Annotated in this window: 43 protein-coding genes, 17 tRNA genes and 1 riboswitch; of the genes, 46 read left to right on the top strand and 14 right to left on the bottom strand. The window is 42.6% G+C overall.

Going from position 1 to position 44,200, the window contains the following annotated elements; genetic code table 11:
• Nucleotides 1-177: 177 nt before the first annotated feature.
• The 9 genes from HNR53_RS21390 (at nt 178) to HNR53_RS21350 (ending at nt 1,434) form a co-directional block, all read left to right on the top strand.
• Nucleotides 178-254 (top strand) — tRNA-Asp (locus HNR53_RS21390).
• Between the two features lie 269 nt (nt 255-523).
• A tRNA-Phe gene (locus HNR53_RS21385) sits at nt 524-599 on the top strand.
• Nucleotides 600-621: 22 nt separating this feature from the next.
• Nucleotides 622-705 (top strand) — tRNA-Tyr (locus HNR53_RS21380).
• A 7-nt stretch (nt 706-712) separates the two neighbouring features.
• Nucleotides 713-788 (top strand) — tRNA-His (locus HNR53_RS21375).
• 18 nt (nt 789-806) lie between these two features.
• Nucleotides 807-878, top strand: a tRNA-Gln gene (locus tag HNR53_RS21370).
• A gap of 78 nt (nt 879-956) precedes the next feature.
• Nucleotides 957-1,030 (top strand) — tRNA-Gly (locus HNR53_RS21365).
• Nucleotides 1,031-1,175: 145 nt separating this feature from the next.
• Nucleotides 1,176-1,247 (top strand) — tRNA-Asn (locus HNR53_RS21360).
• A gap of 12 nt (nt 1,248-1,259) precedes the next feature.
• Nucleotides 1,260-1,350: transfer RNA gene (locus HNR53_RS21355), tRNA-Ser, on the top strand.
• Nucleotides 1,351-1,360: 10 nt separating this feature from the next.
• Nucleotides 1,361-1,434, top strand: a tRNA-Arg gene (locus tag HNR53_RS21350).
• A 169-nt stretch (nt 1,435-1,603) separates the two neighbouring features.
• On the opposite strand, the gene HNR53_RS21345 is transcribed toward HNR53_RS21350, so the two are convergent.
• The 4 genes from HNR53_RS21345 to mgtE all read right to left on the bottom strand — a co-directional run bounded on the left by HNR53_RS21345 (nt 1,604) and on the right by mgtE (nt 6,581).
• Nucleotides 1,604-2,281: a response regulator transcription factor gene (locus HNR53_RS21345; RefSeq protein WP_184529906.1), complete on the bottom strand. Its 678-nt coding sequence runs from the start codon at nt 2,279-2,281 to the stop codon at nt 1,604-1,606.
• Nucleotides 2,278-3,657: a sensor histidine kinase gene (locus HNR53_RS21340; RefSeq protein ID WP_184529904.1), complete on the bottom strand. Its 1,380-nt coding sequence runs from the start codon at nt 3,655-3,657 to the stop codon at nt 2,278-2,280. Before HNR53_RS21340 ends, HNR53_RS21345 begins: the two co-directional genes overlap by 4 nt.
• A 166-nt stretch (nt 3,658-3,823) precedes the next feature.
• Nucleotides 3,824-5,047, bottom strand: a complete 1,224-nt coding sequence (locus tag HNR53_RS21335) for an FtsW/RodA/SpoVE family cell cycle protein (RefSeq protein ID WP_184529902.1) — start codon at nt 5,045-5,047, stop codon at nt 3,824-3,826.
• A gap of 175 nt (nt 5,048-5,222) precedes the next feature.
• Nucleotides 5,223-6,581: a magnesium transporter gene (gene mgtE / locus HNR53_RS21330; protein WP_184529900.1), complete on the bottom strand. Its 1,359-nt coding sequence runs from the start codon at nt 6,579-6,581 to the stop codon at nt 5,223-5,225.
• 415 nt (nt 6,582-6,996) lie between these two features.
• Between mgtE and HNR53_RS21325 the strand changes: the two genes are divergently transcribed.
• The 13 genes from HNR53_RS21325 (at nt 6,997) to HNR53_RS21265 (ending at nt 18,271) form a co-directional block, all read left to right on the top strand.
• Nucleotides 6,997-7,770: a hypothetical protein gene (locus HNR53_RS21325; protein ID WP_184529898.1), complete on the top strand. Its 774-nt coding sequence runs from the start codon at nt 6,997-6,999 to the stop codon at nt 7,768-7,770.
• Between the two features lie 71 nt (nt 7,771-7,841).
• Nucleotides 7,842-8,020, top strand: a riboswitch (cobalamin riboswitch).
• Nucleotides 8,021-8,052: 32 nt separating this feature from the next.
• A complete protein-coding gene (locus HNR53_RS21320; protein ID WP_184529896.1) occupies nt 8,053-8,208 on the top strand; it encodes a hypothetical protein in 156 nt (51 codons plus the stop codon).
• A gap of 16 nt (nt 8,209-8,224) precedes the next feature.
• Nucleotides 8,225-9,196 carry an ABC transporter substrate-binding protein gene (locus HNR53_RS21315; protein WP_184529894.1) on the top strand — a complete coding sequence of 324 codons (972 nt, stop codon included), beginning with the start codon at nt 8,225-8,227 and terminating at the stop codon, nt 9,194-9,196.
• Nucleotides 9,162-10,220, top strand: coding sequence for a FecCD family ABC transporter permease (locus tag HNR53_RS21310; protein WP_184529892.1), 1,059 nt, complete (start codon nt 9,162-9,164; stop codon nt 10,218-10,220). Before HNR53_RS21315 ends, HNR53_RS21310 begins: the two co-directional genes overlap by 35 nt.
• 3 nt (nt 10,221-10,223) lie before the next feature.
• Entirely contained in the window at nt 10,224-11,699 is a 1,476-nt protein-coding gene (locus tag HNR53_RS21305) for an adenosylcobinamide amidohydrolase (protein ID WP_184529890.1), read from the top strand.
• Nucleotides 11,696-12,661 (top strand): adenosylcobinamide-phosphate synthase CbiB, encoded by a 966-nt coding sequence (gene cbiB / locus HNR53_RS21300; protein ID WP_184529888.1) that lies wholly within the window; start codon nt 11,696-11,698, stop codon nt 12,659-12,661. Before HNR53_RS21305 ends, cbiB begins: the two co-directional genes overlap by 4 nt.
• On the top strand, nt 12,636-13,721 hold the full coding sequence (cobD, locus tag HNR53_RS21295; protein ID WP_184529886.1) for a threonine-phosphate decarboxylase CobD: 1,086 nt from the start codon (nt 12,636-12,638) through the stop codon (nt 13,719-13,721). Before cbiB ends, cobD begins: the two co-directional genes overlap by 26 nt.
• On the top strand, nt 13,691-14,281 hold the full coding sequence (locus tag HNR53_RS21290; protein WP_184529884.1) for a bifunctional adenosylcobinamide kinase/adenosylcobinamide-phosphate guanylyltransferase: 591 nt from the start codon (nt 13,691-13,693) through the stop codon (nt 14,279-14,281). Before cobD ends, HNR53_RS21290 begins: the two co-directional genes overlap by 31 nt.
• A complete protein-coding gene (locus HNR53_RS21285; RefSeq protein ID WP_184529882.1) occupies nt 14,269-15,789 on the top strand; it encodes a cobyric acid synthase in 1,521 nt (506 codons plus the stop codon). The genes HNR53_RS21290 and HNR53_RS21285 overlap by 13 nt, the downstream gene beginning before the upstream one ends.
• Complete coding sequence (gene cobS, locus HNR53_RS21280; protein ID WP_343065370.1) at nt 15,773-16,567, top strand: adenosylcobinamide-GDP ribazoletransferase; 795 nt, start codon at nt 15,773-15,775, stop codon at nt 16,565-16,567. Before HNR53_RS21285 ends, cobS begins: the two co-directional genes overlap by 17 nt.
• The gene (locus HNR53_RS21275) at nt 16,525-17,154 is read left to right on the top strand and encodes a histidine phosphatase family protein (protein ID WP_184529880.1); all 630 of its coding nucleotides are present in this window, start codon (nt 16,525-16,527) and stop codon (nt 17,152-17,154) included. Before cobS ends, HNR53_RS21275 begins: the two co-directional genes overlap by 43 nt.
• Nucleotides 17,106-17,546: a bifunctional adenosylcobinamide kinase/adenosylcobinamide-phosphate guanylyltransferase gene (locus HNR53_RS21270; protein ID WP_184529878.1), complete on the top strand. Its 441-nt coding sequence runs from the start codon at nt 17,106-17,108 to the stop codon at nt 17,544-17,546. Before HNR53_RS21275 ends, HNR53_RS21270 begins: the two co-directional genes overlap by 49 nt.
• 128 nt (nt 17,547-17,674) lie before the next feature.
• Entirely contained in the window at nt 17,675-18,271 is a 597-nt protein-coding gene (locus HNR53_RS21265) for a cob(I)yrinic acid a,c-diamide adenosyltransferase (protein ID WP_184529876.1), read from the top strand.
• Between the two features lie 117 nt (nt 18,272-18,388).
• Here HNR53_RS21265 and HNR53_RS21260 read toward each other — a convergent pair whose 3' ends face one another.
• From HNR53_RS21260 to HNR53_RS23545, 7 genes are all read right to left on the bottom strand, one after another.
• Nucleotides 18,389-18,709 carry a heme oxygenase gene (locus HNR53_RS21260; RefSeq protein WP_184529874.1) on the bottom strand — a complete coding sequence of 107 codons (321 nt, stop codon included), beginning with the start codon at nt 18,707-18,709 and terminating at the stop codon, nt 18,389-18,391.
• A gap of 32 nt (nt 18,710-18,741) precedes the next feature.
• On the bottom strand, nt 18,742-19,461 hold the full coding sequence (locus HNR53_RS21255; protein ID WP_184529871.1) for an ABC transporter ATP-binding protein: 720 nt from the start codon (nt 19,459-19,461) through the stop codon (nt 18,742-18,744).
• The gene (locus HNR53_RS21250; protein ID WP_184529869.1) at nt 19,462-20,583 is read right to left on the bottom strand and encodes an ABC transporter permease; all 1,122 of its coding nucleotides are present in this window, start codon (nt 20,581-20,583) and stop codon (nt 19,462-19,464) included.
• Nucleotides 20,584-20,914: 331 nt separating this feature from the next.
• A complete protein-coding gene (locus tag HNR53_RS21245; RefSeq protein ID WP_184529867.1) occupies nt 20,915-21,433 on the bottom strand; it encodes a helix-turn-helix transcriptional regulator in 519 nt (172 codons plus the stop codon).
• Nucleotides 21,434-21,882: 449 nt separating this feature from the next.
• The gene (locus HNR53_RS21240; RefSeq protein ID WP_184529865.1) at nt 21,883-22,284 is read right to left on the bottom strand and encodes a type II toxin-antitoxin system death-on-curing family toxin; all 402 of its coding nucleotides are present in this window, start codon (nt 22,282-22,284) and stop codon (nt 21,883-21,885) included.
• Nucleotides 22,281-22,532 (bottom strand): AbrB/MazE/SpoVT family DNA-binding domain-containing protein, encoded by a 252-nt coding sequence (locus tag HNR53_RS21235; RefSeq protein WP_184529863.1) that lies wholly within the window; start codon nt 22,530-22,532, stop codon nt 22,281-22,283. The genes HNR53_RS21240 and HNR53_RS21235 overlap by 4 nt, the downstream gene beginning before the upstream one ends.
• A gap of 351 nt (nt 22,533-22,883) precedes the next feature.
• A complete protein-coding gene (locus HNR53_RS23545) occupies nt 22,884-24,110 on the bottom strand; it encodes an HYR domain-containing protein (RefSeq protein ID WP_184529861.1) in 1,227 nt (408 codons plus the stop codon).
• Nucleotides 24,111-24,255: 145 nt separating this feature from the next.
• Between HNR53_RS23545 and HNR53_RS23595 the strand changes: the two genes are divergently transcribed.
• Complete coding sequence (locus HNR53_RS23595; RefSeq protein ID WP_184529912.1) at nt 24,256-24,384, top strand: tyrosine-type recombinase/integrase; 129 nt, start codon at nt 24,256-24,258, stop codon at nt 24,382-24,384.
• Nucleotides 24,385-24,556: 172 nt separating this feature from the next.
• The gene (locus tag HNR53_RS21220) at nt 24,557-24,763 is read left to right on the top strand and encodes a hypothetical protein (protein ID WP_184529859.1); all 207 of its coding nucleotides are present in this window, start codon (nt 24,557-24,559) and stop codon (nt 24,761-24,763) included.
• 342 nt (nt 24,764-25,105) lie between these two features.
• Here HNR53_RS21220 and HNR53_RS21215 read toward each other — a convergent pair whose 3' ends face one another.
• Complete coding sequence (locus HNR53_RS21215) at nt 25,106-25,441, bottom strand: L,D-transpeptidase (protein WP_184529857.1); 336 nt, start codon at nt 25,439-25,441, stop codon at nt 25,106-25,108.
• A 256-nt stretch (nt 25,442-25,697) separates the two neighbouring features.
• On the opposite strand from HNR53_RS21215, the gene HNR53_RS21210 reads away from it, so the two are divergent.
• From HNR53_RS21210 to HNR53_RS21180, 7 genes are all read left to right on the top strand, one after another.
• Nucleotides 25,698-26,330, top strand: a complete 633-nt coding sequence (locus tag HNR53_RS21210) for a histidine phosphatase family protein (RefSeq protein WP_221452430.1) — start codon at nt 25,698-25,700, stop codon at nt 26,328-26,330.
• 242 nt (nt 26,331-26,572) lie between these two features.
• A complete protein-coding gene (locus tag HNR53_RS21205) occupies nt 26,573-27,637 on the top strand; it encodes a D-alanine--D-alanine ligase (protein ID WP_184529855.1) in 1,065 nt (354 codons plus the stop codon).
• 122 nt (nt 27,638-27,759) lie between these two features.
• Nucleotides 27,760-29,133, top strand: coding sequence for a UDP-N-acetylmuramoyl-tripeptide--D-alanyl-D-alanine ligase (locus tag HNR53_RS21200; protein WP_184529853.1), 1,374 nt, complete (start codon nt 27,760-27,762; stop codon nt 29,131-29,133).
• Nucleotides 29,134-29,408: 275 nt separating this feature from the next.
• A complete protein-coding gene (locus HNR53_RS21195) occupies nt 29,409-30,098 on the top strand; it encodes an alpha/beta hydrolase (protein WP_184529851.1) in 690 nt (229 codons plus the stop codon).
• 371 nt (nt 30,099-30,469) lie between these two features.
• Complete coding sequence (cshA, locus tag HNR53_RS21190) at nt 30,470-31,945, top strand: degradosome RNA helicase CshA (RefSeq protein WP_246439723.1); 1,476 nt, start codon at nt 30,470-30,472, stop codon at nt 31,943-31,945.
• Between the two features lie 479 nt (nt 31,946-32,424).
• Complete coding sequence (locus HNR53_RS21185; protein ID WP_184529849.1) at nt 32,425-32,904, top strand: PH domain-containing protein; 480 nt, start codon at nt 32,425-32,427, stop codon at nt 32,902-32,904.
• A complete protein-coding gene (locus HNR53_RS21180; RefSeq protein WP_184529847.1) occupies nt 32,897-34,348 on the top strand; it encodes a PH domain-containing protein in 1,452 nt (483 codons plus the stop codon). Before HNR53_RS21185 ends, HNR53_RS21180 begins: the two co-directional genes overlap by 8 nt.
• A gap of 56 nt (nt 34,349-34,404) precedes the next feature.
• Here HNR53_RS21180 and HNR53_RS21175 read toward each other — a convergent pair whose 3' ends face one another.
• Nucleotides 34,405-34,992, bottom strand: a complete 588-nt coding sequence (locus HNR53_RS21175; RefSeq protein ID WP_184529838.1) for a rhomboid family intramembrane serine protease — start codon at nt 34,990-34,992, stop codon at nt 34,405-34,407.
• A 144-nt stretch (nt 34,993-35,136) separates the two neighbouring features.
• On the opposite strand from HNR53_RS21175, the gene acpS reads away from it, so the two are divergent.
• From acpS to HNR53_RS21145, 6 genes are all read left to right on the top strand, one after another.
• Nucleotides 35,137-35,490 carry a holo-ACP synthase gene (gene acpS / locus HNR53_RS21170; RefSeq protein WP_184529836.1) on the top strand — a complete coding sequence of 118 codons (354 nt, stop codon included), beginning with the start codon at nt 35,137-35,139 and terminating at the stop codon, nt 35,488-35,490.
• 510 nt (nt 35,491-36,000) lie between these two features.
• Entirely contained in the window at nt 36,001-37,011 is a 1,011-nt protein-coding gene (locus HNR53_RS21165) for a LolA family protein (RefSeq protein WP_184529834.1), read from the top strand.
• Nucleotides 37,012-37,385: 374 nt separating this feature from the next.
• Complete coding sequence (gene alr, locus HNR53_RS21160) at nt 37,386-38,543, top strand: alanine racemase (RefSeq protein WP_184529832.1); 1,158 nt, start codon at nt 37,386-37,388, stop codon at nt 38,541-38,543.
• Between the two features lie 388 nt (nt 38,544-38,931).
• Nucleotides 38,932-39,213, top strand: coding sequence for an antitoxin endoai (locus HNR53_RS21155; RefSeq protein WP_184529830.1), 282 nt, complete (start codon nt 38,932-38,934; stop codon nt 39,211-39,213).
• Between the two features lie 4 nt (nt 39,214-39,217).
• Complete coding sequence (locus HNR53_RS21150; RefSeq protein ID WP_184529828.1) at nt 39,218-39,568, top strand: type II toxin-antitoxin system PemK/MazF family toxin; 351 nt, start codon at nt 39,218-39,220, stop codon at nt 39,566-39,568.
• Nucleotides 39,569-39,724: 156 nt separating this feature from the next.
• Nucleotides 39,725-41,905: a Tex family protein gene (locus HNR53_RS21145; RefSeq protein ID WP_184529826.1), complete on the top strand. Its 2,181-nt coding sequence runs from the start codon at nt 39,725-39,727 to the stop codon at nt 41,903-41,905.
• A gap of 67 nt (nt 41,906-41,972) precedes the next feature.
• Here the strand turns inward: HNR53_RS21145 and cmpA are convergent, their stop codons facing one another.
• On the bottom strand, nt 41,973-42,083 hold the full coding sequence (cmpA, locus tag HNR53_RS23340) for a cortex morphogenetic protein CmpA (RefSeq protein WP_184529824.1): 111 nt from the start codon (nt 42,081-42,083) through the stop codon (nt 41,973-41,975).
• Nucleotides 42,084-42,201: 118 nt separating this feature from the next.
• On the opposite strand from cmpA, the gene HNR53_RS21135 reads away from it, so the two are divergent.
• The 9 genes from HNR53_RS21135 to HNR53_RS21095 all read left to right on the top strand — a co-directional run bounded on the left by HNR53_RS21135 (nt 42,202) and on the right by HNR53_RS21095 (nt 44,049).
• Nucleotides 42,202-42,663 (top strand): SprT family protein, encoded by a 462-nt coding sequence (locus HNR53_RS21135; RefSeq protein WP_184529822.1) that lies wholly within the window; start codon nt 42,202-42,204, stop codon nt 42,661-42,663.
• 368 nt (nt 42,664-43,031) lie between these two features.
• Nucleotides 43,032-43,106 (top strand) — tRNA-Asn (locus tag HNR53_RS21130).
• 4 nt (nt 43,107-43,110) lie between these two features.
• Nucleotides 43,111-43,201, top strand: a tRNA-Ser gene (locus HNR53_RS21125).
• A 16-nt stretch (nt 43,202-43,217) separates the two neighbouring features.
• Nucleotides 43,218-43,289: transfer RNA gene (locus HNR53_RS21120), tRNA-Glu, on the top strand.
• 17 nt (nt 43,290-43,306) lie between these two features.
• Nucleotides 43,307-43,383 (top strand) — tRNA-Asp (locus HNR53_RS21115).
• 17 nt (nt 43,384-43,400) lie between these two features.
• Nucleotides 43,401-43,475, top strand: a tRNA-Gln gene (locus tag HNR53_RS21110).
• Between the two features lie 184 nt (nt 43,476-43,659).
• A tRNA-Leu gene (locus tag HNR53_RS21105) sits at nt 43,660-43,744 on the top strand.
• A 19-nt stretch (nt 43,745-43,763) separates the two neighbouring features.
• Nucleotides 43,764-43,849, top strand: a tRNA-Leu gene (locus tag HNR53_RS21100).
• Between the two features lie 126 nt (nt 43,850-43,975).
• Nucleotides 43,976-44,049, top strand: a tRNA-Gly gene (locus tag HNR53_RS21095).
• Nucleotides 44,050-44,200: the final 151 nt, after the last annotated feature.

Raw genomic sequence — 44,200 nt, 5'->3', positions numbered from 1 at the left:
GGCTGAAGGGATCGGTCTTGAAAACCGACAGGCGGGTCAAACCGCGCGGGGGTTCGAATCCCTCTACCTCCTCCATTTACATTTAAATATTTTTACTATCGCGGGGTGGAGCCGTCCGGTAGCTCGTCGGACTCATAACACGAAGGTCGCGCACTTCTTATCCTGCCCACGCAATATGGTCCGGTAGTTCAGCTGGTTAGAATGCCTGCCTGTCACGCAGGAGGTCGCGGGTTCGAGTCCCGTCCGGACCGCCATTTTTTTTAAAATTCAATATAACTTGTGGCTCAGTAGCTCAGTCAGTTACATCGTCCCGCAGGGGATGTAACTTGCGATAAAAGCCACAGAGGCTTTTAAAGCACAACGACCACTAGATACCTTTAGGAACAAACAACGTAGACGGCTTTATATATTAGCCGGTAAGGGAAATCTACATCGTCCCGCAGGGGATGTAACTTGCAACAAAAGCCATAGGCTTTTGCAGCACAGCGGCTATAAGCTGCTTGTAGGGTTCTTTATTCAATACGGCTCAGTAGCTCAGTCGGTAGAGCAATGGACTGAAAATCCATGTGTCGGCGGTTCGATTCCGTCCTGAGCCACCATTTTTTTAGTTTCATTTAATATGGAGGGGTAGCGAAGTGGCTAAACGCGACGGACTGTAAATCCGTTCCCTTGGGTTCGGCGGTTCGAATCCGTCCCCCTCCACCATATAATGGCGGCTGTGGTGAAGTGGTTAACACATCGGATTGTGGTTCCGACATTCGTGGGTTCGATCCCCATCAGCCGCCCCATTTATTTCGATGTATTATTGGGCTATAGCCAAGCGGTAAGGCAACGGACTTTGACTCCGTCATGCGTTGGTTCGAATCCAGCTAGCCCAGTATCGCAGTATAGCCAAGTGGTAAGACCAAGGTCTGCAGGACCTTTATCCACTGGTATTGAAAGAACATTAATATTTTGCGGGTGTAGTTTAGTGGTAAAACTACAGCCTTCCAAGCTGTTGTCGTGGGTTCGATTCCCATCACCCGCTCCAATAAGTCTTCTATTTTCCGCAGTAGCTCAGTGAGCCGCAAGCGTCCCGCAGAGGATGCGGCTTGCGACAAAAGCCAGAGGCTTTTGAAGCACAAATTACCGTTCTATTTTGTGCACTATCTATATGGTTAATAATTATTCTATTTTCCGCAGTAGCTCAGTGGTAGAGCAATCGGCTGTTAACCGATCGGTCGTAGGTTCGAATCCTACCTGCGGAGCCTTTTTTTATTGGAGAAGTACTCAAGTGGCTGAAGAGGCTCGCCTGGAAAGCGGGTAGGTCGGGCAACCGGCGCGAGGGTTCAAATCCCTCCTTCTCCGCCATACATATGTTGCGCCTTTAGCTCAGCAGGATAGAGCAACGGCCTTCTAAGCCGTGTGTCAGAGGTTCGAATCCTCTAAGGCGCGTAAAGCTGTTTTTACTATCGTTGAGTATTCTGTCGTTTTCAAACTGCAAAAAAAGAATTTCATTTTGTTCTAGGGCGATTCTCCAACATTGGAGAACGCCCTTTTTGTTTCCAATGCCGAATATTGAACGGCTAATAGGGATTCTATGTATTCTCATTACCGACTCAGCTTATTCCTTACCTGTCCATTTATATCCTACTCCCCAAACCGTTTGCAAATGTTCATCTGCTGGAAAGCCTGCCTTGCGAAGTTTTTCGCGTAAATTTCTGACGTGAGAGTCAATCGTCCGATCCTCGGTAGAGACATCGTGTCCCCAGATAGAAGTGATTAGATGTTCTCTTGAAAAAACCTTGTTCATATTGCTAAGAAACAGGCTTATCATGCCAAACTCTTTCGGTGTTAAAGGGATTACCTGCCCGTTATAATGCAGCTGATAGGAACTATGGTCAAGCAGCAGTCCCTTAAATGACATTATTCCTGATGCACTTTTGCTTCTGCGCAAAACTGCTTCAATTCTGGCAGTCAGCTCTTCTTCGTCAAACGGCTTCGAAATATAATCATCTGCGCCGGTTTTTAATCCCTTTATAATATCCGTTTTCTCGCTCATCGCCGTCAACATAATAATCGGTATATCCCAGGTTTTGCGGATCTCCCTGCATGCCTCCCAACCGTCCATTTCCGGCATCATGATATCTAATAAAATAAGATCCACGGGATGAGATTGAAGATAATGAATCGCATCGCTGGCAGATTCTTTTTTAATACATTTGTATCCCGATGGCGACAGGTACAGCGATAGTAAATCAAGCATCATCGGTTCATCATCTACGAGTAAAATGGTTTTCATTGCATCTGAGCTCCTTCATGAAAAATGATTTCGAATTCCGTCCCTGCGTTTTCTTCACTTGTTACCGTAATGTCGGCACCGTGGGCATGAACGAGTTCTTTTACAATGGCAAGACCAAGCCCTGTTCCTCCGAGGGAACGGGTCCGTGATTTGTCGACACGATAGAAACGGTTAAAAATATAGGGGATGTCTTTTTCCGGGATGCCTTTCCCACTATCCTTAACCGATAAATGAATGGAGTTTCTTGCTTTCCATCCTTTTAAGGTAACCTTCGCCCCCTCCCGAGAATACTTCATCGCATTATCCAATAAGTTGAAAAGAATTTGTTCGAGACGTAATGGATCAGCATATAAGCATAAGTCGGGGTGGCATTCGACCGCAAGTTTAATCTTTTTTTCTTGAAAGGCTGGACTGAGTTTCTCCTCCATTTTATTCATAAAATGGACCAAATCAATCCTCTCTTTCTGAATGACAAAGGAATTCTGATCGATTTTGGCCAGTTCAAATAACTCTTTTATTAATCGGGACAAACGGTTTGATTCATCTACAATGATGGTTAAATATTTTTCTCTGTCTTCAGCAGCAAGATTTCGTTTGAGAACAATATCGGCATACCCCTTTATGTAGGTAAGGGGGGTTCTAAGTTCATGGGAAATGCTAGCCAAAAATTCATTTCGCTCCTGTTTTAAGTAGCCTAAATCATTTGCTAATGATTTGATTGATTTCGCTAAATCACCTAATTCATCATTTGAAGTTTTCGGCAGTATAACAGAGAAATCGCCTTTACTGATTTGCGAGGTAGCCTCCTTCATTTTTATAAGGGGTTTTGTAATCCCTTTTGAAAGAAAGATAATGATGATAAATGTTAAAAATACGGAGATCCATCCTGCCATAATAAAGTGTTCATTTAACCCCTTTATTAAAGAATGGACAGATGCCGTATCCTGAAACATATAAACATACCCGACAGGCTGATCATTAACTCGAATAGGGCTGATTGTGGCAATATATGGTCCTTTCTTCCATTCATTTTCGATCACTTTTCCTCCCCAAGGAATGTCTGAATGAACGGGCTGCAGGTATTCCTGAAAAGGACTGCCTTGAACGGAAGAGCCAAGGATTTCTCCGGAACGATCGGTGATCACTACATCCGTGGTAGATTCGGATTCCATTAGTACAACATGATCAATCGTTTCGCGGTTGAAATACTTTTCAAGAATAGCCCTGTGGGAATTTCCCCGGGCCTGCAGGGCACTAAGTTCTTCTTCCACTCTAGACTCTACAATTCCCTCATGTAAAAAGAAAAACATAAAGGTCATTAGGCCGAAAATAATTAAATAAAATAAAATTCCCAGTTTGACAGACAGTTTTTTCAAATGGATTCACCTATTTTCAATTCATGTACTTTTAGTTTACATGAAATCTTTCGAGAAATTGTGCAGGGAATGAAAATAGTTTTCTGCAGCAAATCAAAACCACCCGTTCTCACGGATGGTTTTGATTAAGGTATATTCCACCTTTATCCATTAATCAAACGTTTGATTAAATCGACTTCGAGTGTTTTTCGGCGCGAGATGGAGTGCTGTTTGTGTTATAGTTTTGACCTGTTGAGAACATATATCCCTTATAATGATAACGAATCCCGTAAATGAGTCCCATCGCCATCATATTTCCCATAAGGGAACTTCCGCCATAGCTGATAAATGGAAGCGGGATCCCGGTAATTGGCAGAACCTGAATCGTCATCCCGATATTTTGGAAAACGTGGAAGGTAATCATACTAATGACACCTACACAAAGATAAGTATTATATGTGTCTTTCGTTTCGAAAGCCATTTTCGTCAAATGATAGATTAAGAGGAAGAATAGTCCGATGACAAGACTGGCACCGAAGAACCCGTATTCCTCTCCAATGACGCTGAAAATAAAATCCGTATGGCTTTCTGGAATATAAACCTTTCGTTCGCCAAACCCTTTTCCGGTTAGAAGACCAGAACCAATGGCTTTAAGCGAGTTTGAAAGGTGGTAGCCTGCTGCATTATTTTCCGGGTCCAGCCATGCATAAATCCGGTCAAATTGATAGGATTTAACATGGAGGTATTTTTCCAGAATTTCCGGCGCCCATATAACAAAATAAAGAATCGTACCCATTAGGGCAATAGCACTTCCGTAAAGGGGAAGGAGAATTTTCCATGTTATGCCGGATATGAAAATAAGACCTGTCATAATCGCCAGCATAACGAGTGATGTTCCTAAATCGGGCTGCATCATGACGAGTCCGATTGGCACCATTGTAACCAATCCTATTTTATATAGGAGGATAAAATCCGTTTTAACTGTTTTATTGATGTATTTTTCATGATGAAGCTGAATCGTTTTACTCAAAGCAATAATCAGAAAAACCTTCATAAATTCAGACGGCTGAAGTGATCCGACAGGAGTAGAAAACCAGCTTTGTGCCCCGTTGATCTTTGGTGTAAGGGATGACTCGGGTGCCACTGCTAAAATAAGCAATAAAAAGAGACCAAACCCATACAGGATCCATGTCAGTTTTTTCAACTGATCACTGTCAAAACGCATCATAACGGCAATGATAGCAGCTCCGACACCGTACCAAAAAATTTGCTGGGCTAAGAAATTCTTTCCCCCATACTGCCCGGAAGCCTGTCCGCTATAAATAGCCACACAGCTGACTAAAAAAAGCATCAGAAGTAATAGAGTCAAAGTCCAATCGAATCTTTCAGTTGTTCTATTTTTACTCACCATTTAAAACCACACCTTTTTCTTCCCGGTTTCCATTATAAACCAAATGGAGTGACATACTTATACTCTAATATATACGATTTTCATAGTCATTTCGTTTCTTTTTGCAAAAATAAATAAAAAAGAATAGAAACATAAAAACCAGCATGAACGGTTAGCGTCGTGCTGGTTTTTTAAGCTACATTAATTTTTCAATAAACATCGTGGCAATTCCAAAGTAAATAAATAATGAAATAATATCATTCAAAGTGGTGATAAGCGGTCCAGAGGCAACGGCAGGGTCAATGTTCATGCGGTAAAGAAAGATTGGAATAATCGTGCCGGCCAAAGTTCCGATAATCAAAGTCAGGAAAAGGGAAGAACCGACAACAAATCCGAGTACGGGGTTCCCTTGCCAGACAAAGGCAATAATGGCGATAATAATGCCGCATATTAACCCAATGATAAAGCCAACGATAAATTCCCGCATAATCAGTTTGAAAATAGCCTTTTTATCTAAATCATTGTAGGAAAGACCACGGACCACAACAGCCAGCGATTGTGTCCCTGTATTCCCGGTCATGCCTGAAATCATTGGCATAAAGTAAGCAAGCGGAACGACGAGAGACAATGTTTTCTGATATCCGCTGATAATGCTGCCTGACACCACCCCAATAAACAGGAGCAGGATAAGCCATGGGAGACGGCGGTAAGCGGCAACGATTGATTTTGTATCAAAGTCAATCGCTTTCCCTGATGCCGAGAGCTTTTCAATATCTTCTGTTGCTTCTTGGATGACGACATCGATAATATCATCGACGGTCACAATTCCCATTAACATACTTTCTTCGTTTACCACTGGAATAGCGAGAAAGTCATAGCGCTCAATCATTCTGGCCACTTCTTCCTGGTCGATTGTATCTAATACAGAAAGGACCCGCTCGTACATAATGTTACGGATCTTTTCATCGGGTTCGGCAATAAGCAAGTCGCGATAGGAGACAACCCCAACGAGTTTCCGCTCTTGATCGATGACATATAAATAGTTGATGGTTTCAGCAAATTCGGCAAAGATTTTTAGTTTATCGACCGCATCTCTAACCGTAAAATAATCGCGAATCCAGACAAAGCGGTTTGTCATTAACCGTCCTGCTGTCTCAGGGGGATAATTCATAATGTCCTGGACAATTTTGGATTCCGACTTTTTCATCCCTGATAATAGAATTTTCATTTTCTCCGGAGAGAGTTCATGCAGCATGGAAGCTACGTCGTCGTTATCCATTTCATCGAGAACTTTGCTTGTTTTTTCAATACCAAGCTTGCTCAGAACATCGAGTTGTTCTTCTGTGCTCAGTTCTTCCATTAGATCAGCAAGTGAATCGATATTAAAATGCAGTAAAAAGCGGGTTCGATGCTTTTCCGGCAGATCTTCATAAATTTGAGCAATATCATATGGCTGCAATTCATCCAGAATAGCATCCAGATCTTTTTGTTTATTTTCCTTTAATGCCTTAATGATATACAGTGTGATTTGATTTTCTGTCATATTCTGAATCAAAATTCTCACTCTCCTTCCACCGGAAAAGTCTTGTTTTATGAGAAGGTGTGTTTCCGTAAATTTAGCTCTGCTATGATAATAATCATGATTATTATCATGATTATTATAAGGAAATATTAACTTAATTGAAATGATAGTTTTGTAATACTTTGGTTTTAATTAAACGGAAATGACAATGATAAGTTAGTATATGTCAATCTTCTGAATTGGAAAGAGTGTAGACATGAGAAACAGAGAAATTTACATTTATTCTGATAAAGCAAAATCGTACTTAGTGTCCCAATAATAAATATAATTTATTTAAGATCTTTTACTGCTTATTTGCTATGATAGAAGCAGATGGTATTATTCAAGGTGCGGCTGTTTTTGAAAAAAGGAACAAACATGCTTACGCTTTACATATGGGGGTTTCGAGTTGAAAAGAAATTCTGACATACGAGATGTGATCTATGTCCATTTAAATGAAAAAAATCAATATGTGCTGTCCTATGGGATTGAATTCTTTGAATTTGTCCTATCTTTATCTGATACGCTTAATCATTTGCTTCTTCTCAAGCACAGCTTTGAGGACAGCGATTTCAATATGCACACGATGCTCGATTATGTCCCAAGGAAAAGAATTATGAAGCTTGTCGATGATGAAGTATATAACTACGGTGATTTTTGCTGGATTGACTTTGAAGAAATGGACGGCTTAAATGAACTCCCCGGGCAGGCTTTGGCCGAACTGCTGTACCTTGGGCATGTGAAAGAACATTTAAAACTGCCATTTTACAGCTATTTAGGCAACCGCTATGTCTATTTGGCGCATGATGATGGATGGTTTAACAAAACCTATTATCGTGATTTAACTGATTTTTATCATCTAGCAAGTCAGGTTATTTCCATGAAACTTGGTTATGCCAGACCGGAAAAAAACATCTTAGGGATCAAAAGGAAAAGAAGCTATCCCGAAGTTGACATGCATCTCATCCTTTCGTTGAAGTCGTTAATGAAGGAAGGAATGGTCCTTTCCTTAAAGGGAATGACGCAAAACCGGCTGCGAATTGAGCTCCCTATTTGGGTGATTGGTGATTTTGCCAACATGGATGATATGTATGAAGAATATGAAAAAAGCGTTAAGCATCCGTGTGAAGCCAAATTAATTTTTGATAAAAAGACACGGGAATGGAAAATGCGTTCTAATTAATGTAGTATAATTCATTGAAAAATAAAAGACTGTCAAATTATATCTCCAGTGATATAATGTTGCCAACGGAAAATTTCATACGGAAAAAGGGTGTCTTATTTAAGACTTAATAGGGAAGTTGGTGAAAAGCCAACGCGGTCCCGCCACTGTAAATGGTAGTGACTTGTATGATCCACTGTGCAAAATGCATGGGAAGGGACAGGAAGCAATAACCATAAGCCAGGAGACCTGCCTGATTTTCTATGTACAAAATAACCCGCGAGGAACGGGGGATGTACGGTGATGTCTAGTCTTAATTTTATTGGAATTTATCTAGCAGCCCTGCATCTCCCAGTTTGTGGAGATGTTTTTTTATGGATTCTTTTCCTGGAAACGGCCGTTTATAAACAAGTCGGCAGTTCAGTGACGGTTGGTTTAGAGCATGTACTGATTTTATGACGAGGAGGAAATGTAATTGAGAAAAATTTACTCATTATTGTTTATCTTGCTGCTTTCTATCTTTGTAGTGGCAGGCTGCGGAGCGGCGGATAAGAAAGAAGTAAAAGGAAATGACAAAACAGCCAAAACAGAGCAGGCAGAAAATGGGGCTTTTCCTGTTACCATTCAAGATGCTGCCGATAAAGAGGTTGTTATTGAGGAGAAACCGGAAAAGATTGTCTCGCTGATGCCGAGCAATACGGAAATTGCTTTTGCATTAGGTTTGGGCGGGAAAATAGTTGGTGTAACAGACAATGATAATTATCCGGAAGAAGTAAAGGAAAAGGAAAAAGTCGGCGGGATGGAATTTAATATTGAGAAAATTATTTCATTAAAGCCGGACCTTGTTCTTGGCTTTGGCGGACAGGCAATGGGAAGTTCTGCAGACGGATTGCAGCAGCTTCGAGATGCGGGCATTACTGTACTTGTCGTGAATGATGCAACAAGCTTTGCTGATGTGTATAAGGCGATAAATATGGTTGGAACAGCAACAGGTACGAAGGAAGAAGCTGAAACCATTGTTGCTGATATGAAGGCTAAAGTAGACGAAATAAAAGAAAAAGCTGCCGGTATTAAAGAAGAGGACAAGAAGCAGGTATATATTGAAGTATCACCAGATCCGCTTTATGCCGCAGGGACAAGCACTTTCATGAATGAAATGCTTGATATCATTCATGCGGAGAACGTTGTGAAAGAAGAAGGCTGGCCTTCTATTGATCAGGAGGCAATTATTGCTGCTAATCCAGATGTTATTCTTACAACTTATGGATTTTATATCGAGGATCCAGTGGGAATGGTGACTGGTCGTGAGGGATGGCAGAATCTAGACGCTGTGAAAAACAAACACATTGTAGACGTTGATTCTGATACTGTTACACGTTCCGGTCCACGGCTTGTTGAAGGAGTAGAGGAAGTTGCCAAAGCGGTATATCCGGAAATTTTTAAATAATAAAGGAACAGCTTTTTGCCTTGCGTTTGCTTTTTTAATTGTATCGATGATAATGGCGATATCCATTGGTACCGTGCATGTGCCGGTCTGGGATATTATGCAAATTATTAGTTCGGAGATTTTCCGTTATTCTCCAGAATCAGTTGATCCAATGTACACGAATATTGTTCTCAATATTCGTGTGCCGAGGGTGATATTAGCAGGTCTTGTAGGGGCGTCTCTTGCGATTGCAGGAGCCGCCTTTCAAGGATTATTGAGAAATCCACTCGCTGACCCCTATACACTCGGCGTCTCATCAGGTGCCTCAGTCGGAGCCGTCATCACATTGTTTCTGCACCTATCCCTTCCAATTATCGGATCCTTTACACTGCCGTTTATGAGCGTTATCTGTTCGTTTTTAACGATCATAGTGGTTTTGTTTTTTGCACAAAAAATAGATCGATTGCTGAAAGTAGAAACGATTATCTTAACGGGGATTATCTTTAGTTCCTTTCTAGGTGCATTTATTTCGTTGATGATTGCTTTAACCGGAGATGAGCTGCGGCAGATTATTAGCTGGCTGCTCGGAAGTGTCTCGATGCGGGGCTGGGATTATATTATCATCATCCTCCCGTTTTTTCTCATCGGCTCGCTGCTTTTATTTTTCAATGCAAGTGAATTGAATGCGATGTCATTTGGGGAAGAACGGGCTCAAGCCTTAGGGGTAAATGTGAAAGGGCGAAAACTGCTGATATTATCAGCTGGATCGATTTTAACAGGAGCGGCCGTATCGGTATCAGGTACGATCGGGTTTGTCGGTCTGGTTATTCCCCATTTAACGAGGCTCTTGTGGGGTCCGGATCATAAGCATTTACTGCCATTATCGCTTTTAGCCGGTTCCGGATTTTTGATTTTGGCCGATCTTGTGGCGAGAACGATTATTTCTCCATTGGAACTTCCAATTGGTGTGATTACGGCTATTATCGGCGCACCGGTATTTGGACTGATTTTACTAAGAAGTAAAAGCAAGGAAAGGGGGGCTTAAACTGTGTTGGAAATTGAGCATATGTATGGCGGCTACGGAAGTGAGTGTGTGCTGGAGGATGTTTCGTTAACAGTCAAAAAGGGAGAGCTGTTTGGCATCCTCGGTCCAAATGGGAGCGGGAAGACGACATTATTGAAAATGATTAGCGGAATCCTGCCCTATCAGCGGGGAAACGTTACGCTGAATGGGCATTCTCTCAAGTCGTATAGCCCAAAGAGCCTGGCCAAGATGATGGCCATCCTGTCCCAGCATACATCGGAGGCGTTTTCCTATACGGTGAAGGAAACCGTATCACTTGGGCGCTATGCCCACCAAAAGGGGTTTTTTAAAGAATGGAGCAGCGAAGATGAAGAGGTGGTTCAAAGCGTCATGAATTGGACCGGGGTTGCTGACATGCAGCATCAGTCGATCCAGTTTCTTTCAGGAGGAGAACGGCAGCGGGTGTTTTTAGCGCAGGCCCTTGCCCAGGAACCGGAAATTCTGCTCCTCGATGAGCCGACCAACCACCTTGATTTGTCCTATCAAAAGGAATTATTTGACCTGATTAAAAGATGGACGCATGAACAGGGATTAACGGTGATTTCCATATTCCATGATCTAAATTTATCCGGTCTTTATTGTGATCGGCTGCTGCTCCTCGAAAATGGGAAGGTGATTAGCTGTGATATCCCGGATGAAGTGTTAAGGCAGGAAAGAATTGAAGTCGTTTACCATACCAAAATTGCCCGGCAGCCCCATCCGAAGGTACCGGCACCGCAAATCATGCTGCTCCCGGAAATGAACGAAAGCGTCGTGGTGCCGGAATGTATTACGGAGGAGTGTGTCAAGGTGTTGGATGATATTGTTGTACTCCGTGCACCTGCTGCCCTCAGGACGATGTCCTCCGGTGTCATTGGTGCTGGAACCGGCTGGCATAAGACATTCGTCAACCGCCATGTAGACCGGAATTATAATTGCAGCGACCATCGGAAAGAAATGGCTGATTTTCTTAGAGAAAATGGTTTTGAACCTTCGGAAACCGTTGGCATGATGACCGCTGTAAACGTGCAGGATGTCGTGTATCGTTTGTACGAGGAAGATGGCTGGTCTGTCTTATTTGTCGTGACGGCTGGTGTTGGGAATGCCGTAGATGTATCGAACAGCTATTCATCCAGCTACCCGATCAGACAAGGAACAATCAATTCGTGGATCTTTGTCAATGGAGAATTGACGGAAGAAGCATTTATTCAAGCGATTATGACGGCAACAGAGGCCAAAGTGAAGGTGATGCATGAGTTAGAAATTAAAGATCCGCAGACCGGAACATTGGCAACAGGCACTTCAACAGACAGCATTCTCATTGCTGCTTCACAAACGGGGAAACATTTTGAATTTGCCGGTTCGATCGCACCGCTTGGGAAACTGATTGGCAAAGGGATTTATGAATGTACTCGTGAAGCGATCGGGAAAAGCAGTAAGAGGAGGGCGATGCTCGGATGATCATGCAGCATTTGTTTGCGATTACGATGGCATTTGTAATTGACTTCTTTATCGGTGATCCGCCTTCCTGGCCCCATCCGGTGAAATGGATCGGCGCCCTTATTGCGAGATTGGAGAAGCGCTGGAATAAGGGGAAGCATCAGAAAGGAAAGGGAGTCCTGATGCTCTTCGTTGTGCTTAGTATAGTTCTTGTCCTGTCATGGTCGGCTTGTTTCCTTGCCTATAAGATTCATCCGCTGGCCGGGATTGCCGTCGAAAGCATTCTCATCGCGACGACAATGGCCCGTAAAAGCCTGCGGGATGCCGCAATGGAAGTCTATCAGCCGCTCGAGCAGGATGATTTACATGAGGCAAGAAAGAAGCTCTCTTATATTGTCGGCCGCGATACAGCGGATTTAGATGAAAGTGAGATTGTCCGCGGGACCGTTGAAACCGTTGCAGAAAATACGAGTGATGGTGTGACAGCTCCGATGTTCTGGGCTTTCATCGGCGGTGCGCCGCTGGCACTGCTTTACCGGGCTGTCAATACATGTGATTCGATGGTTGGCTATAAAAATGAGCGCTTTGCCCAATTTGGCTGGGCCTCCGCGCGGATGGATGATGTTGCCAATTGGATTCCAAGCCGCTTGACGGGGTTCGTGATGCTGTTAGTTAATCATCCGCGCAAAACTACGGCTCGGGCAGCGTGGAGGATATTATTCCGCGATGCCAAAAAGCATCCCAGCCCGAACAGCGGGTGGTGTGAGGCTGCTGCTGCCGCCCTGCTTGGCGTGCAGTTAGGAGGCAGGAATACATATAAAGGAATGGTCTCGAACCGTGCTTTAATGGGGGACCCTCTTCATCCTCTAAAAAGATATGACATTACGAAAATGAATTCTATTTTATTCAGCACGGTGGTTGGTTTTCTACTACTTTTATGGCTTGGAGGGGTTCTGTTTGAAATGGCCGTCACATGGGTCTAACCCGCATTATTTATATGAAGCAGCAGGCTTGAAACAGCCGGAGAGGATACTAGACTTTAGCGCCAATATTAATCCTCTCGGACCGCCTGATTCTTTAAAGAATCATTGGTCAGAGTTTTTCCAAGGGATTAGCCAGTACCCCGATCCGCATGCGGCATCGTTGAAGGCAAGGATTGCTGAGCGGGAAGGGGTAGAGGAGGAACAAATCTTAATTGGAAACGGCGGTGCTGAACTGATTAGTTTACTCGGCAGAATGCTGACCGGAAAACAGGTTGTGATTGTGGAACCGGCATTTTCAGAATATGAACAGGCCTGCCGTGTAAATAACTGTCAAATTGAATATTTTGCACTGGATGATAGCGGGGAATTGAACTTTCCACGGCTATTGGAAAGACTTTCTCATACGGATGCAGTCTTTCTTTGCAATCCAAATAATCCAACGGGGGTTTATTTTTCACGGAATATAGTAATAGAACTATTGCAAGAATGCAAGAAACAAAACTGCCTGCTCATTGTCGATGAGGCCTTTTATGATTTTGTCGTGGAGTATGAGACGCTTGTACCGTTATTAAAGGAATCGGAGCAGCTGCTCATTCTTCGTTCCTTAACCAAAATGTTCGCTATCCCCGGCTTGCGCTTAGGCTTTGCGATGAGCAGCAAAGAAAGAATCGAGAGTCTGGCAGCCTATCAGTCTCATTGGAGTGTGAACGGGGTCGCTCTTGCCGCAGGAACTCTCTGTCTTGAGGAAGATGACTATATAAAAAGAACCCAGGGCTTAATCGCTCTGGAGCGGGAGCGGCTGTTTTCTTTTTATAAGAAAAATCGTTTTGCCTATTCCCCGTCAAGGGTGAACTTCTATTTGCTGCAGGATATGGAGCTTGGCGATCAATACCCCTTATTTGCGTACTTGCTGCAAAAAGGAATCGTTCCCCGTCATACCTTTAATTTCCCGGGTTTGGAGGCAAAGTGGCTTCGCTTTGCTGTAAGGGGCCGTGTGGAAAATGACACATTAATGGGGGCGTTAGCGGAATGGCGCAGCAATCATCGCTCATCTTTGTAAGCGGCGGAGTCCGCAGCGGAAAAAGCCAATTTGCGGAAAAGTTAGCGGCTGACATTTGGCGTCAGGAGCCAAAGAACGGCCTGCATTATATTGCGTCGATGCAACGCTCGGATGGGGAAATGGCGCAGCGGATTACCCGGCATCAGGAAGACAGAAGGAGAAGCGGGCTCAAGTGGCAGACATGGGAGAAGCCTGTGTCGATCGGTGAGCTTGCGTCTTCATTTTACAGCCATGATGTTGTACTACTGGATTGTTTGACCACCTGGCTGAACAATGAATTGTTTTTCAGCGCTGGGGACTTTCAGGACAGGGTATTCCTAGAGCAGCTGTTTGTCCAAATGAGGGATGGAATAGAAAAGATTAAACGACGCGTTACAGCATTAATTATCGTCAGCAATGAGGTACTGAATGAACCGATTGGTGACAATGACCTGATTCTGACATACAACAGGCTGCTGGGAAGATTGCATCAAGCAATCGTAAAGGACTGCCGCGAGGCGTATTGGGTAGAAATGGGTATTCCAGTGCAAATGAAAGGAGAAACGCGATGCGGGGAGTGATGATTCAGGGGACGGCTTCTGATGTGGGGAAAAGTATGATTGTCACCGCACTATGCCGTCTTTTTGCCAATGAAGGTGTAAAGGTGGCTCCATTTAAATCACAGAACATGTCGAATAATTCCTATGTGACGCACGACGGATTTGAGATTGGCCGTGCCCAGGGGATTCAGGCGGAAGCGTCCAAAACGGAGGCGGATGTGAGAATGAATCCAATTCTGCTTAAACCCCGTTCCGATCAGGAATCAGAGATTGTTCTCTTAGGGAAAGCAGTGAAAACATTATCGGGAAAAAGATACCGTGATACGTTTTATGAGACAGGGATCGAAGTCATAAATAAGTCTTTGGCGCAGCTTGCCGATGAATATGATGTGATTGTTATGGAGGGTGCAGGGAGCCCGGTTGAAATGAATTTGAAGGATCGGGAACTCGTGAATATGAAGGTGGCAGAGCTTGCCGATATTCCGGTCTTTTTAGTTGCCGATATTGACCGGGGTGGCGTTTTTGCCAGTATTGTCGGGACGCTGGAGCTGTTTACGGAAGCGGAACGGAAAAGAGTGAAAGGGATCCTGATTAATAAATTTCGCGGTGATCGCAGTCTGTTTACGGACGGTGTGAAATGGCTTGAGGAGCGGACAGGTCTTCCGGTTTTAGGGATACTCCCTTATCTTCATAATCATATGATTGATAGTGAGGATTCATTATCGTTAAATGAATTTCGTCATAAGAAGAAAAACGGTGATCTTGATATCGCTGTGATTCAGCTGCCATATGCCTCCAATATCAGTGACATTGAGCCATTTTTTTTCGAAGAGGATGTAAGCCCTCGTTTTGTGCGCAATGCAGGTGAATTTGGTCATCCGGATGCCGTGATTATTCCAGGGACCAAAAGTACGATTCGCGATTTGCAGTTTTTAAAAAGAGAAGGTCTTTTTGAGAGTATTGCAAGCTTTGCCCGCTCAGGAGGCTTTGTGACCGGGATTTGCGGCGGCTATCAGATGCTTGGGACGAGGCTGATCGATGAGGAAGGGAGCGATACTGGGGTGGCATCATCGGTTGAAACGGGGCTGGGTTTAATTGAAAGTGAGACTTACTTCCGTAAAGAAAAGCAGACGATCCGGGTCAAGGGCACCTGCCACCCGCAGACGGATATCGGGATCGGTGTGGTCGAAGGATACGAAATTCATTTAGGTGATACAGTGATGCTGGAAGGTGCCGTAAAACGGCCTTTGTTCCTGTTTGGCGAGGACCGTGAAGAGGGCTATTACAGTAAGGATGGACGAATTGCCGGTACCTATCTTCATCATCTTTTTCATAACGATGGCTGGCGTAATTATTGGCTGAATGAAGTCCGGCGCAGTGCAGGTCTGCCGGAACGGGAAAAGGTCGACGTCGGCGCCTTTAAGGATAAGCGTTACGACATACTGGCGCAGGAAATGGGCGCCTTTCTCGATTGGGAGAAGGTCAAGCAGATTGTCATGGAATGGGGAATCAATGATGAAAACCATTAAAGGGTTGATCATGGGGATCCAATTTTTTACGAGCATTCCTATTCCGTATGCGGTCCCGATGGATCGGGACCATATTGAACGTGCCGTGAGGACGATGCCGATATTAGGTTTGCTGCAGGGGGCGTTTTATGCGGGTCTGCTGTATATTTTGCTTCATTGGACCCCGTTTTCTCCGCTGGCAGCCGCCTTTTTTGTCTGGCTGGCCATGATTCTCGTGACGGGCGGTATTCATTTGGACGGCTGGATGGATACGAGCGATGCTTTTTTTTCCTATCGTGATAAGGATAAGCGCCTGGAGATTATGAAGGATCCCCGGATGGGGGCATTTGGTGTCCTCTCAGTTATTGTCCTATTGAGTACCCGTTTTCTCTTTATCTACGAGAGCATTCTTCACGCGGTGGACACTGTTTATGTTCTGATTATGCTTATTCCTTTTTTAAGTAAAAGTGTGGCCGGGGTTCTGCTTATTAAAGTGCGTGCCGCTAAAGAGGACGGGCTTGGCACGATGTTTAAGAAAGCGGCAGGACGCTATACGCTTTGGTTTTATCCGCTTTATATTGCCATTGTATTGGCTGTGCTTTGGCTGCTGCAGCCTCAGGTTTTAGGCGGTGCCGCAATCCTAGTTTTGATGGCCGGGTTATTTATATTATTTGCAGCACGAAAAGCCGTTAAATGGTTTGGCGGGATTACAGGTGATGTAATAGGGGCATCGATAGAAGGAGTGGAAATCACTTTATGGCTGACGCTGTGGTTGTGGCTTTATATCGTCACGGGATAACCGAGGAAAATAAGCGGCGTGCTTTTCTAGGCTGGACAGATGCTCCTCTAAGTGACGATGCGATAGTAGAATTGGAAAATCGTAAATTCAAGGCAGCCCCCTGCCAATGGCTGGTTTCAAGTGATTTACAGCGCTGCGTGCAGACAGCGAACATTTTGTTTCCAAATAAAGAGATTTATCAGATACCGGAATTCCGTGAGATGAGTTTCGGTCTTTGGGAGGGGAAGGTACATGATGAGCTTGCCGGTAATCCTCAGTATGAAGAGTGGTTAGAGAGCTGGGTGGAAATGCAGATTCCCGGCGGAGAAAGCGCACAAATGTTTAACGCCCGTGTAGAGTCCGGCTGGAAAAAGGTCAATGAAATGATGGTCCATAAAACGATTCAGGCTGCAGCGATTGTCACACACGGCGGAGTTATCCGTTATTTGCTTTCCAGCCTGGCAAATGAGGAGCGTCAATTTTGGGACTGGAAAGTTCCCCATGGCTCCGGGTTTGAATTAATTTGGAATGATGAAGAGACCTTCAGGAGGGGTGAGCGATGCACTTTGTTACGGGAGGTGCCTTTAACGGAAAATCCGCATGGGTAAAGGCGTATTATCATATGGAAGCAGAAGCAGTCGGTAACTGGTTTTCAGGTTACCGCGGCGATGCGCTGCCGGAGGACTTACATTCTGCTGCCGGCGTAATCGTTGTTTTAGAAGGAATTGAGCAATGGGTCAAAGAATTATTAATGGAGCATGATCCCAAGTCTGCCCAGGATATGTGGCACGCGGCTCTGGAAAAATGGCTCCAGTGGGAGCGCGGTCAGCAGGGACGAGTTGTTTGTCTTATTGGTTCAGATATAACAAAAGGAATTGTCCCTGCTTCAGAAGAGGAGCGGGAGTTACGTGATACCGCCGGGCGCGTCTTCCAGGACACAGCCGCTGTGTGTGAGCGCGTTGACCTGATTTGGTATGGAATTGGGCAGCAGTTGAAGTGAGAAAGGTTGTCATGGAGGATTCATAGATCCTGAAATCGAATGGTCAGAGTAGAAAATATTAAAATCGGTGAACAGAATGAAATCAGGTCACCAAACAACCTAAAATGAATGAAAAAGGGGAGAAGAGAATGCGTATTTATACACGGACAGGTGATAAAGGGCAAACGAGTATTATTGGCGGGCGCGTTGATAAAGATGACGTAAGAGTAGAGGCCTATGGCACTGTCGACGAGGCGAATTGTTTTGTCGGGCAGGCCGTAACACAACTGGATAAAACGATTTTTAAGGATATCCTTGACGATTTAGAGAAAATTCAGCACGAACTCTTTGATTGCGGCGGCGACCTGGCGAATGTAACGAAAAATCGGCCGCTTAAATTAACAAACGAAGCGATTACGTACTTGGAAACAAGAATTGATCAGATGATTACTGAAGCACCTGAGCTAGAACGCTTTATTTTACCAGGCGGGTCACCGGCAGCAGCAACACTGCACATTGCCCGCACGATTACAAGAAGAGCGGAGCGGCAGATTGTTACATTGATGAAACAGGACAGCACAGTGGCGGAACTGCCGCTGCAATTTATGAACCGCTTGTCTGATTATTTCTTTGCCGCAGCCCGGGTAGTTAATTTCCGCCTGAAAGTGGAAGATGTGCAATATATCCGTAGTGCCCCGGTATTTCGTGACGGCAAAAGAAAAGAAAACAAAAACAGCGAGGAATAAAGACAAGAAGAAAGGAACAGAAAACATCTACTAGCGTAGATGGATTCGGTTCCTTTTTCATTTCACAAACAAAACCCCTACTATTTAAAAAGCAGGGGTTTTGCTATTAGTAAGTTATTATTCATTTGGTTCTAAAGTCGAAGCAACCTCTGAAATAATGATTTCACTTCCCAAGATCGGGGATTCCTGTTCAGTGTTATTTGGTCCTGTATGGGCTTCTTTAAAAGCGGTGCTATTTTTCCAATGGTTAAAGTTTTCAATCGTGTTCCAATACATATTTACATTCAGTTCATCATATTCTGAAAGATTTTTAGTCAATAAAACTTCTACTTTTACAAACCCCTCCATTTTTTGTAAAGCACCCGGTCTTGTGAACATTGGAGCCATTTTTGCTGCAAAGCCTAATTTCATTTTTATTCTGTTTGTTACAATAATCATTGATTATTCCTCCTTGGTTTTCAATGAGATATTTATCCTCTGGTAGAGACTGTCTTCATCTTATCTTGACTGAAAGAATCGTCACGTTTAAGTCTTCCATCTTCCATTCGATACACTTTATCGCAGTATTCTAGCATTCGTTCATCATGGGTGACCATAATCGCTGCTTTGTTTCTTGTTTTTGTTTCTCTGGCTATGAGTTGAACCACTTCATGAGCCTTTTTCGAATCAAGACTTGCTGTTGGTTCATCTGCGAGAATAATAGATGGATTGTTTATAAAAGCGCGAGCAATTGCAGCACGTTGGCGTTCTCCTCCAGATAACTGTTCAGGTAATTTTTCCAATTTTGCTGCTAAACCGAGACTTTGTAATAATTCTTTAGCGTATTCCTTATCTTCCTTTACAAGTTTCCCTGCCATTCTTTTTACTACGAGTAATTGTTCCAGAACATTTAAATAGGGGACGAGGTTACTGGTTTGTAAGATAAATCCTATTTCCTCCAGCCGCAATCGTGCTAAATCCTTAGGCTTTAACTGATTAAGGCTCTTACCGTTAAGAATAACCTCGCCTTCAGATGATTGGAGTAAGGCACCTGCAATGGCAAGAAAGGTACTTTTACCTGAACCTGATGGGCCAATGACAGCAATAAACTCACCTTGTTCCACCGTTAGGGAAATACCATCAAGGGCAAGAACTTGATTTTCCCCCTGTTGATACAGTTTAGAGACATTTTTTAATTGTATTCCTGACATTTATTCCATCCTCCCAATCGCTTGAAGTGGGTCTATCTTTGTAATTTTTCGAACGGAAACCAATGAACTTAAAATCGAAATGACCAGTAATAAAAGGGCATAAAGGACAACTAATTTTAAATCAAGTGAAAATGGCATTCCATCCGGAAGAATAAGGGCTGTCCCATAGGTTAATAAGATTCCCGCCACAATACTAATTAATGATAATAGAAATACTTGGGATACAATGGCTTTGCCAAGGAAACGATTGCTGGCACCAATGGCTTTCAAAATGCCAAACTGATTTGACTTTTGCAGGGTAAGTACATAAAAGAATACCCCCAGTACAAATGCCGAGATGGCCAAAAGGAAGGTGAGCATCATCGTAATCGTACCATTCTCTTCTTTATAACCAGGCATTCCTTGTATGGCTGCGGCCTTGGTTACCGTTTCCGTATTCTGGAAGTGCTGATTTATTTTCTCTGGGTCAATATTTTCCCCTTGCAGCATAATGGCATTTACAGGTTTCTCAATTCCTTTATCAGAGCCCGGTGCTGCAAATTGAATCGAGCGCCATTTATCAAGAGTAGTAAAAATAGCAGGTAAATGGTTGTATGTTTCATTTTTAACAAACCCTGCAATTTTCACTTTTTCTAATGATCCTTCTATCTTCAGCGTATCACCAATCTTAAAGCCCTTTTTCTTTAAAGTATCATTGGCGGTAACTTCCAAAGGCTTATTTGCTTGAAGTGGCTTTCCTTCGCTCACATTGGGTTCCAGAAAACTGCCAGGTGTGATTCCCAGTATGGCAATATCTACTTTTTCTTTACCATCAGAAGCAGAATTATTTAATACGGTTCCCATGGTTGCACCCATTGCTGATGCAGCTGAAACATTCGTTTGGTGTTCCAGCTTTTTTGCCAATGATTCACTCAATAACGATCGGCTCATAGAGGCTCTTGATCCGTCTTCAAAAGTCACATAATTGGCATCCATATTTTTAAATGTTGCCGCACTAAGAGTGGAAAGGCCGTTACCTAGTCCAGAAAGAAGGAATACCAACCATGCAATCAGGACAGTTATAACGCCAATCATTAAAAATCGTAATTTACCATGCTTTAACTCTTTTATAGCAAGAAACAATGTATGCCACTCCTTTTATGGAAAAATTATTAGTCACGTTTGACTAATAAAAGTATATTAGTTCTGTGTTGAATAGTCAACTGTGACTATATGGTTAAAAAAGGGATTATTTGTTTATCCCGCATTAACTGGCAGGAATACCCCCACGTCAAGTATTCCTGCTAGACGAGAATAGTAAATTGGGGATCAACTGCCAGTAAAAGCCCGATTGGTTCAACTAACAATCAGTGGGGATGAAAGAAAACCCCCACTGATTGAAGTTTCACTTTATTGTGATTCAAATAAAAAAGGAACCTTTGGTGGCTCCGTTGATTCCAAAAGTGTATAAAATTTAATCCGAATGAAGAAGATGTTGAATGGTTTTTTCAAGAAAGACAATCTCTGCTGATAACATTGTAATTTTATGTTCGACTGCAAGATTTACACCGGTTCGTATTCCATGCGCAGGGGTTTGTTTAAATAGGTCTATTTGTTTTTTGTTTTTCCTTAATCGTTCTTTCAAGGCTGGTATTGCTTGGTCCATAGGAAGAAAATCAATAAACATTAACCCGATATCCCCTTGGTAATTAACACTTTCAGCAGAAGACAGATTATCCAATAGTAATTGATAAAAATAGTTTCGGCCGCTTTCATTTATAGAATACACTTTGCGGGTGGGTCTATTTCCTTCTTGCTCTAACTGAATATCAATAAAGCCCTTTTGATTTAGTTTATCCAGAGTAGCATAAGCAGTAGGCTTTTTCATATCTGTAACTGTACTTAAGTTTCTTTCGATGAATTCATTAATCTGATATCCGTGTTGACTTTGTCCCATTAGTAACCCAAGTAGAATTAGTGAGCGATTTTCCACTGAAATCTTCCTTTCTTTCACACACTCTATCTATATTCTCTCGTATATTTTGTTTGTAGTCAATTGAGTGTTAATCTGTTCTTTATCAGTAACTTAAGGAGAACTATACCATAAAAAGAAGGCCATTTTTTTATCTAATAAAAGTACATCTACATGGAAAGAGCTAAGGCAACCTGGAGATTCAAGTATAGTATTCATAGGTTTAAGGGAGAAGATAGCCTCATGTAGAGCAGCTGCGGTGAATCGTACCATAAGTAAATGAGGTTTATAAGAGGGAAGTAAGGAGATTATTATTGTATGGGATTCAATATCTTCTTGAACCAAAATATAAAAGAAAGTTTTAAACTCTTTCACTTATATAAAAGGGCGCAATAAATTAGCAAAGGCTCAATCGCTCATAAATTATATGCAATTAAGCCAATCTTATAAAATGGAACCCTTTTTTAAATTCATATCTTTTCTGTATGTTCTTTAATAGTTAAGACGATTTCCTGAAACGTGTATTTATGGTTGACCACATCGACTGTAAAATCTTGTTCTTCATCTATTCCCATCGTCCATCTATAATGATTTATTTTCAAAAAAATAATAAGTGAAGCAAGGGCTGTTCTTTTATTTGCATTGTGGAAAGCATGATTTTTAGCAATGGATTCAAATAGTGCAGCTGCTTTTTCATATATGGTTGGATAGGCATCTTGACCAAATGCGGATTGTTTAGACCGGTTAAGCTTAGTGTCCAGCAGTGCAGGGTCTTTTACGCCAATAGTCTCTTGTGGTGAATATAAGCGAATTTGTACTGTATTGATAGCTATCACTTGATTCGTTGTTAAATAAATAATTTCGTCTCTCATCTATCTACTAACCCTTTAAATGCTTTGTCATGCTCCTTTATCACTTCGTTCAGAAGTTCCATAAATTCAGCATCTACTCCACTTGGAAGATGAAGCTGCTCTTTTTTTCTTAAAATGATTTTTCCACCTTTTACTTCAATTTGTACATCATCGCCTTGAGATAGTCCTACCTGCCTTAATAATTCCGGAGGTAATGTGATGCCGATGCTGTTCCCTATTTTTGTTACCTTTCTTTCAATTTGCTCCATAAATTCCACCTCCTTGTTATAACTGTTATAACAATTATGACACAGTGTATCCTTTTCTCAAGATTAATATTCAACTGATATACATATTCAGTCACAGGACGCAATTCTGCAGCAAGAATTGTGCTCTTTCTTTAGGTTAAGGGCCATTATCTTGAATAAAAGGTTGAAGAAAACCCTACTTTTTTATGCGCTTTCAGTCTTCTTCAGAAGTCAAATATGTTGATACATCTGAAAAGAAAAGAGCCAAACCCTTGAAACATAAGGATTTGACTCTTTTGTGTACTTCATTTATGTTAACTAGATTTGTAGAGGATATTCATTCCTTTTTGATCCTTAAATGTGGTTCCATCATCATCTATCACTAAAAAATCGACAAGGATCTATAACCACTCTTATGTTAAACGAACAAGTGCTGGTATTTCCGGCTGCATCTGTAGCTGTACAAGTGACAGTTGTTGTACCACGAGGGAAGAAAGAACCAGATGCTGGTGTACAAACAGAGGTAACAGCAGAACAGTTATCGCTTACTGTTGGAGGTGGATAATTTACAATAGCTCCATTTTGCCCTAAATCATTAAAAACAGTGATATCGGCAGGACAATCGATAATAGGTGGTTCAGTATCAGGCGTAAAGGTAATTTCAACAATTCCATTACCTGAACGAACAGCACTTTGGTTAACTTGATTGATCCCAGCATTGAACGAAGAACCACCTCCACCTCCGCCACCAGCGGTAGCTCCAGTAGTAGCACCACTACCGCCATTACCACCACCAAAGCCGCCACCTCCGCCACCAGAATCACTACCAGCACCTCCACCGCCAAAACCACCATCCCCTCCACCATTTGCAGCAATACCACCATTACCAGCAATACCACCAGCACCGCCCCCACCTCCACCAGTTCCAGCAGCACCGCCAGCAGCACCTCCGCCTCCGCCGCCAGCATTCAAACCACCTCCACCTCCGCCGCCAACACCTCCTAAACCAGTAAGACCACTACCACCCCCACTAACATCACCGGTACCTCCAGTACCACCGGTACCAGCAAAAGCGCCACCTCCGCCTCCACCTCCAGAGGCAGTAGTATTGGCATTACCGCTACCACCAGCACCTCCGCCACCAGTAGCAAGTCCACCAGCACCACCAGCACCACTATCACTACTATCACCACTAATACCGTTAGTAGCACCTCCACCTCCACCAGAACCGGCAGTTCCCGGGGTATTTTGGAAACCGCCGCCACCTCCGCCGCCAGCGCTGATTAATATACTAGCTAAGGATGGAGTCCCGCCGCGCCAAACAAATGATCCTCCACCGCCGCCGCCAGCGCCCTGACCTTGAACACCTGCGGCACCGATACCGCCAACTAGAATAGTTAACAGCTCTCCTGGAGTAACAGAAAACTCCCCTTGAATAGAGGCCCCCAGACCACCTGAACCACCAGTACTTATCCCATTAGCACCTGCTCCACCAGCTCCGCCTTGCGCTCCCTGTGCTCTGATGGTCACAGAGCATACATTTGCTGGAACCGGAAATGTTTGAAGATCCCCCGTGAAGTTAAATGTTTGTGTAGCCATTCATATTTCTCCTTTCAATACATTCGATTGATTTAGTTATTTTATTCACGAGGAAGTGGATTGCACCCGTTTTGTTAAATGTATTTCATTTAACGGAAAAAAAGAGTATCCATCCGCATCAACTTACGTCTGCTATACTACGCATATGATGAATAACGGTGTCCCCCTTAAGGTGATCCAAAGCCTGCTTGGCCATGAGAAGAGTGAGACGACCAAAATATATGCGCAGATGAGTGGAAAGTTGAGGCGTGATTTTTATAGTAAATATTTTTGAAAGGGCATTTCATTGAACTTCAATGGGGGCACCATTAACGGAGGATCATTGGTAAACTTATCTGGAATTCGAGTTTTCTATTATTGTGCGCATTCCAGTCGCGGCTTTCCAATAAGGATTATTGTAAATGGTTTGGATAAAATATACCTAAATATAATTTAGGGTGATGAAATTGAAAAAAGGTGTTCCCCTGTTATTGTTTTTATTCAGTAGTGTATTATTTTGTTGGATAAATAATGGAACTGTATATGCTAATCTGGATGATATGTCCTCTTTAGAGGAAATGTACACTCAAATTGGATATAAAACAGTTGAAGAAGCCGTTATAGAATTTGAAAATCATTTCAAAAAAGATGTGAAGCTGCCATTTTTGTGCTAATTCAATTGATTATGTTCCGGAAAAGAGAAGTTCGTTACAGAAGTAACTAGCACCTTCTTCGTATTTTTCAGGTTTCAGGGTAGGATTGTGTTATACGAAAGACGGAAAAAATCCACCATTGATATGGTGGATAACACTATTATAGGAACAAAATTAAAGCCGAGGCAACTACACCAATATAAATCCAGATTGAATTATCTTTCATGCAATTTCCAATTTTCCTCATTTCATTCACCGCCATTACTACTATATTCCGCAAATATAGAAATGGTTAAAGAAGAAAAACAACAAATTTCGCTTTTTTTTTATATTTATGCAGTATGAAGAGCGAGAGTAAAAAAGTCATTTATGAATAGAAACCCAAGTGCCAATTGAAACTCTAGATGATAATTCTAGAACATCATGATTAAACATTCTAATACATCCATGTGAGACATTTTTACCGATTGAAGCGGGGTTATTGGTTCCGTGTATACCGTAATGAGGTTTTGATAATCCCATCCAAAGCACTCCAAATGGTCCGCCGGGATCAGGTTGTTTATTGATAATCGTGTATGTCCCAGAAGGTGTTGGTGACAATATTTTTCCAACTGCAATGGGGTAAGTTTTTATAAGCTTATTTCCATCAAAAAGTTTTAATTGATGACGCGATGTTGATACGTCAATCCATTTCGCCATGAAGTTCAACTCCGTCCTTTTTGAATATTCTATGAAGTGACTTGGGCATTTGTTAATCAATGCTGCACATCTGATAAATAACAGCGCAACACTTAGGGTGGTTCAGGACCTGTTTGGTGAGAACATGCTAAACAAATCCGCCTGGAAGCAGCGCCTTTATTAATATAAATTTGCCATTGAAAGAAGCGGTCTGATTGTTTAGCATAATATATAATGATAGGCACTTAGAAAATGATTAATAAAGGAGATTAGGAGATTGCTATATTTATATATTGTCCGGCATGGGGAAACGGAATGGAATGCGGCTGAGCGGATACAGGGAAGGCTGGACTCTCGTTTGACGGAAAAAGGCCGGAGCTATGCCAAGAGGTTAGGTGAAAGGCTTAAAGATACAGAGTTCACGCGGATTATCGCCAGCCCAAGTCAAAGAACGCTGGAAACGGCACAACTGCTTAGAGGTGAGCGGGATATCCCTGTCATTCAGGATGAACGGATTATGGAGATGGCGATGGGACCATGGCAGGGCATGACAAAGGCGGAAATCCGGCTGCAGTACCCTAATGAATATGATTGGTTTATGTCCAGGCCTGAACTTTATCAAAATATCGGAGCGGAAACGTTTTTTGATATGAAAGAGAGGGCCGAGAAATTTCTTGCCGAGATGAGAAACGGCACTTTGAACGGAAACGTGTTGGTTGTTTCGCACGGTTTGTTAATCAAAGCGTTGTTTGCTATTTTCAAAGGAGTGGAGATTAAGGATATATGGAAAGAGCAAATCGTTGATGGTACAAGCCTGTCCATTGTAAAAATTGACCGGGAAGAGCAGGAAATCCTTCTTGAAAGCGATATGGGCCATGTGACCAATGATGAAACAGTCCCTCGCTTATAATTCCGAATGTTTTGCGGCTTTTTGAAAACTTTCCTGTTTTTCAGGTTTCCATTAAGCCCATTTTTACATACTATAAGAAAAGTAAGTCGAAAATTTAACTGTTATATACGAAAAGAAAAGAGAGAGATAGTCCCAAACAGTTTTTCAATAACGAGGGAAATATAAGCAATATTGTTTCACAAAGCCATTTCAGAAAGTGGTAAAATGGGTGAGTGTGAATCACAAAATGGAGGGTTTGTTAGATGAAAACAAAATTAGGATTACTATACGGCGGGAAATCTGCAGAGCATCCAGTATCACTGCGGACGGCTATGGCTGTTATTGGAGCGCTAGATCATAACAAATTTGATATATATCCTATTTATATTGCTGAATCAGGCGAATGGAACAAAGGGGCACAGTTAACAGGTCCGGTTGAGAATGTTGACCAGCTAAAGTTTGGCGGTAACGGAACTTCTGCGTTATCTTCTGATTTATTTCAAACGGAAGATGGACAGTCTTTTGATGTCATTTTCCCTCTGCTGCACGGACCAAATGGAGAAGATGGAACGGTACAAGGCTTTTTAGAACTGTTGAATTTACCGTATGTCGGCAATGGAGTGCTGGCTTCCTCTGCAGGGATGGATAAAATTGTGATGAAAAATATCTTTGCCCAGGCCGGACTGGCACAGGTGAAATATGTTTCTTGTATAAAAAGCGAATGGAGCAGTGCCCCAACTCACGTCTATGAACAAGTGGAGAAGGAATTAGGCTTCCCATGTTTTGTGAAACCGGCAAACCTAGGCTCAAGCGTTGGCATCAGCAAATGCACGAATCGTGCTGAATTGGAAACAGCTTTTGCGGAAGCATTTCAGTTTGATCGCAAAGTGATTATTGAAGAAGGCGTTACAGCAAGAGAAGTGGAAATTGCTGTTTTGGGCAATGATAATCCTGAATGCTCGGTAGCAGGGGAAATTGTACCGAAGAAGGATTTTTATGATTATAAAGCAAAATATGTTGATGATGATACAGCGCTTATTATCCCGGCTGAGATTACAAACGATGAGTATGCCATGCTGAAGGAAATGGCTGTTAAAGCATTCAAAGCCTTGGATTGCTCCGGTCTTGTCAGAGCAGATTTCTTTTTAACAAAGGATGGCAAAGGGTTAATTAATGAAGTGAACACAATGCCTGGCTTCACACCGATCAGTATGTTCCCGCTTCTTTGGAATCAGAGCGGTCTGGAATATCCTGCCTTGATTGAACGCCTTGTGGAGCTGGCGATTGAACGATATGAAGTTAAACAAAGTATTAAATTCACAGTGTAAGCAGGGTTGGCTGCTATTTTTGCACAAATAGGCACTAATCGCCTATAGGTTTACTAGGGGGCTGTTCCTTCAGGGTGTGAGGCACCCGGCAGGACAGCCCTTTCTGAATTGGGGGGAATGAAATGATAAAGAGGACGTTAGCGCAGCTAAAGGATATGATTCAAATTGAGAACGATATCACTGCCTTTCAAGATATTGCGATAAATGGTGTTTCAATTGATTCGCGGAAAATTGCCAAAGGAAACTTGTTTGTTCCTTTTAAAGGGGAGCATTCCGATGGGCACCGCTTCGTCGAGGAGGCGCTCAAAACAGGCGCACATGCAGCCCTGTGGCAGAAGGATGTGCCCAATCCGCCATTGCACCTGCCGATTCTTATCGTTGAGGACACATTAACTGCGCTGCAGGAACTAGCTAGAGGCTATCGGAACCAGCTGGATGTAAAGGTCGTTGGTATTACCGGCAGCAACGGAAAAACAACGGTAAAGGATATGGTGACTAAGCTTTTGTCCTTGCAATATAAGGTGCAAAAGACAGAGGGAAATTACAACAATCATATCGGTCTGCCGTTAACGGTGCTTTCTCTTGCTGAGGATACAGAGATTGCTGTTTTGGAAATGGGAATGAGCAGTAAAGGCGAGATTGACTTTTTATCCACTTTGGCACGTCCGAACGCAGCTATTATTACGAATATCGGTGAATCGCATTTGCAGGATTTAGGCTCAAGAGAAGGGATTGCCGAGGCGAAGCTGGAAATTACCCATGGCCTCCAGGAAAACGGTTTAATCGTTTATCTTGGCGATGAACCATTGCTGCAGGAGCGGCTCCAGGATGATAAAGGAAATGCTCTGATTCAGACATTTGGGCGCAACGATGGGAATGATATCTATCCGCTGGAAATCAAGACGGATAGTTCAGGCAGTATGTTTAAAACAAATCTCTCGCAAACGGTATTTAAGCTGCCGGTGCTTGGGATTCACAATATTCTTAATGCCCTTTGTGCGATGTTGACGGCAAATTATTTCCAAATACCGTATTCAAAAATGAATGAAGGCTTTAGCGGTTTGAAACTGACGAATATGAGAATGGAACTTGTAGAGGGACAAAATGCTGTGAAGGTCATTAACGATGCCTATAATGCCAGCCCAACATCGATGAGAGCGGCGATTGAACTAGTGTCTGCACTTTCGGGATTTTCGCAAAAAATTCTTGTACTTGGAGATATGCTGGAATTAGGAGAGAGAGAACAGGAATTCCATTATGAAATGGGAAAATCGATTGATCCGCAAACGGTGGATTACGTCTTTACTTTTGGGGACCTTGGCCGGTATATTTCAGAAGGGGCTAAAACCGTTTTAAATGAAAATAGAGTGTTTTCTTTTGCCGAGAAAGAGTCTTTGATTGCAGAGCTGAAAAAAATTCTGACTGCTGATGCACTTGTGTTGGTAAAGGCATCAAGAGGGATGAGAATGGAAGAGGTTGTGAAGGCTTTAATCTGATTTAAACGCTATATTACGGTCCGGCCGCTTAATCATCATCCAGCGGCGCAGCCTCATGGTTATGATTTCGAGGCACTGTATACACCATTCCCACTTGTTTTTTAGGTGGGAAGGATTTGATCTGGACTCGTTCCATTACCAGATACACTGGATCAATCAGTCATATCTATGAATTTTGCCCGGATTTATGCTTAAGATAAGAATTTTCTCAGCGATTGGGTGTAAAATACAAATAGGACAAATTCTTAACTTTGATTAAAATGGCGGTGTCAGAGATGATCGGATGTTTATGTATTCATGGTTTTACGGGTGCCCCGTCTGAGGTTGATCCACTTGTGCAATATTTAAAGAAGGAAACAGATTGGAAATTAGCTGTGCCAACTCTGCCCGGTCATGGAGATACACTTCAGTTGAAGGGCGTGCAATATAAAGAATGGATTGGTCATGCAGAACGTGAACTAGAGGCATTGCTTGATTCGTGTGAAAAGGTTTACGTGGTAGGTTTTTCAATGGGAGGAATGATTGCCAGTTATTTAACTGTTCATTTTCCGGTTGAGAAATTAGTGTTGTTAAGTGCGGCTGCTTATTATGTAAATCCAAAACAGCTTGCAGCTGATATTGGGACAATGTTTAAGGATCTATCTCAAGGTAAATTGACAGAAAATGAACTGTTTTTACGCTATAAACGAAAAATAAAGGAAACCCCGTTAGCGGCAACGATCCAGTTTCGCAAGCTTGTGAATCAGGTTCGTCCGCTGCTGCCGGAAATTAATGTACCCACTTTTATAGCCCAGGGTGAAGTAGACGGGATTGTCCCTCCAAAAACAGCGCAATATTTATACAATCATATCTGTTCTTCATCGAAAAAACTTTTTTATATTAAAAATTCTAAGCATTTGATTTGCCATTGTGAAGAACGAAATGATTTATTCGAAAATATTCTGTCATTTTTACATGAGCGGTAATCAAACAGAAGTGAAAACCTTTCTCGATACAATTGGCGCTAATATTGCAAACTGCCGGCAGTAATGGTAAAATTATCAACAAAGTGCCAATGAGAGAATTTCTTTCGACCTCAGACATTACTCCATTTGGAGAATGTCTTTTTTTCACTTTTTACATGTATTACTGCGCTTGGAATACCTTTCCACAGTGATTATATAAAATATGGGCTCGGGAGAAATCGAACTAGCCACTTCACATAAGTACACGTATACACGCTTTGTTATGGAGGTCATTTAGCCGCTGTTGTATTCTTTCTTTTTAAAAAATGGGAATTTACGCTGAATGAATCTGATCATTGACATGGCAAATGAAAAGAAGGAGAATGGGAAAATTGACAAAATTTGAAGAATTAGGTATTAGTGCAGCAACGATGAAGTCACTGAAAAGAATGGGCTTTGAAGAGGCGACGCCTATTCAGGCTGAAACGATTCCACTTAGTCTTGCCAATAAAGACTTGATTGGCCAGGCGCAGACTGGAACGGGTAAAACGACTGCATTTGGTGTACCGATGATTGATAAGGTTGATAAAGATAAGGACTTTATCCAAGGAATCGTTATTGCACCGACACGTGAACTTGCGATCCAAGTATCAGAAGAGTTATATAAAATCGGTTACGGAAAAAGAGCGCGTGTGTTAGCGATTTATGGAGGACAGGATATTAATCGTCAAATCCGTGCTTTGAAAAACCATCCGCATATTATTGTTGGAACACCAGGACGCTTGTTGGATCATATAAATCGTAAAACAATCCGTCTGGATCATGTTCATACGGTTGTTTTGGATGAAGCAGATGAAATGCTGAATATGGGATTTATTGAAGATATCGAAGCGATTCTTGCACAAATCCCGGAAGAGCATCAAACCCTGTTATTCTCAGCTACGATGCCTGCTCCAATCCAGCGGATGGCGGAACGGTTTATGAGGGAGCCGCAGGTTGTTCGGGTGAAAACAAAAGAAGTAACGGTTTCTGCCATTGATCAGTATTATCTGGAAGTTCAAGAAAAGAATAAGTTTGATATTTTAACGAGACTGCTTGATATTCAGTCACCTGAATTATCGATTATTTTTGGACGCACAAAAAGAAGAGTGGATGAACTTTCAGAGGCATTAAATCTCCGCGGTTATAATGCTGAAGGAATTCACGGCGATTTAAGCCAGGCGAAACGTATGTCTGTTTTACGCAAGTTTAAGGAAGGCTCTATTGATGTGCTGGTAGCAACAGATGTAGCGGCCCGCGGTCTTGATATCTCAGGTGTGACACATGTATATAACTTCGATATTCCACAGGATCCTGAAAGCTACGTTCACCGGATTGGACGTACCGGTCGTGCAGGTAAACAAGGTGTGGCGATGACGTTCATTACACCAAGGGAAAAATCTTACTTACATGTAGTGGAAAGAACAACAAGAAGAAAAATGGAGCGCATGCAGCCGCCAACATTGGATGAAGCATTAGAAGGACAACAAAGAGCGGCAATGGAGAAAATCGTACAGACGATTGACTCTAATAATCTGCAATATTACAAACAACTTGCCGATGAACTTTTATCAGAACACGATCCTTCAACTGTAGTAGCAGCGGTTCTTAAAATGCTGACAAAAGAACCTGATAACACACCAGTTGTTTTGACCGAAGAAAAACCGCTTCCGTCTAAACGGGATCGCAAACCGGATGATCGTAAACGCGGCGGCTATGATTCTTATAACCGCAAGAGAACACCGGTTAAATCACGCTCAGGCCAAAGTCATGGCGGAAAACGTCCAAACAACTCACAATACAAATCAAAATCAAATAGTTATCGGTAATAAGAAAAGCGGAAGCGCCTTGCCCAGCGGCGTATGGACTGGAGCCATCCCGACTGAGATAAAGGAAACACGAAGAGCACAATAGTGCAATTCGATGTTGACTTATCGTAGGGAGGGAGGGTGAAGTACACTAGACGCTAGGCGCTGTAGCTAGACACCGGTCTAAATTCAGAAACCTTATACTTAACCTTTGAAGATGATGCACGGGAATGTAATCCCGTGCATTCGTTTGTATCTGGGGGGGAATTAAAGAAAGAGCGTACCGAAGCATGAAGGTTTTTCGCAAAATTTGGGGCATCAATGACGCCTCGAATTTTGAAACTTTATGAAAGTATATTACGTACATATAGCAATAAGTTTTTAAGCCTCCGGCGGATGCCTCGGATTTTTTAAAGGAAATTTTTCGAGCGGGCTCGAAAAAAACCGGACGCAAATTCGACGGGGCGAATTTGATTTGTAGAAGAATCAGGGGGTGCAGGATGTTAGCTGAACCAAGAAAGAGAATTTCTCAGAAAGCATTGATTGTCTGGAGGATTTCGGGCGCCATTATTTCAGCCTTTTTTCTGCTTATTGCAGGAGGAATTATTGTCTTTACATTGATCTTTGACTGGCTGGTGTGGATTAGTGCTGCAGCTATCATATTATTTATTTTAACTGTTGTTTTTTCCGTATTTATTTTTCCAAAGCTGCGCTGGAAGCGGTGGCGGTATGAGGTGAGGGAACAAGAAATTGAACTGCAGCATGGGATGTTTATTGTTACCCGGACGCTCGTTCCGATGGTTCGGGTACAGCATGTGGACACGAAGCAGGGACCACTTTTGCGTAAATACAATCTGGCTTCTGTAACCATTTCAACCGCTGCGACGGTCCATGAAATCCCCGCTTTGGATAATGAGGAAGCGGAGGAAATGAGGGTCTTCATCTCGAGGCTGGCAAGGGTGGCGGATGAAGATGTCTGAGCGGAAACGGCTTCATCCCATATCGGCTGTGGCCAACACTTTGAAGCAAATTAAGGAAATGATTCTTCCCTTTGTCCTCCTTTTTGTGGTGGGGAGAAATGGAGATGGAGACCGGTATTGGTTTTATATTGTAGCAGCAATGTCCATCATCTTTCCATTGATTAGCGGTATTCTGACCTGGATGCGGTATACATACCGGATTGAAGAAGGGGAGCTGCGCATTGAATCCGGCATCTTTGTGAAAAAGAAACGCTATATCCCATTTGAAAGAATTCAAAGCCTTGATTTTTCAGAAGGGGTATTGCAGCGGATGTTCGGCTTGGTGAAGGTGAAAGTGGAAACAGCAGGATCGACCAGTCTTGGGGAGGCTGAGGCGGTGCTGACTGCGATTACGAAAGAAGAAGCACGGGCGATACAAGAGACTTTGTCACTTGTGAAAAACGGGAAGGATGCCATGCGAACAAGGGATGAAGAGGTTCCGGAGGAAAGGGCGAGCCTCTATCATATCACGCCATCCCAGCTTGTATTATTAGCGACAACATCCGGAGGAGCAGGCGTTATCCTGTCAGCGATAGTTGCCTTTATCTTTCAATTCGATGAATTGATCCCCTATAAAAAAGTATACAATGAGTTTCAGCACTTCATTGCCAATGGCATCGTCTTTGTCAGTCTGGCGGCGCTGCTGGTCTTTCTCGTGGCATGGATACTGGCGTTTATCAGTACATTGTTGAAGTATGCGAATTTTACTGTACAAAAGGTTGAAGGTGACTTGATTATTTCAAGAGGGTTATTGGAGAAAAGGCAAATAACAATTCCCATCAACCGCATTCAAGGCATCCGCATCAGCGAAAATCTCATCAGGCAGCCGCTGCGTCTGGCGACGGTGTATGTAGAAAGCGCCGGCGGATCAATCGATAAAGAATCGAAGTCAACGATTATGGTTCTGCCCATCGTGAAAAAACGGAAAATCCCTGAATTGCTGCATTCTATTCTGCCTGATTATGATTTGCATCCGGAAGTGGTGTCTGTCCCTAAAAGGGCATGGAGAAGGTATATGTTCCGCGGACTACTTTTCCCGATCCTCCTCGTGCTGGGTGCCGTCATTTTCTTCCGGCCATGGGGCTGGCTTTCGCTCTTGCTTATTCCCCTTACGGCAGTTTGGGCCCACTGGAAGTATAAGGACGCGGGTTGGAGTGTAAATGATGTACAGTTAACATTGACCTACAGGGGAATCATTAAGAATACAGTGATGATGAAAAGGAATAAAATTCAGACATTATCGATACAGAAAAATTATTTTCAAAAAAGGCAAGGGCTGGCCACTGTCCAAGCAACTATCATATCCGGAATTGGAGGATCTGGAGGTACGGTGAACGATTTAGAGGCGATTGCCGGAATGAAAATTTATCACTGGTACAGCCGCCATCAGGACAATATAATATGAAGCAAAAAAAGTCAGATTCTCGCATGCAGCATCTGACTTTTCTTGTGTAAACAGCTCTATTTTTTTTGCAAAGAAAGCAATCCAATAAGAAAGCCGGAAATCAAACCGAAAAGATGGGCCGTTACATTAATCTGCGGCTGAACGAAGGTCATAATGACACTGATGACTGTAATGGTAATCAGCAGCTGTTTGTTTTCCTTTGCCATCCGGTGCTTTTGCCGAATGAGGATACTGATGTAATAGCCAAAAATTCCAAAAATCGCCCCGCTGGAGCCGACATGCATATAAGTAAGCGGTTCTAAAAAGAGTGTGGCCACATTTGCTGAGATTCCTGTTACTAAATAGACGACGGTAAACCTTATGGGGCCGATCATTTTTTCTAAAGCTGGTCCGAATATCACAAGTGAGAAACTGTTAAATAAGAAATGAGAGAATCCGTTATGCATAAATATAGGGGTAATAATCCGCCAGATTTCTCCTTGCATAATAAACAAATTAACGCCGGAAAATAGTTCGAAAAACCATTGATTGGGGAATAGCGGCAAGACAGTCAGCAAATACAGTACAAGATGAATAAGAAGGATCGCGGTAATAACCGGATAAAAACGGATAAACTCCTTTAAGCTTTCAGTCCTAGTGAACAAGTTTAATAACCTCCTGCAAAATTGCTTAGAACAATGATAACACAGAGACTCTGCTGCAGCTAAACATGGTTGTTCAACTATACATATGCTAATATTACGTTTAAAAGCAGTTCAAAAGAAAAATCAAATAAAGGAAGTTAGACGATGATCGTTGGAATTGGGATAGATATTGTGGAATTGGAGCGGATTGAAAAAGTAAGCGCTCGGCAGAAAAAGTTTGCCGATCGGATCCTGACTTCATTTGAAAAAGAAATATATGAACAATTAAGTGGAAAAAGACAGATTGAATATTTAGCGGGAAGATTCGCTGCTAAGGAGGCATTTGCCAAAGCGTATGGTACGGGGATCGGCACGCAGCTATCTTTTCTTGATATTCAGGTAGAGAATGATGAAAAGGGAAAGCCGGCAATCACAAGACCGCTGCAGGAAGGGGTTCATCTGTCCATTTCGCATAGTTTGGACTATGCCGTGGCGCAGGTTATCATTGAAAAAATATAACATGTAAGGCATCCGGCGCCACAGCTTTTTTTTCGTAAAAGGACTGGTGCCTTTCTCTTATACAGGTCTCATTTCCTCTCTTTAAAATTAGCAAAGGCACTTTTTTCGTTCGTCATATTACAGGTGGTTGTCTCATATATTCATAATGCAATAGGAGAGACAAGACCAGGCAGCTTGAATATGGTGTTTCATCCGATCGCACTCCGCCTGCTTTTTCCTTGTCTAGCTGTCAGGCCTGTAAAAAACACATGAACAGGCAAGGTCATGACAGCTTTTCAACTTCATTCAGCAGAAGTCCTCCACTTCTGTAAGTGGGGGATGAATGCAAAATAGTTTTCCGATTCAGTGGGGATTCAAACCCTGGCTGAATGAAGTTAGGCCTCCGGCGGATGCTTCGATTTTTCAAAGGAAATTTTTCGAGCGAGCTCGAAAAAAATCGGGCGCAAATTCGACGGGGCGAATTTGATCTCTCCTTCTTACGGATTAATGAGACAAAAAGGGGTTGAAGGAATGAAGAAAAGGTTATTTATGCTTCTGGCACTGCTTCTGGCTGTTCTTTTATTAGCTGCGTGCGGGGAAAAATCTCAGACAGACGTTGTCAAGACACTGGAAGGGAAGCTAGATAAGCTGGCAGGGTATAAGGTGAAAGCGAAAATGACACTGCAGATGGGGTCGGAGCCGCATACGTATGATGTGGAAATCTGGCATAAAAGGCCTGATTTCTATCGTGTTGATCTAAAAAACGCACAAAAGGATCAGAGCCAGATGATTTTGCGTAATGATGAAGGTGTCTTTGTTTTAACACCGGCACTAAATAAAAGCTTTAAGTTCCAAAGTGACTGGCCGCAAAACAGCAGTCAAGCCTATTTATTCGAGTCGCTGGCCATGGATATTATTGAAGATAAAGAAGCGAAATTCACCGCAACAAAGGACCATTATGTTTTTGAAACAAAAACCCGTTATCAAAACAATAGAATGCTCCCTTACCAAGAGATTACGCTGAGTAAAAAGGACCTGGCCCCTGTCAGCGTGAAAGTGATGGACACCGATCGCAATGCGCTCGTTACAGTTGAATTTACGGATATGAAATTTGATGCCAACTTCGACAACAAAGACTTTGACATGCAGAAAAATATGACAGGTGCCCAGCTGGATAAAACTGTCATGGCCGAGCTGGGAGATTCATCGTTTACCGTGAAGTATCCGGAAGAAACAGCAGGAGCAAGCCTGAAGAGTGAAAAAGAAGTGAAAATGGAGGACGGAAAGCAAGTCGTACTCACCTATGAGGGAGAAAAATCCTTTACATTAGTGCAAGAAAAAACAGAGATTCTTCCTGCCACAGCCGGACCGATGGTTATGACTGGAGAGTTGGTAGACCTTGGTTTCACCATTGGTGCTGTCACGGATAACAGTTTGACTTGGACGTACGAGGGGGTAGATTATATGATTGCTTCCAATGATTTAACACCGAAGGAAATGGTGGAAATTGCCCAAACGGTTCAGGCAGAAGCAGTAAAATAAAAAACGCCCGCTGACGCATTTGAAGATGATACGAGTTTTACCAAAATGAACGAATTGGACATCGAAACAGGCTCGCAAGAATGGGGCCTGTTTTTCTTGCACTGATAGGAAAGTATAAAATTGCAGCGAAGAAGTATTTCGACGTAGCTGCAATTTCTAGGAAATCAGTATAAGTGCAATAAGGCTTTTCTTAGAGCTTCAGCTCTTAGAAAAGTCAATCGGGCTCTGCGCGACTACGCCTCTGTCTTCGCCTTTCAGGCTCGCCAATCGGCGAGTTTTCTTTATAGACACAATTGACAAGCTAAAGGAAGAGTCAGATAATCTACTAAGTAAGTAGAATCAGGAGTTGTCATCTTAAGGAGTGTTAGAGTTAAATGGATCAGCCATTTTATCGGGATACATGGGCCGAAATTAATTTGGATCATATTTCTTATAATGTACAATCATTAAAACAACGATTACCGGAGAATGTGACGCTGTTCGCTGTTGTCAAAGCCAATGGATATGGCCACGGCGATGTTCAGACAGCTCAGTCAGCCATCCGCGCGGGTGCCTCTTATTTAGCTGTGGCATTAATTGACGAAGCCATTCTTTTACGAAAAAAAGGAATAAGCACTCCAATTCTTGTTCTCGGTGTGAGCAGGCCGGAAGATATTACGGCAGCGGCACAATATGATATTACCTTGACTGTTTTCCAACCGGACTGGCTTCAGTATGTAAAAGAACAAGTAACATTAACGGATCCGGTTCGTGTTCATATAAAAGTTGATACAGGGATGGGACGTCTTGGTGTCAGAACGAAAAGGGAACTGCAGGAAGTCGAACAAATGATTCAGGAAAATCCAATGCTGATTTTTGAGGGGATCTTTACTCATTTTGCTACAGCGGATGAAATCGATCAGACCTATTATCAGCAGCAGAGTGCGATTTTTAAAGAAATGCTGGACAGTCTGCAGCAGAAGCCCCCGCTTATTCATTGCAGTAATTCAGCTTCTTCACTTCGCTTCCCGGAAAATCATTTTAATGGGGTCCGGTTGGGGATTTCTATGTACGGATTAAGTCCTTCACCTGAAATCGAACCGGAACTGCCTTATCCGTTAAAAGAGGCTTTTTCACTGATAACGAAGATCGTTCATGTAAAACAGCTTCATTCAGGAGATAAAGTGAGCTATGGCGCCACATATGAGGCACAGGGGGATGAATGGATTGCCACTCTCCCAATTGGTTATGCCGATGGCTGGATTCGGAAGCTTTCGGGCCAGGAGGTGCTGATCGATGGAAAAAGGATGCCGATTATTGGAAGAATCTGTATGGATCAGACAATGGTTAAACTCGATAAGTTTTATCCGGCCGGAACGGTTGTTACCCTTATTGGCGGGCAGGGAAAAGAATTTATTTCAGTCAATGAAATTGCGCAAAAATTGGATACGATAAATTATGAAGTGACCTGCATGATAACGGGCAGGGTGCCCCGTGTCTACATCCAAGACGGAACGGTTAGCGAAACGGTAAACGGACTGTCTATGCCCTAAACCTGAATGTAAACAGTGTTAACTTCATTCAGCAGAAGTCCTCTACTTCTAAAGTAAAGGGATTTTATCAAACCAGTACTCTAATTCTATGGGGGTTCGGATCCTAGCTGAATGAAGTTAAGCCTCCGGCGGATGCCTCGGATTTTTTAAAGGAAATTTATCGAGCAAGCTCGATAAAAATCCGGGCGCAAATTCGGCGGAGCGAATTTGATTAATCATGATTATGCCGATAATTTTTTGGTAAATTAACCTTGCAGATGCATAAAAGGATATTTTTGTGGACTATAATACTGAAGAATGAGAAATGCTCTTTGCACTAGACAAAAATAATGGTATCATGGAAAAAGGTAGAGTGAATTGGTGTGTAGTGATGGTGGAGGTGTATTTTGTGTCTGAGTCCAGTGTTCCAACAGAGATTATGATAACATTACCGCAACATCTTTTGAGTGAATTAGACGGTTTTGCTAAACAAGAGAACGTTAATCGCAGCGAATGTATTTATCAGGCAACAAAAATGTATTTGCGTGAACGGAAGAAAAGACAAATTCTAGAATCCATGCGACGGGGCTATATGGAAATGGCCAAAATAAATTTGACGATTGCATCTGAAGCATTTCAAGCTGAATATGAGGCAGAACATACAGTTGAACGTCTAGTAAGCGGAGGATAATCCTTTGATTGTCAAACGTGGAGACGTTTATTTTGCGGATCTATCCCCAGTTGTTGGCTCAGAACAAGGCGGGGTGCGCCCTGTACTCGTCATTCAGAACGACATTGGGAATCGGTTTAGTCCCACAGTAATAATTGCAGCGATTACAGCACAAATCCAAAAAGCAAAGCTGCCTACTCATGTTGAAATTGATGCGCAACGTTATGGTTTTGAGCGAGACTCGGTAATTCTTTTAGAACAAATACGTACAATTGATAAGCAACGCTTAACCGATAAAATCACTCATCTCGATGAAGAAATGATGGAGAAAGTCGACGAAGCCCTGCAAATCAGCCTAGGTCTTATTGAATTTTAATAATCCCTGAATGCCTCTATACTTTGTGTAGAGGCATTCGTTTTTTTTACAGAAGAGACTGCGCGAAATTTGTCTATCATTAGAAAAGCCAGCGTTGTGAAATACTATCTGCAATTTGGTAAAATAAACTTTAGACTAATCATTGGAGGATTTAGATTGGAAAAAGTGCTGGAAAAACAAGAATCATTATATAAATTAATTGCATCTGAACAATCTCTATCAGTGAAGCAGGTAAAAAACGTCATTTCGATGCTTGATGACGGAAATACCGTTCCATTTATTGCACGCTACCGTAAAGAGCAAACGGGCGCCTTAGATGAAGTGCAAATTCGCGACATTATGGAGAGATGGCAATACATACAAAATCTAGAACAGCGCAAGAAGGAGGTCATTCGCCTGATTGATGAACAGGGAAAGCTGACTCCAGATTTAGAACAAAACATCATAAAAGCTGCTAAATTACAGGAAGTAGAGGATCTCTACCGTCCATACAAACAAAAGCGACGTACAAAAGCGACGATTGCAAAGGAAAAGGGTCTTGAGCCTTTTGCCGAGTGGCTGTTAACGTTCCCTGTATCAGGCTCATTGGAGGACGAAGCTGATAAATACCTTTCAGAGGAAAAAGGAGTTACTTCTGTTGAGGAGGTTATTGCCGGGGCGAAGGATATAATAGCAGAAATGGTTTCCGATGAAGCGGATGGCAGAAAGTGGATCCGCAGAGAAACCAGCAGAAAGGGAATCATCGAATCGGCTGTCAAAGATGCTGAAAAAGATGAGAAAAAAGTTTATGAAATGTATTATGCTTATGAAGAGCCCGTCAGCAAAATTGTTCCGCACCGGATCTTAGCATTAAACCGCGGTGTAAAGGAAGAAATTTTGCGTGTGGCAATAAAGGCGGATGTGGAATTTATCCTCAAGTATTTAAATAAAAAGTGGATAAAGAACCTGAAATCGATTTCTGCCGGCGTTGTTTCTGAAGCAGTAGAAGACGGGTATAAGCGGCTCATCCAGCCTTCTATTGAGCGGGAAATACATAATGAACTGACAGAAAAGGCAGAAGAGCAGGCCATCCACATTTTCTCAGAAAACCTGCGCAATCTCTTGCTGCAGCCGCCATTAAAAGGAAAAATGGTGCTTGGAGTAGACCCGGCTTACCGCACCGGATGCAAATTAGCGGTTGTGGATGAAACGGGTAAAGTATTAACGATTGGCGTGATTTATCCTCATCCTCCTGTTTCAAAAGCGAAAGATGCCCAGGAAAAGATCAAGGAGATATTGAAGAAATACAACGTTGAAATGGTGGCCATCGGAAACGGAACAGCATCCAGAGAAACGGAGCAATTTGTTGCCGATGTATTAAAAGAAATGCCGCAAGAAATTTTTTACATCATTGTGAACGAAGCAGGAGCCAGTGTCTATTCAGCTTCTGATATAGCAAGAGAAGAATTTCCTGATTTCCATGTTGAAGAAAGAAGTGCTGTGTCCATTGCCCGCCGACTGCAGGATCCGTTAGCTGAACTAGTTAAAATTGATCCAAAATCAGTAGGTGTCGGTCAATACCAGCACGACGTTGCACAAAAAAGACTTTCTGAATCTTTAACATTTGTTGTGGAAACGGCGGTAAACCAGGTGGGAGTGAATGTTAACACAGCGTCACCATCTCTTTTGCAATATGTTTCGGGACTGTCAAAAACAGTCGCAAACAATATTGTGAAAAAAAGGGAAGAGGAAGGAAAATTCACAACCAGGGCTCAATTGAAGAAGATTCCCCGCTTAGGTGCCAAAACCTATGAACAGGCGATCGGTTTCTTACGGGTTATTGATGGCAAGGAACCACTGGATCGAACTGGCATCCATCCGGAAAACTATGATGCAGTTAAAAGCCTGCTTCAATCACTTGGCTATACATCGTCAGCTCTCGGTACAGATGAGCTTAAAAAGGCATTGGCAACAGTCGATATTAACAGTACAGCTAGTGAGTTGAATATCGGGGAGCTCACACTGAAGGATATTATTGAAGCGTTAATGAAGCCTGAGAGGGATCCGCGTGATGAACTGGCGGCACCACTGCTGAAAAAGGATGTTCTGAAGCTGGAGGATCTAAAGGCAGGGATGGAACTGCAGGGGACGGTGCGCAATGTGGTGGATTTTGGCGCATTTGTTGATATTGGTGTTAAACAGGATGGTCTTGTTCATATTTCAAAATTAAGCAATAAATTCGTAAAGCACCCGCTGGATATTGTTTCTGTAGGCGATGTGGTAACGGTTTGGGTTGACTCTATTGATATGAAAAAGGGAAGAGTGGCGCTGACCATGCTGCCGCCATCAGAGGCATAGGCCTTATTTCCAAAAATAAAAGTTTAAGCGATGCGTCCTATTGTCAGATTGATAGTGGGACGCTTTATTAAAAAAGGTTTTTCCGGTAAAAAAACCAGCATTGATTTAATAATTTAACCTGATAACGATTTTTTTCATAAAAAGCTCTTCTTATTTGCTTTTGCAGCCAGTTTGGCACACGAAAAACCTCCTTTTTCGTTGAAAACCATAAACTGAAATCTTTGTCAAGTAACAATAGTCTATGCTGTTATAGGCTGTCTTGTTCGTTTTGTTGTGAAAAGAGGGTTAAAAAAGATATGGATAATGATGAATTACAAAGGCTTGTTGAGGAGATATCAAATACATTTTTTGAAAAACCATTCCGCCATCAAGCCATCTTTAATCCGCGGCTAAGAACGACCGGCGGGCGCTATCTGCTTAAAAGCCATAATATCGAGATGAATAAAAAATACTTGGAACAGCTGGGGAGGGAGGAATTAATTGGAATTATTAAGCATGAGCTGTGCCACTATCATCTTCATTTAGAAGGGCACGGCTATAAACATGGTGATCAGGACTTTAAATGGCTGCTGCATAAGGTTGGAGCACCCCGCTATTGTTCGACGCTGCCTGAAACTATGGAAAAAAGGAGAATCCAAAGGTCGTTGACCTACCTATGTACAGAATGCAGCCAGGTTTATAAGAGGAAACGAAAGCTCGATACAAAAAAATATGTATGTGGAAGATGCCGGGGGAAATTAGCTCTTGCAGGTGAATAAAAAACATGTCTGAAGATATACTTTCATTTATTGAACAAATTCTCTCTGCTATAACTGGAATAGAATATTCCCACCGTCTTCATTAAACCTATATCGCACAATTTGTCTTTGTAAAAAGCATATAATTGAAGAGTAAAATTTATTGTGATTTATGCTTGACTTTCTAGTTTGCCGTCCATATAATATAAAGAGTCGACACGGTGACAACCTTATTTTGCAGCCGTTTGACAGCGTTAATTATTCCGCAGTAGCTCAGTGAGCCGCAGCGTCCTGAAGAGGATGCGGCTTGCGACAAAAGCCGGAGTCTTTTGAAGCACAGATTGCTACTCTGTTTTGTACACTATATATTAGTGAAGATTAATCTATTTTCCGCAGTAGCTCAGTGGTAGAGCATTCGGCTGTTAACCGAACGGTCGTAGGTTCGAATCCTACCTGCGGAGCCAATTTGGGGAAGTACTCAAGAGGCTGAAGAGGCGCCCCTGCTAAGGGTGTAGGTCGCGCGAGCGGCGCGAGGGTTCAAATCCCTCCTTCTCCGCCAGTAGATTTAATATGATGGCCCGTTGGTCAAGCGGTTAAGACACCGCCCTTTCACGGCGGTAACACGGGTTCGAATCCCGTACGGGTCACTTGCAAAAAAAAAAATGGTCCGGTAGTTCAGCTGGTTAGAATGCCTGCCTGTCACGCAGGAGGTCGCGGGTTCGAGTCCCGTCCGGACCGCCATTAATTTAAATAAACATTGGGCTATAGCCAAGCGGTAAGGCAACGGATTTTGATTCCGTCATTCGAAGGTTCGAGTCCTTCTAGCCCAGCCATTTTCATTTTAGCTTTAATTCATTCTTAACGTTCAAACACAGCACCGAGATTAACATCTTTGAATAGAATATTGCAGGAAAAACAACGAGTTCTTCCGGTTGATATTTTGATGCTATCTAAGGTGAAGATAGTTCTTTTTTTCTTTTTTAAGTGAAAAGATACTGGAATATCATTAAATTATTAGCGGGTGTGGCGGAATTGGCAGACGCACCAGACTTAGGATCTGGCGCCGCAAGGCGTGGGGGTTCGACTCCCTTCACCCGCACCATTGAACTTTTTTATTGTATGCGGTCGTGGCGGAATGGCAGACGCGCTAGGTTGAGGGCCTAGTGGGGGCAACCCCGTGGAGGTTCAAGTCCTCTCGGCCGCACCAAAAAAAGTTGTTGACATTTGATTGAGACTTTGATATTATGTAAAAGTTGCATCTGAAAAAAGATGCGCCGGTAGCTCAAGGATTCGACTTCTTCCGGGCGCGCCGTAGTTTAATTTAAAACGTTATGCGGGTGTAGTTTAGTGGTAAAACTACAGCCTTCCAAGCTGTTGTCGTGGGTTCGATTCCCATCACCCGCTCCATTTAAATTGCTCTTTGAAAACTAAACAAACAAAAACGTCAACGTAAGTTTTATTTATTGTAACAAAACATGAGCAAATCAAACACTTTATCGCGATTAACGATCAGTAATATCCTTCGGATAAACTGCTCGTAAATGCCCGATCGATTCGA

Source organism: Bacillus benzoevorans, from assembly GCF_014207535.1.
In the GTDB taxonomy this organism is placed as follows: domain Bacteria; phylum Bacillota; class Bacilli; order Bacillales; family Cytobacillaceae; genus Bacillus_BD; species Bacillus_BD benzoevorans.
This window is presented reverse-complemented; position numbering and strand designations above follow the sequence as displayed.

Bases quoted from the DNA above. Each gene is read 5' to 3' on its own strand.
- HNR53_RS21195 (WP_184529851.1), top strand. From the start codon at position 29,409: ATGATCGGATGTTTATGTATTCATGGTTTTACGGGTGCCCCGTCTGAG.
- HNR53_RS21260 (WP_184529874.1), bottom strand. From the start codon at position 18,709: ATGATTATTGTAACAAACAGAATAAAAATGAAATTAGGCTTTGCAGCA.
- HNR53_RS21215 (WP_184529857.1), bottom strand. From the start codon at position 25,441: ATGGCGAAATGGATTGACGTATCAACATCGCGTCATCAATTAAAACTT.
- HNR53_RS21180 (WP_184529847.1), top strand. From the start codon at position 32,897: ATGTCTGAGCGGAAACGGCTTCATCCCATATCGGCTGTGGCCAACACT.
- HNR53_RS21275 (WP_184529880.1), top strand. From the start codon at position 16,525: ATGGCTGACGCTGTGGTTGTGGCTTTATATCGTCACGGGATAACCGAG.
- HNR53_RS21345 (WP_184529906.1), bottom strand. From the start codon at position 2,281: ATGAAAACCATTTTACTCGTAGATGATGAACCGATGATGCTTGATTTA.
- HNR53_RS21285 (WP_184529882.1), top strand. From the start codon at position 14,269: ATGCGGGGAGTGATGATTCAGGGGACGGCTTCTGATGTGGGGAAAAGT.
- HNR53_RS21320 (WP_184529896.1), top strand. From the start codon at position 8,053: ATGTCTAGTCTTAATTTTATTGGAATTTATCTAGCAGCCCTGCATCTC.
- HNR53_RS21235 (WP_184529863.1), bottom strand. From the start codon at position 22,532: ATGGAGCAAATTGAAAGAAAGGTAACAAAAATAGGGAACAGCATCGGC.
- HNR53_RS21185 (WP_184529849.1), top strand. From the start codon at position 32,425: ATGTTAGCTGAACCAAGAAAGAGAATTTCTCAGAAAGCATTGATTGTC.
- cobS (WP_343065370.1), top strand. From the start codon at position 15,773: ATGATGAAAACCATTAAAGGGTTGATCATGGGGATCCAATTTTTTACG.
- HNR53_RS21165 (WP_184529834.1), top strand. From the start codon at position 36,001: ATGAAGAAAAGGTTATTTATGCTTCTGGCACTGCTTCTGGCTGTTCTT.
- HNR53_RS21290 (WP_184529884.1), top strand. From the start codon at position 13,691: ATGGCGCAGCAATCATCGCTCATCTTTGTAAGCGGCGGAGTCCGCAGC.
- HNR53_RS21270 (WP_184529878.1), top strand. From the start codon at position 17,106: ATGCACTTTGTTACGGGAGGTGCCTTTAACGGAAAATCCGCATGGGTA.
- cbiB (WP_184529888.1), top strand. From the start codon at position 11,696: ATGATCATGCAGCATTTGTTTGCGATTACGATGGCATTTGTAATTGAC.
- alr (WP_184529832.1), top strand. From the start codon at position 37,386: ATGGATCAGCCATTTTATCGGGATACATGGGCCGAAATTAATTTGGAT.
- HNR53_RS21205 (WP_184529855.1), top strand. From the start codon at position 26,573: ATGAAAACAAAATTAGGATTACTATACGGCGGGAAATCTGCAGAGCAT.
- HNR53_RS21265 (WP_184529876.1), top strand. From the start codon at position 17,675: ATGCGTATTTATACACGGACAGGTGATAAAGGGCAAACGAGTATTATT.
- HNR53_RS21335 (WP_184529902.1), bottom strand. From the start codon at position 5,047: ATGGTGAGTAAAAATAGAACAACTGAAAGATTCGATTGGACTTTGACT.
- HNR53_RS23595 (WP_184529912.1), top strand. From the start codon at position 24,256: ATGATGAATAACGGTGTCCCCCTTAAGGTGATCCAAAGCCTGCTTGGC.
- HNR53_RS21255 (WP_184529871.1), bottom strand. From the start codon at position 19,461: ATGTCAGGAATACAATTAAAAAATGTCTCTAAACTGTATCAACAGGGG.
- HNR53_RS21240 (WP_184529865.1), bottom strand. From the start codon at position 22,284: ATGAGAGACGAAATTATTTATTTAACAACGAATCAAGTGATAGCTATC.
- acpS (WP_184529836.1), top strand. From the start codon at position 35,137: ATGATCGTTGGAATTGGGATAGATATTGTGGAATTGGAGCGGATTGAA.
- HNR53_RS23545 (WP_184529861.1), bottom strand. From the start codon at position 24,110: ATGGCTACACAAACATTTAACTTCACGGGGGATCTTCAAACATTTCCG.
- HNR53_RS21135 (WP_184529822.1), top strand. From the start codon at position 42,202: ATGGATAATGATGAATTACAAAGGCTTGTTGAGGAGATATCAAATACA.
- HNR53_RS21200 (WP_184529853.1), top strand. From the start codon at position 27,760: ATGATAAAGAGGACGTTAGCGCAGCTAAAGGATATGATTCAAATTGAG.